We start from the raw sequence: 56583 nt of genomic DNA, 5'->3' as shown, positions 1-56583 counted from the left end.
GGATTTTGCCTTCCTGTCCTCGACGATGGTCACGCTGCTCGCCGCCCTGCCGATGACGCTGGCCCTGTTCGGTTGCTCGATCGTGCTCGGCGGGTTGCTGGCGCTGCTGCTGGTCTGGATGCGCACCGGCGGCAATCCGATCCTGTCGGGCTTCGCCAAGGCCTACATCTTCGTCTTTCGCGGCTCGCCGCTGCTGATCCAGATGTTCCTGGTGTTCTATGGCCTCGGCCAGTTCGGCATCATCCGCTACTCGTTTCTGTGGCCAATGCTGCGCGAGCCCTTCGTCTGCGCCGTGCTGTCGCTGGCGCTGTGCACCGCCGGCTATACCGCCGAAATCTTCCGCGGCGGCATCCGCGCCGTCTCGCCCAAGGAGATCGAGGCCGCGCGCTCGATCGGCATGTCGGGTTTCCTCTTGGTGCGCCGCATCCTGGCACCGATCGCCTTCCGCCACGCGCTGCCGGCCTACTCGACCGAGATCGTGCTGATGATGAAGTCGACGGCGCTGGCGAGCCTCGTCACCGTCTGGGAAGTCACGGGCGTGGCGCAGCGGCTGATCTCGCACACCTACCGGACCATGGAGGTCTTCCTCTGTGCGGCCATCATCTACCTTGTGCTGAACTTCGTCATCCTGCAGGCCATGGGGCTGCTGGAATATCACCTCTCCCGCCATCGCCGCGCCATCCCGCAGGCTCTGAAGGCGTAACCGCAGTTTGAACTGGAGCGACCATGGCCCGCGTCAACCGACTTTCGGTCCGCAATATCCGCAAGAGTTTCGGCACCCACGAGGTGCTGCGCGGCATTTCGCTCGATGCCGAGGACGGCGACGTCATTTCGCTGCTCGGCGCCTCGGGCTCCGGCAAATCCACCTTCCTGCGCTGCATCAACCTGCTCGAGATCGCCAATGACGGCGAGATCTGGGTGGATGGCGAGCAGATCCGGATGGTCCACCGCAACGGCCGCAGCAAGCCGGAAAGCCACCGCCAGGTCGACCATATCCGCTCCGAACTCGGCATGGTCTTCCAGTCGTTCAATCTCTGGTCCCACATGACCATCCTGCAGAATGTCATCGAGGGGCCGATCCATGTGCTTAAGCGGCCGCGCAGCGAGGCCATCGCGGAGGCCGAGGCGCTGCTCGAAAAGGTCGGCATAGCGGACAAGCGGCATGCCTATCCGGCCCATCTCTCAGGCGGTCAGCAGCAGCGCGCGGCGATTGCCCGCGCTTTGGCAATGAAGCCGAAGGTGATGCTGTTCGACGAGCCGACCTCGGCGCTCGACCCGGAACTGGTCGGCGAGGTGCTGCGGGTCATGCGGGCGCTGGCGGAAGAAGGCATGACCATGCTGGTCGTCACCCACGAGATGAGCTTTGCCCGCAACGTCTCCAACCGTGTCGTCTTCATGCGCGATGGGCTGATCGACAGTTCGGGCACGCCGGACGAAATGTTCGGCGGCGGCGGCTCGCCGGCCTTCCGGCAGTTCATCGGACATTTTGGAAGCTGAGCCCATGACCGTCACTCTCGAAACCCGCCTCGGCTGGCGCGCCATCGCCGACGTCGCCGACGGCCAGACCCTCTCGCTTGCCCCCGACGTCTGGGAGCGCATCGACAATGCCAGCCGGATCGTTGCCCGCATCGTCGAAACAGGCCAGCGCGCCTACGGCATCAACACCGGCGTCGGCGCTCTATCCGACACCGTGGTCGACCGAGAGTCCCAGAGCAAGCTGTCGCGCAACATCGTCCTCAGCCATGCCTGCGGTGTCGGGCCGCTGCTCGCCCCCCGCGAGGTGCGGGCCATCATCGCCGCCCAGATCGCCAATTTCAGCCAAGGCTATTCCGGCGTCCGCCGCGAGATCGTCGCGCATCTCCTGATGTTCCTGGAAAAGGACTGCGTCCCCGACGTCCCCTCGAAGGGGTCCGCCGGTTACCTCACCCACAATGCCCACACCGCCCTGGTGCTGATCGGCGAGGGCACGGCCCGCGTCGCCGGACAGACGATGACCGGCCGGCAGGCGCTCGATACCATCGGCCTTTCGCCGCTGGTGCTCGGTGCCAAGGAAGGCCTCAGCCTCGTCAACGGCACCGCTTGCGCCACCGGCCTCTCCTGCGTCGCTCTGGCCCGGGCCGAAGGGCTGCTCGACTGGGCCGATGCCATCGCCGCCTTGACGCTTGAAGCCGCCGGCGGGCAGATGGCCGCCTTCGACGAGACCGTGCTGGCCCTGAAAGTCTCGCCCGGCGTCGCCCATGTCGGCGCGTCCCTGCGCCAGCGGCTTCAGGGCAGCGGCCTGATCGCCGCAGCGCTCGGCAAACGAACCCAGGACGCGCTCAGCCTGCGGGCCATTCCCCACGCCCATGGGGCCGCTCGCGACGTCTTCGACAATTCCGCCCGCGTGGTCGACCAGGAGCTCGCCTCCGTCACCGACAACCCGGCTGTCCATGGCACTCCGGATCATCCGGTCGTCTCCTCCGAGGCCCATGCCGTGTCGCCGGCGCTGGGACAAGCGGCCGACAGCCTGGCGATCGCCCTTGCCCAGATCGGCGCGATGAGCGAGCGGCGCATGGACCGGCTGGTCAATCCGCTGGTGAGCGGCCTGCCGCCGTTCCTCGCCAGCGATGCCGGCAGCCAATCGGGCTTCATGATCGCCCAATATACCGCGGCTGCCCTTGCCAACGACAACCGCCGGCTGGCTGCGCCTGCCAGTCTGGACGGGGGGCTCACCTCGGCGCTACAGGAGGATTTCCTCGCCCATCCGACGGCTGCCGCCAACAAGCTGCTCGCTGTCCTCGACAATGCAGAGTACATCCTCGCCATCGAGCTGATGGCAGCGGCACAGGCGCACGACCTCCTGGCCCCGTCCGCATCGCAGGCCGTCGGCACCGAGGCGATTTACCGGCTTGTCCGCAGTCGCATTGGGCACTATGCCGACGACCGGCCGCTCGGTGGCGACATCGAGGCCGTGCGGTCGCTGATCCGCGACATCACGCCGCCGCAACCTTGAAATCGGGACTATGGACATGACACCGCAATTCGACGTCGCCGTCATCGGCCTCGGGGCCATGGGCAGCGCCGCACTCTCGTTTCTGGCAGCGCGCGGCGTCAAGGTCATCGGCATCGACGCCTACTACCCGGCCCACAGCCTCGGATCGTCCCATGGGGACAGCCGTCTCATCCGGCTCGGCTATTTCGAGGACCCGTCCTACGTGCTGCCGCTGTTGAAGCGCGCCTATGCCAACTGGCGGTCGCTGGAAGCGCGGCTGCGCAGCGAAATCCTGACGATCACCGGCGTGTTGCAGATCGGCGCACCCGACAGCACCATCGTGACGGGCACCCGCGCCTCCTGCGCGCTGCACGATCTGGCTTACGAGGAGCTGGACCAGGCGGAGGCGAAGTCGCGGTTCCCGGTCTTCTCGCTCGACGCCGACGAGGTCGCGCTGCTCGATCCGCAAGGCGGCTACCTCCGGCCGGAAGCGGCGGTGATGGGTTACCTCAAGCTGGCTGCAGAGGACGGGGCGACGCTGCATTTCGGCGAGAAAGTGACGGGCATCGAGCCCGACGATACAGGCGTGACGATCGCTTCTTCCACGGCGCGCTATCGGGCGAAAAAGGTCATCGTCGCCACCGGATCTTGGATCGCCGAGCTGGTGCCGCAGCTGAAGGAACATGCCGTGCCGATCCGCCAGGTGGTCGCCTGGTACCAGCCGCGCGACGGCTTCATCACGCAGCCGCGACGCATGCCGGCCTTCCTGCGCGACGAGGGCGATGACGGCTCCTATTTCGGTTTCCCGGCCATCGGCGTCGATGGCGTCAAGATCGGTCGCCATGCCCATTTCCGCGAACCGATCGATCCGAATGCGCCCAATCCGCCGGTGAACGAGGCCGACACCGCGCTTCTCGACGCCTTCATGGCCAAGCGAATGCCCGATGCCAACGGTGTACGTGTCAACGCCATCACCTGCCGCTATACCATGTTGCCGAGCGAGGATTTCCTGATCGACCTGATGCCCGGCGATCCGCGCGTCGTCGTCGCCTCGCCCTGTTCGGGCCATGGCTTCAAGTTCACCAGCGTCATCGGCGAAATCCTGGCAGACCTGGCACTGGACGGCGCGACGCCACTGCCGATCGGCGCTTTCACGTTCGACGCAATGGAGCGATTTATCGTGGCCAAAAGCAAGGCGCCGGTCTGAGCAGCCACGCCGGGCTATTTCTGCACGGCATCGATTTTCTCCGCGAGCCAGGCCTTGATCAGCGACTGGTACGGCACGTCGCGCTTGTTCGCGGCAATCTTGATGCGTTCCAGCAGCCCGTTCGGAAGCCGCAGGGAAATCGATGTCGTTGACGGCTTCAGATTGGGAAGCCTGACCGACTGCGCCTGGCTCCAGTCGAGATGAGCGGCGGAATCTGTTGCTTCCCAGAATGCCCGTTCTTCCGCCTCGGTCTGGAACGTCGGGATCGGCTTAGTGGGCTTGTTCATAAGAAGAACGCTCCTTTCGGCTCATGTCACGGGACATGAGCCTCATCCGCTTATCACAAGGATAGGTCCGTTTGCATCCGGGGGTCTCCGGCTCATCGTAGCCTTCCGCCGGCCCGGATGATAGATTATCGTCATCAATGGAAGTCGTCGCGATTGCCCATCAGGCAGGCTTCAGAGGACATCGACGCAAGAACCAGGAACATCGGCATGAACGACGAAATCGCCGGACTGCTGCAGGCAAGCCCCAGGACATTCCTCGACCTTCCCGCCGCCACCGCGCCCAAGGCCGGTGCGGTCGCCATCTTCGGCGCCGTGCACGGCACGCCCTATCCGGACGGGAGTCCGGAAGAGGGCGGCGAGACGGGTCCGGATGCGGTGCGCCGGGCGGTGACGGCGGCTTGCGTCCACATCGATCACTGGGACTTCGATTTCGCCGGGCCGCTCCTCAACGACGGAGCACTGGAGGTCCTCGACCTCGGCGACGTCATGACCGATCCCCACCATGCGGCGACGAACCGCGACAACATCGAGCGTGTCACCCGCGCCATCGTTGCCGCCGGTGCCACGCCGGTGCTGATCGGCGGCGACGACTCCGTCGCCATCCCGTTCATGCGCGGGCTGGCGCTGGCAGGCCCGCTGCATCTGCTGCAGATCGACGCCCATATCGACTGGCGCGACAGCATCGGCAGCGAGACGCTCGGCTATTCCAGCACGATGCGCCGTGCCTCGGAGCTGCCGTTCGTCGCGTCGATGACGCAGGTCGGTATCCGCGCCGTCGGCAGTGCCCGACGTAAGGACGTCGAGGCGGCAATCGCCTGGGGCTCGCGGTTGATAACTGTATCGGAAACACGCCGGCGCGGCATCGATGCGGTGATCGACGCCATCCCCCGTGACGGCACGGTGCTCATCCATGTCGACTGCGACGCGATGGATCCCGGCACGTGCCCCGGTGTCAACGCGATATCGCCGGGCGGCTTTTCCTTCGACGAAATGACGGCGCTGATCGCAAGGGCGCTCGACGGTCGGCGTCTGGCAGGCTTCTCCATTGTCGAATTCCAGCCGAAGGGCGACGTCAACGATATCTCGGCCACCGTGGTCGGACGCCTGGTCTGCCATGTTCTCGGACATCTGGCGCGGGCGTCCCGATGACGCGCCGAAAGTCCCCTGCGACGAGCCGGAGAGAACGGCATCCGCCTTTGGAGAGTTTCAGCACAGCGCCGACTTTCGTCTCACTATAGTTTGATTGGCTGCGCGGTATCCCCCTCGCTAGGGTATTTAAATTGCGCACGATCAAAATCCTGTTTGCGCGGCAATCCCCAACAGGCCGGCAGACAGGCGCCAATCCCTATCCAATAAAGGCCGCAAGGTCGGTCAATCTAGGAAACGAAGCGATGAACAGCAATCCGATGAAGAAGGGCGCCCTGGCGCTCGCCGCCGTCCTGATGATGTCAGGTGTCGGTCTGCAGGCGGCACAAGCTGCCGACAAGATCCGCGTCCGTGGCGTGGTCGAAACCCTCAGCGGCGACACGCTGACGGTCAAATCGCGCGAAGGCAAGGATGTCATGATCATGCTGAAATCCGGCTGGTCCGTAAACGGCATCGTCAAGGCCGATGTCAGCGACATCAAGCCCGGCGATTTCGTCGGCATCGCCTCCATGCCGACAGACAGCGGCGTCAACGGCGCACTTGAAGTGCTGATCTTCCCGGCTGCCATGAAGGGCACCGGCGAAGGCGACTACGGCTGGGACCTGAAGCCGAAGAGCTCGATGACCAATGCCACGGTCGCAAGCGCCGTGACATCAGTCAACGGCCCGACCCTGACCCTCACCTACAAGGGCGGCGAGAAGAAGATCTCGATCCCGCCGGGCACGCCCGTCGTCACCATTGCACCGGCCACCAAGGCCGACATCAAGGCCGGTGCCGGCGTGATCATCAACGGCACCACCGGCAGCGACAACATGGTGGAAGCCGACCGTGTCGTCGTCGGCATCAACGGTGTCGTCCCGCCGATGTGACCTGTCACGACCGACTGAAATGATATGCCCGGCTGCCTCCTGCAGCCGGGTTGCCTTATCCGGCTGGCGCAGCGCTGCGGCATCCTGCAAAGTTGATCCGGGCTGCGTCGGGCGGCATCGCGAGGGGACGGTTCATGGCCAGCATCGAAGACATCGGCGTCGCGCCATCGGGGCCGGCCAAACTCTCCATCAGGCGCCACTCGCTGGTCACCCGGCTCACCCACTGGATCAACGTCCTCTGTCTGACGCTGCTCTTGATGAGCGGCATGCAGATCTTCAATGCCCATCCGCAGCTTCACTGGGGGCAATACGGCGCCGTCGAGGACCCATCCTGGTTCGAGATCGCGAGCCGCGAGGACGGCGACAGCATCCTCGGCACCACGCGCATCGGCAGCCTGACGCTGACAACCACTGGTCTGCTCGGCGCGTCCAGGGTCGATGGAGAGATGACATCGCGGGCTTTCCCGGCCTGGGCGACCGTTCCGAGTTTCCAGGATCTCGCAACCGGCCGCCGCTGGCACTTCTTCTTCGCCTGGCTGTTCGTCATAAACGGGTTGCTCTACGTTCTCTACGGCCTCATCGGCGGCCATTTCCGCCGCGATCTCGCCCCGACCGCCCACGATGTCGCGCCGCGCAACGTCTGGCAGGAGATCAAGGACCATGCCCGGCTGCGCTTTCCCAAGGGCGAGAAGGCGCGCCGCTACAATGCGCTGCAGAAGCTGACCTATATTCTCGTTCTCTTCCTCCTGCTGCCGCTGATGATCGGCTCGGGGCTTACCATGTCGCCGGCGATGGATGCGGGCTATCCGTTCCTGCTCGATATCTTCGGCGGCCGTCAATCGGCGCGCGGTATCCACTTCATCGTTGCCTGGAGCCTGGTGCTGTTCGTCGTCGTTCACGTGTCCATGGTCATCCTCTCCGGTTTCTGGAACAACATGCGCTCGATGGTGACAGGCCGCTATGCGATTTCAGGGGAGACGAAGCCATGAGCCGGATCCTTTCCCGTCGACGCTTCCTGATCGGCTCGGCCGCAGGCCTCGGCGCCATCGGCCTCACCGGCTGCGACGATGTCGCCAGCAACCCGCATGTGCAGAAGGTGCTGGCCATGGCTGAAAAGCTGACCATGGGCAGCCAGCGCTTGCTGGTGTCGAAACAGGCGCTCGCCCGCGAGTTCACCGAGGCGGAGATCTCGTCGAGCTTCCACCCGAACGGCTCGACCCAGCCGAACAGTCCGGACTATGTGCGGATGAGCGAGACCGGCTTCGTCGACTGGCGCCTGAAGATCGACGGCATGGTCAACCAGCCGATGGAACTGTCGCTGGCTGATCTCAAGAAGCTGCCGTCGCGCACCCAGATCACCCGCCACGACTGCGTCGAGGGCTGGAGCGCCATCGGCAAATGGCAGGGCGTGCCGCTCGGCTTGCTCCTGCAGAGTGCCGGCCTGAAGCCGGGCGCGCGCTATGCGGTGTTCCATTGTGCCGACGAACTCGAGCAGACGCTCGACGGCAGCGGCGTCTACTACGAGAGCATCGATCTCGTCGACGCCTTCCATCCGCAATCGGTTCTCGCCTATTCGCTGAACGGCAAGGACCTGGAAGTCGAGCACGGCGCGCCTCTGCGCCTGCGGGTCGAGCGGCATCTCGGCTACAAGCACGCGAAATACCTCATGCGCATCGAGATCCGCGACCGGTTCGACGATCTCTGGGGCGGCAAGGGCGGGTTCTGGGAGGATCGGGGCTATGAGTGGTATGCCGGCATCTGAGCCAAACCCGCAGCGCTGGGGCGCCCGCATTCCGCTTTCCGTGATCTATGCGATCGCCGGCGTGTTTCATCTCGCCATCCCGGACGTGTTTGCCAAGATCACCCCCGCCTGGGTGCCGATGCCGCACGAGGTCATCCTCGTCACCGGGATCTGCGAACTCGCAGGCGCCGCAGCGCTGCTGACCGGCCGGTTGCGATCCGCCGCCGGCATCGCCTTCGCCGCCTATGCCGTCTGCGTCTACCCCGCCAACATCAAGCACGCCATCGACAGCCTGTCGGGCCCCGGAACGCCCGAGCTCGGCTGGTGGTACCACGCCCCGAGGCTTGCCCTGCAGCCGGTTCTGGTCTGGTGGGCGCTGTATGCGGGTGGGGTCGTGTCGTGGCCGTTTGCGTCGAAAAGGCGGGCCTAGCCCGGCCCTTCCATCGCCAGGGGTCGTACTATCTACCCCTCGACGATCTCGAATCTGTCCGCTGGCGAGGCGGCCATTTCGGCCCAGTCCAGTTCCTGCTCCAGCGCGTGGAAGACGTCGTCGTCGATCGTGCCGGAACGGCGCATATCGGCGAGCTTGACGCGTTTTGCCCGGATCGACCGGCGGCGAAGGCTGTCGAGCTCGCTCTTTTCACGCGGGTGGATGCCCTTGGAGGTGAGATCGCGTTCGCCGACATAGATCGCCCTCAGGGTCCTGACCTCGCCTGAATCCTCCAGCGTATCGAGATCGGCAAGGGCCGTGTCGAGCAGCGTCATGCGGGTGGCGGTGATGTCCTCGCGCATCGAGTCATCATTGCCGAACTTCAGCAGGCGGATCAGCGGCCCGAGCGTCAGTCCCTGGATGATCAGGGTGCCGAGCACGACGGTGAGCGCCGCAAACACGATCAGATCGCGCGACGGGAAATCCGCAGGCAGGGCGATGGCGGTCGCCAGTGTCAGCAGGCCGCGCATGCCGCACCAACCGGCGACCAGGCTCATGCCCACCGTCGGCGGCTCCTCGGCGATCAGTTTCCGGCGCGACAAGTAGGTGACGACGCGGTTGTAGAGCATCACCCAGCTGAGGCGCACCACCACCACAACCAGCAGGACCATGCCGGCAAAGGCAAAGGCCGTTCCCAGGTTCTTCGGGTAGAGCTCTGTGATGGTCACCCGCGCCTGCATGCCCATCAGCAGGAAGGCAAGGACGTTGAACATGAAGATCGTCGCTTCCCAGACGGAATAGGAATGTATGCGATTGCGCGCCGACTGGCGCTCCGGCATGTAGCGGGCGATGACCATGGCATAGGCGACGATTGCCAGCACCGCCGACAGATGCAGGCGCTCGGCGATCACCCAGGTGCCGAAGGTGGCGACGAATTCGAACAGCGAGCCGCCCAGCGTTCCAGCCAGTTTCGGCGCGATGGTGATGTAGAGATAGCCGAGCCCGATGCCAAGCACGAGGCCGCCGGGGGCCGCCAGCGCCAGTTCCGGAATGACGCTGGACGCCGGCTGTCCACCGGTTGCGAAGGCGACGGCCGCTCCGAAGATCAGCAGCGCCACGGCATCGTTGAGCAGGCTTTCGCCCTTCAGCACCGCGAACGTCCGGCGCGGCAAAGCGAACCGGCTGAGCATCGCGTTGGCCGCAGCCGCATCCGGCGGCGCGACGATGGCGCCGAGCGCAATTGCGGCGGCGAGCGGCAGGCCGGCGAAGGTGACACCGACGAAGGCGACGGCCGCCGTCGTCAGGATGACGGCGATGGCGGCCAGCGAGATCAGCGGCACCCAGTTCTCGCGCAAAGCCCGCGGCGGCAGGTCGTAGGCCGCGTCGAACAGCGCCGGCGCGATGAACAGCGCCAGTGCCAGCTGCGGATCGATGGAAATGGTCGGAGCCCAGGGCAGGGTGGCCACCAGCAGGCCCGCGACGGCCAGCATCGTCGGATAGGGAATGATCAGCCGCCGCGACGGCTGCAGGAAGACGATCGCCACCAGCAGCAGCGTCAGCAGGCTTTCGAAAAACGCCATGGGTTCAAGTTTTCTCCAATCCCGCTATCTTGGTCGAAAAAAGCCTTCGGCAAGCGGCAGGGTGGAGAAATCGTCGAAAGACGTCAAGCGACGGAAATGCCCGCCCCGAGCATGCTGCCTTTCACGATTGGACGGCCGGTCCTTCGGCCAGTTCCTCAAGGATCGGGCAGTCCGGTCGCTCGTTGCCGTGGCAGGCGTGGACCAGCGTTTCCAGCGTGCGGCGCAGCTCGGTCAGCTCGCGGATCTTGCGGTCGATCTCCGTCAGCTTGGCACTGGCGATCTGCCGGACGTCGGCGCTGGCGCGGTCGCGATCCTCATAGAGGGCCAGCAGCTGGCGGCACTCCTCGACGGAGAAACCGAGGCCGCGCGAGCGCTGCAGGAAGCGCAGCTTATGGATATCCGCGGCGCGGTAATCGCGGTAGCCGTTGTCGCCACGATCGGGCCTGATGAGGCCGATCTCCTCGTAATAGCGGATCGTCTTGGCCGGCAGTCCCGAGCGCTCCGCTGCATCGCCGATGTTCATGCCTTCCTCCTAGAGCTTCTCGCCGCGCAGCCGCAGCGCATTGCCGATGACCGAGACCGATGACAGGCTCATGGCGGCGGCGGCGATCATCGGCGACAACAACAGCCCGAACGCCGGGTAGAGTATCCCGCCCGCCAAGGGAATGCCGACGGCATTATAGCCGAAGGCGAAGATGAGGTTCTGGCGAATGTTGCGGATCGTCGCCTGCGACAGGCGGCGGGCCCGCAGGATGCCGTTGAGGTCGCCCTTGACCAGCGTGATGCCGGCGCTCTCCATCGCCACGTCGGCGCCCGTGCCCATGGCAATGCCGACATCGGCGGCGGCCAGCGCCGGCGCGTCGTTGATGCCATCGCCGGCCATCGCGACCTTGGCGCCGGCGGCGTGCAGCGCATCGATCAGCGCCTTCTTGCCCTCCGGCAGCAGGCCGGCATGGACCTCATCGATGCCGAGCCTGCGGGCAACGGCCGACGCCGTCTCCGCCGCATCGCCCGTCGCCATGATGATCCTGAGGCCGCTCTCCTGCAGCGCCTTGATGGCGGCCGGCGTCGTTTCCTTGATGCGGTCGGCGACCGCGAGCAGGCCGGCGAGCCTGCCGCCGTAAGCGAGGAACACCACGGTCTTGCCATCGCCGCGCAGCTTTTCGGCCTGCTGCTCCAGCGACTGGGGCTCGACCCCGAGCGTCTGCATCATCGCGGCATTGCCGAGGCCGACATCCGTCCCGTCGACGACGCCGCCTATCCCCTTGCCGGTGACCGCCTGGAAACCGGTGACATCGACGGCAGCAGCGCCGCGTTGCCGCGCCGCCTCGAGCACCGCTGCGGCAAGCGGGTGCTCGGAACCCTGTTCGAGACCGGCGGCGAGCTGCAGCAGCCGTTCCTCCGTCGTACCCTCGGCGGCAATCAGATCGGTAAGCACGGGCTTGCCTTCGGTGAGCGTGCCGGTCTTGTCGATCACCAGCGTGTCGACGCCGGCAAAGCGCTCCAGCGCCTCGGCGTCGCGCACCAGCACGCCTTCGCGCGCGCCGCGGCCGGTGGCGATCATGACGGACATCGGCGTCGCCAGACCGAGCGCGCAGGGGCAGGCGATGATCAAGACGGCGACCGCCGACATCAGCGCATGGGCGAGCCGTGGCTCCGGACCGACCGCAAGCCAGAGAACGAAGGTGACGAGCGCTGCGAGCACCACTGCCGGCACGAAGACCGCCGAGACGCGGTCGACCATTCCCTGGATCGGCGCCCGCGAGCGCTGCGCCAGCGCCACCATCCCGACGATGCGCGACAGGGTCGTATCGGCACCGACCTTCTCGGCCAGCATCAGCATCGTGCCGTTGCCGTTGATGGTGCCGCCGGTGAGCGCCGCGCCGACCTGTTTCTCGATCGGCAGGGGCTCGCCCGTGATCATCGATTCATCGACCGTCGAGCCGCCTTCGGCAACCGTGCCGTCGACCGGCACCCGTTCGCCGGGGCGCAGCCGCAGCCGGTCGCCGACCCGGACCAGATCGAGCGACACCGTTTCCTCGCCGCCATTGGCATCGACGCGCCGCGCCGTGTCCGGCGCAAGGGCAAGCAGGGCGCGTATGGCCGAGCCCGTCTGCTCCCGGGCCTTTAGTTCCAGCACCTGGCCGACGAAGACCAACGCCACGACAACAGCCGCAGCCTCGAAATAGACCGGCACCCCGCCGTGCTGCATGGCCGCCATCGGAAACAGGCCGGGTGCGAGCATGGCGACGACGCTGTAGAGATAGGCGGCTCCGACACCGAGGCCGATCAGCGTCCACATGTTGGGGCTGCGGTTGACGACGGAATTCCAGGCGCGGCGAAAGAACGGCTGCGCCGCCCAGAGCACGACAGGCGTTGCCAGCAGCATCTCGATCCAGCGCAGCAGCGTCCCACCGATCAGCGCCTCGAGTGGCAGGCCGAGCATCGGCCCCATGCTGATCACCAACAAGGGAAAGGCCAGTCCGGTGCTGATCCACAGCCGACGCTGGAAATCGGCAAGCTCCGGGTTTGCCCCTGCGTCGGCCGCGGGAATGCCCATCGGCTCCAGCGCCATGCCGCATTTCGGGCAATCGCCGGGCTTGTCGCTGACGACTTCCGGATGCATCGGGCAGGTATACTGCGTGCCCTTCGGCATGGCTGCGGCTGCAGGCGCCGAACCGTCGACATAGGCGGCCGGGTCGGCTTCGAACTTGCGCTGGCAGCCGGCCGAGCAGAAATAGTATTTGGCGCCGTCATGGCGATGAAAATGCGCCGCCGTGGCGCGGTCGACGGTCATGCCGCAGACCGGATCCTTTGCCGAAAGGAAATTTTCCGGGGTCGCCACGAATTTCGTGCGGCATCCTTCGCTACAGAAATGGAACAGACGGCCGCCATGCTCCGCCTGCGGTTTGCCGGCGACCGGGTCGACCAGCATGCCGCAGACCGGGTCTCGGGTGACCGCCGGGCTCTTCGCCCCATGCTCATGCTTATGAGCATGTTCTGCGCTGTTTCCGCCGTTCTCGATCGCCATGCCAACACTCCAAGTTGCTGCAGAGTCCCTTATCAACCCTCCAGTCACTGGAAGGTCAAGGGCTTTCTTCGCTCGCCGCTACCTGGAAGCCAATTGCCGTGTTAAGTTCATCCACCCGACACGCCAGAAATGATTCCAATGCGATACGAGCTAAATCCCACCCAGCTGTCCGCCCTTCTGCCGTGCGTGATCCATGCCGAAGACCGCCTGGCGCGGCTGGACGAGCGGGTGTTGCGCCATGCGATCGGCGACGGCTTTCGCGAGCGCGGCCATTTCTTCGATGCGGTAGCGGCCCTCTGGGTCGGCGGCGAGCTGGTGCATGTCGAGGACCTCGTGCTGCACGATGCCCATATGGACGCCCGCACCCCGACCCACGAGTTGACGATCGCCCATGCCATGCTGCGCGCGCGACGGCGGCTGTGGCAGGCCGAACCAGGCTGGGGTCTCGATCCCACCGGCATCGCGGCCTTGCGCGGATCAGGTGAAACCGGCGGTGAGACAGTGCAAGCGCGGACGACGCCGAGCGAGGACGAGACGGAGGATGCCTTCAGCCTGGAACTCGCAGCGATCGACGCCTTGCTCGCCCGTTCGGATCGCCTGTTGGAAGAAACGACGAGCCGCGCGCCGGAGACCAAGGTTGCCGCCGATCACGATCCGCTGGGGCTGATCCACGACGACGAATGGGACGAAACGGAACGACTGCGGGAATGGCGCGCCGTCATCCAGGATGCAGACCGGATGCCGCCGGTGCTGGGTGCAGCCGCGCTCTACGATGCCTGGGAGCGACTGGAGCCGCTGCGGCGACAGCACTGGCTGGGCGGGCTGCTCACCGCCAGCTATCTGAGGATGCGCGGCAAGGTGACCTCGCATCTCTTCTGCTTCAATGTGGGGCTTAAAACCATTCGCTTCGAGCGGCGCCGTGCGCCTGATCGCTTCACCCGGCTGACCGCGTTTCTCGAAGCGATGGCGGAAGCGGCCGATGCGGGGCTGAAGGAACTCGACCGGCTGACATTGGCGAAGACCCAGATGGAGCGGCGCCTGAAGGATCGCCGCTCGAACAGCAGCCTGCCGGCGACAATCGATCTGGTCCTGTCGCGGCCGATCGTCTCGGCCGGCATGGTCGCCCGCCACGTCGGCATCACCCCGCGGGGCGCTCTCAACCTTGTCGCCGATCTCGGTATCCGCGAGATGACCGGCCGCGGTCGCTATCGTGGCTGGGGCGTGCTGTGAGCCGCCAGGGGCTAGGGTCGTAGCAATCGGGCACGCGGTCGCTCGAACGTCTTGCGGCGCTTTTTCCATCCCGCCAGCACCGGCCTGTTCTCACGGACGACTTCCATCGGGTCGGCACCATCCAGGAGGATAAGATCGGCCGGCGCGCCGATTGCGATGCCGTGCCGGCGACCCATCAGCCGTGCAGCGCGGTCGCCGACCATCGCGAAAACGGCGCGCATGTCTTCGTCGAGCGAGACCTGGGCGACGTTGGCGTAGAGATTGGCCATGCGGATCAGCGAGGCGTCGCCATAGGGCGTGAAGGGGTTCATGACGTTGTTGGTGGCGATCGACGTGACAACGCCCTGCCGCCCAAGTGCCAGAGCCGGGGCTATGCCGCGCGGCACCAGGCGGTCGCTGTCCCGCCCCGTCAAAAAGAGATCGGTCGAGGGGAGCACGGTCACGCCAATGCCGGCATCGGCAAGCCGGCCGCCCATGGCTGCCACGTCCTGCGGCGGCATCGCCGAAAGCTTGGTCACATGGCCGACGGACACCCTACCACCATAGCCCCTGGCCCTGGTCTCGGCGATCACGTCAGGCAGGTTCGATACCTCCGGCTTCAGGTCGAAATCGAGATGGAAGTCGACCGCCGTGCCGAAGCGGTCGGCAAGATCGAAGATGCGGCGGATATGGGCCTCAGGGTCGGGATCGGTATAGGGGCAACCACCGACGAGATCGGCGCCGTCGGCAAGGGCCACTGCCAGCATGGCTTCCGTCTCCGGCTCCTGCGTCAGTCCCTCCTGGGCAAAGGCGCAGATCTCGATGTCGATTGCCCAGGCATAATCCTTTTTCAGCTGCCGGATCGCCTCGAAGGATCGAAAGCCGGCGCGCGGATCGATCTCGACGAAGGTCCGCAGCAGCGTCGTTCCTTGGCAGATCGCCCGCTCCAGCAGTGCCGCGCCTCGCCCGTAGACATCTTCGCTGGTAAAGCCGGCCTTCGCTTTGGCCGTCTCGCGCACCGCTTCCGCAAGCGTCCCCTCGCAGATCGTGCAGCGGCCGAGGATGCCCGCCTTGTCGAGATGGATGTGGCTGTCGACGAGGCCGCTGCAGACGTAACAGCCCCCGGCATTCTCACGATGCCCGTCGAAGGAGATCGACGGCGCAATCGCGGCGATCAGCCCATTGGACACACCGATATCCATGGGATCGGCATGGCCATCCAGCCGGGCATCGGTTATGACGAAATCGAATGGCATGGGCACTCTCGGGAAATCTGGCTACAAAGCCTTACGGCGCCTCGGTCTTCCAAGGCAAGGCCGCTTCGGGCGATTTCATTTGATAGTGCATAGGGATAGAAGCCTTTGACGGTGGTTGTCGTGCAAGATTTTTATAAATGAAGTATACTTCAAAACAACAGAGCGCCCGGTTGTACCACTCACTGATTCTGCAAGCGGCTATCAGCCGTCCATGTTTTCGGTGAGACGCGGTTTCGGACACGCGGAGGTATATTCTGCCTCCAGCTGCGGTCTTCAATACCCGCCTAGATGGGCGTCTGACGCCAATCCGGCCCAGGCGCCATTTTAGGTTAGACTTTATTAGCGTACTATGCTACTTATCCTGCCAAACCGTCAAAGGACTTTAGATTTTGGAAAACGCTATCCTTGAGCAGAAATCGGCTTTCCTGAGCGTCATGGCAAATGAACAGCGCCTCCGGGTTCTCGATATCCTGACCCGCGGCGAGATGCCGGTTGGAGCTTTGGCCGATATGATTGGACTCAGCCAGTCTGCCCTTTCACAGCATCTGTCGAAGCTTCGCTCGGCTCATATGGTGAGGACACGCCGTGATGCGCAGACGGTCTACTACACCGTGAATTCGGAAAATGTCCGCAGGATGCTGGCCTTGCTCGAAGACATCTTCACCCCTTCGGAAGCCAAGGCTGCCACTACGAAGGCCGGCTGACGCCAGAGGGCATCGACGGCCGACTTTTCGGTCGGCCTCTCTTCCAGCCTGATAATGATCCAATCGTCCCGACTATGACTTCAGCAGGGTGCAGATACGCCTGATGGCAAGCTGGTATCCCTCCGTTCCAAGGCCAGCGATCACCCCGTCGGCGCGCAACGACACGTAGGAATGGTGCCTGAACGCCTCGCGCTTGTGCACATTCGAGATGTGAACCTCGATCACCGGATGGTCATAGGCATTGAGCGCATCGAGAATGGCGATCGAGGTGTGCGTGAGGGCTGCCGGATTGATGATGATGCCCGCCGCTTCCTCACGCGCGGCATGGATCCAGTCGATGATCTCGTACTCGCGGTTGCTTTGCTCGAAGCGGATGCTGTGGCCCAGCTCTTCGGCAACGCGACGGCAATCCGCTTCCACCATCGCCAGCGTCTCATGGCCATAGACCTCGGGCTGGCGCTTGCCAAGCAGGTTGAGGTTCGGGCCGTTCAGGACGTAGATCAGGCTCATGGTGTTCTCGCGCATTGGATAGGGCGGCCCAGCGGGCCGCTGCACCGCAAGGCTACAACATGCGACCCGTCGCTGTCGACCATGACGCTGCGGATAGGATCAGCTGTGCGTAACCCATTCTTTGCCGTTGAGCGGGAATGCGGCTCTGCTAAGCTCGCTTCATGTCGAAAACCATAGAATATTTCTTCTCGATCAATTCGCCCTGGTCGTTCATCGGCCTTGATGCCTTCACGGCGCTTGCCGATCGCGAGGGCGCAGAGATCAAGCCCTTTCTGACCACAGTCGTGGAGGAAAATGGTGGGATCTTTTCACGCAACCGCCCGGAACCGCGCAGAGCCTACTGGCTTCGGGATCTCGAGCGCTGGAGCGGGATTCGCGGCAAGACGCTTCGGATCAGGGATCGCCCGGCGCAGTCGGATCCGGTCCCGGCGGCCATGATGGTAATCGCCGCGCTGCTCGACGGCCAGCCATGGCTGCCGCTGACGGCGGCGATACAGTCAGCCTTTTGGGAAGACGGCGAAGACATCGGCGACCCCAATGTCCGGCGGGCGATTGCCGACCGGGCGGGGTTCGACGGTGCGAAGCTGCTGCTGCGGGAAGCCGATGCGGACGTGAAGGACAAATGGGCGGCAGACCGCGCCCATGCGCGCGAATGCGGGGTCTTCGGCTTTCCCACCTACCGCTTCGACGGCGAGCTCTACTGGGGGCAGGACAGCCTGCCGCTGCTGGAACGGCACCTCAAAGGCGACAGGCCCTAAAAGCCTGCCGATCCTGTCGATCAGCCCTGCTTTTCGACGGGCACTTCGTCCAGAGTGCGATCTTCATGCAGGCGTACCAGCTCGGCCTGAACTTCGGCCTGGAAAACCATGACCTGCTGGCGAACCTCGTCTTCCGACAGGCCGATCGACGTCAGCTGCGCCGCAAGCTTCCGACATTCCATCTTCCAGTAGTCGACAGCCTCGTTACCGTGCTTGTCGTCCAATTCGCGCGCGCAGCGCTCGATATCTCCGGCTCGGCTTGACACTGGGAACACCACGATATTGCCATTGCCGACCACGGTCAGCACTTCACTCAACTTCGACGCCATTCGACTCAAAACCCTCTTGCAATCTCTCCTGTTTACGCCCGTTTGGTTAACGGTCTCTTGGCGATGGTTTGAATCGAGACAGCGGGTAGAGCGGAGGGTCAGGCGGCGGGCGGCGGGTCGACCGGCCGCGATCCATACTTCATGCGCATCAGCGCAATAAAAAACGGGCCGCACCACTGGGGCGCGACCCGTTAGAAATCAGGCTTTCAGACTTAGGCGGCGGCCGAGACGCTACCTTCGGTCGGCACTTCGGCGATCGTCTTCAGGATCTGCGAAGCGATCTGGTAGGGGTCGCCCTGGGAGTTCGGGCGGCGATCTTCGAGATAGCCCTTGTAGTCGTTCTTGATGAACGAGTGCGGCACGCGGATCGAGGCACCGCGGTCGGCAACGCCGTAGGAGAACTTGTTCCACGGAGCTGTTTCATGCTTGCCGGTCAGACGCTTGTCGTTGTCCGGGCCGTAGACGGCGATATGGTCCATCAGGTTCTTGTCGAAAGCAGCCATCAGGGCTTCGAAATAGGCCTTGCCGCCGACTTCGCGCATGTAGGCGGTCGAGAAGTTGGCATGCATGCCGGAGCCGTTCCAGTCGGTGTCGCCGAGCGGCTTGCAGTGATATTCGATGTCGATGCCGTACTTTTCCGTCAGGCGCTGCAGCAGGTAGCGGGCGATCCACATTTCGTCGGCGGCGCGCTTCGAGCCCTTGCCGAAGATCTGGAATTCCCACTGGCCCTTGGCCACTTCGGCGTTGATGCCTTCGTGGTTGATGCCGGCGGCCAGGCAGATGTCGAGATGCTCTTCGACGATCTGGCGCGCGATGCTGCCGACGTTCGAGTAGCCGACGCCCGTGTAGTAGGGGCCCTGCGGAGCCGGATAGCCAGCTTCCGGGAAGCCGAGCGGGCGGCCGTTCTCGTAGAAGAAATATTCCTGCTCGAAGCCGAACCAGGCGCCTTCATCGTCGAGGATGGTGGCGCGTGCGTTGCTGGCATGCGGCGTGACGCCATCCGGCATCATGACTTCGCACATGACCAGGACGCCGTTCATGCGTTCGCTGTCGGGGAACACGGCAACCGGCTTCAGCACGCAATCCGAGCTGCGGCCTTCGGCCTGCATGGTCGACGAGCCGTCGAAACCCCAGAGAGGCAGCTGTTCGAGGGTCGGGAATGCGTCGAATTCCTTGATCTGCGTCTTGCCGCGCAGATTGGGAACCGGCGTGTAGCCATCGAGCCAAATGTACTCGAGTTTATATTTCGTCATAACGAACCTCTCATAGGTTTTACAAAGCTAGGATCAGTAAAGCAGTTCCGTCGACGACCCGGTCGTTGTCGTCGACGTTTGGTGTCCTACATGCATTTGCTATGCCAGTTCGAAGTCGGCCACCGTAAATCAGGCGCAACTATCGGGTTCGTACGCTTCCTTAACCTGCATATGCTAAAATACAGATGTAACAGTGTTAAAAGTAAGCCGGATAGGGAGATGCCAAGCCCGAAAACAAGCCTGATTTCGACGAACAGCGACAGCGGATCGGAACATATACCACTTCAGGCGATTACGAGAGAGCGAGCGCACAAAAATAAGCCACAGAATAACCACGATTGCTCTTGCGCGAAAAGTCGAATTGCCTACATAATCAACATACTGACTTATTTTTAATCATTCCGCGCAAACGACAGGCATGCATGATACCGTAAGACTATACGAACCAGAACCGGGAACACGAGCCAATGGCAAGCATCCATAGTGAAACAGCAAAGATCTACCAGTTTCCCCTGACGGCCCGCACCGGCCGCAAGATCGGCCGCCAGCAGGCAACCGACGCGCTCGTCGTGGTGCTGGAACGCCAGCCCGCGCGCTACGCCGATGCGGCCTATGGTGGCGGCTGGTACCATGACGCAGCGATCGAAGCAGAGCACAAGCCCAAGTCCTGAAGTGCACGACAGCTGCAGCTTTCACACACCCGATTGCACGTCTTCCGGCCAAGCCATGGCCGCAAGGTGGCTGCCACGAATAGCGGCGGTCGACGCCTCCCGAGATTTTCGATCATAGCGCCATGATGCCGGAACCTATCTTGCTCTGACTGGTTGCGACGGTACAGCCTAAGGAGGACATCATGGCAAACGACAGCACACTTGGACAACCGATCCCGCTCGGCATTATCGAAGCCTCCGACGCACCCCTGGTCGACGAGGCCCTCTCCCAGCCGAAGACGGAGATGGCGGATGAAGCCGCCGATCAGCTGGCCGCGCTGCGCGAAGAAATTTACCGGATTTCCGATTCCGTTGCCGCCATGGGCCTGAGCGCCAAAAACAATGTCCGGACCGGCGCCAGCGCTGCCGAGGAGCTTGTCGCCGAGACGCTCCGGCTTCACCCCGTATTGAGCGTGCTGAGTGCCGCCACCGTCGGCTACGGCCTCGCCTTGCTGGTCCACGGCGGCCTCCGCCGCCGCTGATACCCCAAGCCAAACTACCGACGATCGACCGCGCGCCCGGGCGACGCGGATAGCCTATGCGTGAGGGAGGGGCACCTTGGACAATCTCGTCATGACGGGCGGCCGGCAGGCCGTGGAAAGGATTGCCGCTGCCGGCGTGGCCGCAAGGCTGACCGGCCAGAGGTTAGCGGCGGCCGGAAGGAGCCTCCTTTATGTCACCCGCAGCGAAAGCGGCGCGGCCGAGCTGGCCGATGCGATGCGGGCCATGGCGCCCGACATCGAGGCCATCCAGCTGGTGCCCTGGGATTGCCTTCCCTATGACCGGATCGGTCCATCGGCCGAAAGCATGGGCAAGCGGATGGCGGCCCTGCGGCGCATCCGGCAGCCCGGCGACGCGCCCCTTTTGGTGATCGCCTCGCTGGAGGCTCTGCTGCAGCGGGTACCACCGGCAGATATCGTCGCGCAATCCTTCCTCACCTTTCGAACCGGCATGGCGATCGATCCGGAGCGTCTGCGCCGGCAGGCCTTGGGGATGGGCTATATCCTCGACGAGATCGTCGACGAGCCCGGGGAGATCGCCTTTCGCGAGGAGATGGTGGACCTGTTTCCGCCGGCGTGCAGCCAGCCGCTGCGCATTCACCTCAATGAAGCGGGAAAGATCGGCGAGATCCGGACCTTCGATCCGGTCAGTCAGCGCAGCATCGAGACGGTCGAAACGCTGGTCGCCGGGCCGGCCTCGGAATGGATCGAAGAGGCGCGGGATGAGCCGACGCAGCCTGCGGCGGGTGAATTGCCGGCGCGCAGCCTCGCGCAGTTCTACGGCCGCTTGGACACCGTCTTCGATGGCATTACGGATTGGGACATCTGCCTCGCTTCGGGGCTCGACGAACGCCTCACCCTCTATCTCGACATTATCGAGGAGGCGCGCGAAGCATTCCGCGAGGGCGAAGGCAGCCCGGAAAAGCCCGGCTCGCTCTATCTCGACAGGAACGATTGGGACGCTGCCCTGCGCGCGCACCGGATGATCGAACTCGATCTTGGCGGCATCGACCGCCTGCCGGACTTCATGGCATCCGGCAATCCGAGGCGGGCCTTTTCAGCCTGGGTCCAGCAGCAGATGGCGTCCGGTTCTTCGGTCCTCGTCACCGGCAATGACGACCGCATCCAGTCCCTCCTGCGTCGCCTGGAGAAATCCCACGGCGCGAGCCTCGCCGTCGATGACTGGCAGGCGGCGATCAAGGCAAGAAAAGGCACCCTGCTTGAGGGGCGCTTTGCCATCGCCGGGGGGTTTGTCGACGACGCTGCCCATGTCGCCGTCGTTGCCGTCGCCGATGTCCTCGGCGGCCGGGCATCGTCCTTAGCCAAGGGCAGCGCGCTTCTGGCGGAGCCTGACCTTGCGGTCGGCGATCTCGTCGTCCACGAGGACCACGGCCTCGGCATCTTCCGCGCGCTGGAAACCATCGAGATCGAGGGCGTGGCGCGCGATGCCATGCGGCTCGACTATCACGGCGAGGATTCCATCCTCGTGCCGATCGAGGAATTCGGCCATGTCTGGCGCTACGGATCGGATGAGGGTGCCGTCACGCTCGAACGGCTACACACCGACGCCTGGACCATGAAGAAGGTGGCGATTGCCAAGGACATAAGAGCGACGGCGAAACACCTGATCGCGCTTGCCTCGGAACGGCAGACCCAGGCCGCTGACATCATCGTTCCGCGCGGCGGCGACTATCGCAAGTTTGCCGCCCGCTTCCCCTATGCGGAAACGCCCGACCAGAGCCAGGCGATCGCCGACGTGCTTGCCGATCTTTCTTCGGGGCGGCCGATGAATCGCCTGATCTGCGGCGATGTCGGCTTCGGCAAGACGGAGATTGCACTGCGGGCCGCCGCTGCGGTGGCGCTGGCCGGCAAGCAGGTGGTGCTTTTGGCGCCGACCACGGTACTGGCGCGCCAGCATTTCGAGACCTTCACGCGGCGCTTTGCCGGCATGGGCGTCGAGGTGGCGATGCTGTCGCGACTGGTCTCCGCATCGACTGCCCGCGACGTCAAGGAGAGGCTGAAGTCGGGCGACATCTCCATCGTCATCGGCACGCAGGCCCTTCTCGGCAAGGATGTCGGTTATGCCGATCTGGGCCTCGTGATCATCGACGAGGAACATCGCTTCGGCGCCAAGGCCAAACAGCAGACGGGCGCGCTTGCAGCCGGTCTGCACCAGCTGGCGATGACCGCGACACCCATTCCGCGGACCCTTCAGTCGGCGATGGTCGGCATTCAGGACGTCAGCATCCTGACCACGCCGCCGGTGCGCCGCCGTCCCATCCGCACCTTCCGCCGCGCCTTCGATCCGGCGCTGATCAAGGTGGCGCTGATGCGCGAAAAGCGCCGTGGCGGCCAGAGCTTCATCGTCGTGCCGCGCATCGAAGACATCGACGGGCTGAAGCAGACGCTCGAAAAGCTGGTGCCGGAGCTCACCCTCGTCGTCGCCCACGGCAAGACGCTGGCCGCCGAGATGGACGCGGCGATGGTCGCCTTCGGTCGCGGCGAGGGCGATGTCCTGCTCTCCACCAACATCATCGAGAACGGCCTCGATATTCCGAGCGCCAACACCATGCTGATTTTCCGTGCCGACCTCTTCGGCCTTGCACAATTGCATCAGCTGCGCGGCCGGGTCGGGCGTGGTCGATCCCAGGGCATCGTCTATCTGCTGACGGCGGAGGAGGAGGAACTCTCCGAGCAGAGCGCCGCGCGCCTGGATGCGATGGTGACGCATGACCGGCTTGGCGACGGGCTTGCCATCAGCGCCCGGGATCTCGACCAGCGCGGCGCCGGCGATCTCGTCGGCGAAGACCAGGCAGGCCATCTGAAGCTGATCGGCGTCAGCCTCCACCAGCATATGCTGGCGCGCGCCGTCGCCAGCCTGCGCGGCGATGCTCTCCCCCATCGCCGTCCGCCCGACATCAACATCGGCGTGGTCGGCGCCATCCCGCAGGATTACGTCAAGGACGCCTCGGTCCGCATCAATCTCTATGCACGGCTGTTCAAGCTGACGACATCCACGGCGATCGAGGACTTTGCAGACGAGCTGACGGACCGCTTCGGCGATCTGCCCGAGGTCACCGAATTGCTGCTGCAGCTGGCGAAACTGCGAATCACGGCTACGGCCAGCGACATCGCCAAGCTCGATGTCGGGCCGCTCGGCGCCGCCGTGACCTTCCGCGGCACGCCGACGGCGGCGCTGTGGAAGCGCTGGACGCGTGAGCCATCGGTGACGCAGCGCGAGGGCCGTTTGTTCGCCGCGCTGGAAACCGAACCCGGGCCGGAGCGCCTGGCAAAGGTGTCCGAATGGATTGCCTCCCTCGGTCGCGTCAAGCGTCGGCGGGGAAGCGTTGCCGCGTGAGAACAAAGACCGCAGTTTCACGTTGTGAAAGGATACTCCCCGTTTTTGGAGACGACCATGGCTGACTCAGGCAATCTCAAGACCTATCGATCCAAGCGCGACTTTGAAAAGACGCAGGAGCCGAGTGGCGAGGTCGAGATCGCCGCGTCCAATCGGCGGCGCTTCGTTATCCAGAAGCACGACGCCACGCGGCTGCATTACGACCTGCGGCTCGAACTCGACGGCGTCTTCAAGTCCTGGGCGGTCACCAAGGGTCCGTCGCTCGATCCTCAGGACAAGCGGCTGGCCGTGGAAGTGGAAGATCATCCGCTTGCTTACGGCGATTTCGAAGGCACGATCCCGAAGGGTCAATATGGCGGCGGCACGGTCCTGTTGTGGGACCGGGGCTATTGGGAGCCGGAGGGCAACAAGACGCCCGAGCAGGCCTATGCCGACGGCGATTTCAAGTTCAGCCTGGAGGGCGAAAAGCTGCACGGGAGCTGGGTGCTGGTCCGCATGAAGCACGACCGCAACGGCGGCAAGCGCACCAACTGGCTGCTGATCAAGCACCACGACGACCATGCCGTCGATTCCCACGGCGAAAAGATCCTCGAGGAGGATCACTCGGTTGCCTCGGGCCGGACGATGGATGCCATTGCTGCCGGCAAGGGCAAGCCGCCAAAGCCCTTCATGCTGGCCGAAGGAGCGCTGTCGTCCGACGCGGTCTGGGACAGCAACGAGGGTCTGGCGGCCGACGAACGCGCTGCCGACAAGCCGAAACCGAAGGCTGCAAAAGCCAGGCAGACGGCAAAGCCGAAGGCAACAACGAAGGGCGGGGCAAAAACCGGCAGCAAGGCCAAGACCGCCGCATCCCCCATGCCGGAATTCATTCCGCCGCAGCTCTGCGACAGCGTTGCCCGCCCGCCTGCGGGCGAAGGCTGGGTGCATGAAATCAAATTCGATGGCTATCGCATCCAGATGCGCGTCGAGGACGGAACCGTCACCTTGAGGACACGCAAGGGCCTCGACTGGACCGAGAAATTCCAGGCCGTCGCCGAGGCGGCGCGCTTCCTGCCGGACGGCATCATCGACGGCGAAGTCGCGGCATTGGACAGCCACGGGGCGCCTGACTTCGCCGCCCTGCAGGCAGCACTTTCCGATGGCGACACCGACAACCTCGTCTTCTTCGCCTTCGACCTCTTGTTCGACGGCAGCGAGGACCTGCGCGAGGAGCCACTGTCGACCCGCAAGAGCCGCCTTCAGAAACGCCTGGCGGATGCCAAGCCCGACGCCCGCATCCGCTTCGTCGAGCATTTCGACACCGGCGGCGATGCCGTGCTGCGGTCAGCCTGCCAGCTGTCGCTCGAAGGCATCATCTCCAAGAAACTCGATGCCCCCTATCACTCCGGCCGCAGCAGTTCCTGGAACAAGTCGAAGTGCCGCGCCGGCCACGAGGTGGTCATCGGCGGCTGGTCGACGACCAACGGCCGCTTTCGCTCGCTGCTTGTCGGCGTCAACAGGGGCGAGCACTTCGTCTATGTCGGCAGGGTCGGCACGGGCTACGGCGAAGCCAAGGTCAAGGCGCTGTTGCCACGGCTGAAGGCGGTGGAAGCGGAGAAGTCGCCCTTTACCGGCATCGGCGCGCCGCGCAAGGACGCCAACATCATATGGGCAAAACCGGATCTGGTCGCCGAGATCGAATTTGCCGGCTGGACCAATGACGGCCAGGTCCGCCAGGCGGCCTTCAAGGGCCTGCGCGAAGACAAGCCCGCCGCCGAGGTCGAGGCCGAAAAGCCGGCTCCGCCGACGAAGACGGAAGTTCCCGATCCGGAGGAGAAGGTCCACACGACGCGCCGGGCAAGTGCTGCCAAGGCCTCCGTGATGGGCGTGGCGATCTCGCATCCCGACAAGGCATTGTGGCCCGATGCCGGCGACGGCGAACCCGTGACAAAGGTCGACCTCGCGCGCTATTTCGAGGCCGTCGGCCCGTGGCTGATGGATCACATTGCCGGACGGCCGTGCTCGATCATCCGCGCACCCGACGGTATAGACGGCGAGCAGTTCTTCCAGCGCCACGCCATGCGCAGCACCTCCAACCTTCTCAATCTCGTCACTGTCTCGGGCGACCGCAAGGCCTATCTCGAGATCGACCGGATCGAGGGCCTGGCTGCCGTGGCGCAGATCGCCGCACTGGAACTGCATCCCTGGAACTGCCAGCCGAAGAAGCCCGACGTCCCTGGCCGCCTGGTATTCGACCTCGACCCAGGCCCAGACGTTCCGTTTTCCACCGTCGTCGAAACGGCCCGCGAGTTGCGCGACCGGCTGGAGGAGCTCGGACTTGTCGGCTTCTGCAAGACCACGGGCGGCAAGGGTCTGCATGTCGTGACACCGTTGTCGGAAGGCAAGAAGGCGATGAGCTGGCCGGAAGCCAAGGGCTTAGCCCATGATCTTTGCCTGCAGATGGCCCGCGAGGCGCCAGATCGATACGTCGTCAACATGGCGAAGAAGCTACGCAATGGCCGCATTTTCCTCGATTACCTGCGCAACGACCGCATGGCGACAGCGGTGGCGCCGCTATCGCCCCGCGCGCGGCCCGGCGCCACCGTGTCCATGCCGATCCTCTGGTCGCAGGTGAAGCCCGATCTCGACCCGAAGCAGTTCACCATCCGCACGGTGCCTGATCTCCTCGCCAAGAGCACGGCCTGGGAGGATTACAAGGATGGTGCGCGGTCGCTCGACCAGGCCATCAAGCGGCTCAATAAATCGCAGGTGGCAGCGGCTTGATGGCAAGAAAGACGACGCTGAAAAAACCCGCATCTTCGACCAAGGCCGCCAATCTCTTCGGCATCGCCCTCGACACGCCCCCCATGGAAGCGCGCACGGCCGAAGCCCTGCCGCAAGGCGAGGAATGGCAGTACGAGCCCAAATGGGACGGTTTCCGCTGTCTCGCCTTCAAGGACGGCAGCGAGGTCACGCTGCATGCCAAATCCGGCAAGCCGCTCGCCCGCTATTTCCCTGAAATCACCGCCATGCTGGCAGCGATCCCTGTCGAGCGCTTCGTCATCGACGGAGAGCTTGTGATCGAGACCGAGGGCCATCTCTCGTTCGAGGCACTGCAGATGCGGCTGCATCCGGCGGAAAGCCGCATCCGCAAGCTCTCGGAGGCAACACCGGCGCGGCTGGTGATGTTCGATATGCTGCTGTCGCCGGAGGGCCGATCGCTGATAGACCTTCCGTTGACAGAGCGGCGCGACGCGCTCGAGGAGTTCGCCCGCCGGAACGCGCGTCCGAGACAGCTGGTACTATCTCCCTTCACGACCGATTTCGCCCAGGCGGAACGCTGGCTATCCTCCTCCGGCGACGATGCCACCGACGGCGTTATCGCCAAACGGCGGGACGGACCCTACGAGGCGGGCAGCCGGGCGATGTTCAAGGTCAAGCGGCTGCGCACCGCCGATTGCGTGATCGGCGGCTTTCGCTACGAGAGCGACAGCGCCGAAGTCGGATCGCTGCTGCTCGGCCTCTACAATGCCGAGGGCAAGCTCGACCATGTCGGCTACACATCGACGCTATCCGACGAGGATCGGCCGGCGCTGACGAAGCGGCTGGAAGCATTGCAGGCACCGCCCGGATTTGGCGGCAAGGCGCCGGGCGGCCCCAGCCGCTGGAGCACGGCGCGCAGCGCCGCCTGGCAGCCGCTGCGGCCCGAACTGGTGGTCGAGGTCCGTTTCGACCAGGTCACCGGCCAGCGGTTCCGGCACGGCACGACGCTGATGCGCTGGCGCCCCGACAAGGACCCGCGCCAATGCACCTTCGACCAGATCGCGCCGCCGCTGGCACCCGACGACATCAAGTGATCGGCTGGATTCAGCTGTCGCTTCGCGACAGCCAGGCCTTCACATGCTCGACCGTGTCGCCATAGAAGGTCTGGTACAGCGACTGCGCGACATAGCCGATATGCGGCGTTGCCAGCACGTTCGGCAGGGTGCGGAACGGGTGGTCGGGCAGCATCGGCTCGACATCGAAGACATCGACGGCCGCGCCGGCAATGGTGTTGGCGCGCAGGGCGCCGATCAGCGCCGCCTCCTCGACGATCGGGCCGCGCGACGTGTTGATCAGATAGGCGGTCGGCTTCATCAGCGCGATCTCAGGTGAGCCGACCAAGCCGCGGCTGCGCTCGCCGAGCACCAGGTGGACGCTCAGAAAATCGGACTGCCGGAACAGCTCATCCTTCGACACCAGGCGAACCCCGAACGAGCCCGCCTTATCGGCCGTCAGGTTGTGGCTCCAGGCAATGGTCTTCATGCCGAACGCATGGGCGATGGTCGCGACGCGCGAGCCGAGATTGCCGAGGCCGAGCAGTCCGAGCGTCCGGCCGTTGAGATCGGCGCCGACCCGTTGCTGCCAACCGCCCGCCCGAAGGGATGCATTCTCGCTCGCCACATGACGGGCGACGCCGAGGATCAGCGCCCAGGTCATCTCGACCGTCGGGGTGGCATCATAGCCTGTGTGCTCTACGACGATGCCTTGGCGCGCGGCGGCATCGCGGTCGATCGAGGCATTGCGTGCGCCGGTGGAGACGATGAGCTTGAGGTTTGGCAGCTTTGCAAGCAGTTCTGCCGTCATCGGTGTCCGCTCCCGCATGACGCAGATGACCTCGAACGGCAGCAGGCGCTGGACCAGCGCTTCGCCGTGATCGAGATGATCGTTGAAGACGGTAAGCTCGGCTTGGCGCATCACATCCGACCAATCGGCCATCTCAAGCGCAACATTCTGGTAATCGTCCAAGACCGCGATCTTCATCTCTGTTCCTTCACCATGGCGTTGCCCCTAAGGTAGGCAGGCGGGCAGGATTTAACAGATACCGGATGGCAGCATCGCCCACTTTCAGTGCGCGCGATGGATCGGCTTAGCTGCTTAGGCCGATCAGCCGCCGCAGCTGCGCAGCTGCGCATTGTAGGTGGAGGCGATGCCGGCGGCTTTTCGGGCGGTGCGCTGCAGATCGCCATTGGAGCGCCAGCTGCCACGGCTGTAGCCGTCATGACCGACATAATAGGCCATGTAGAGATTGTAGGTGTCGTTGAGTGGGATGCCGTTCTGCTGGCGGCTCTGGGCATGGTACCAGCCGATGAAGTTGACCGCATCGGCAAAATTGGTTCGTCGCGCCGCCCAATGGCCGGTGGCGCTTTGGTAGCGGGCCCAGGTGCCGTCGAGCGCCTGCGCGTAACCATAGGCGCTGGAGGGACGCGTCCAGGGGATGAAGCCGAACAGTTTCGTGCGCGGCGGCCGGGCATAGGGCTGGAAGCCGGACTCGACATAGATGGTCGCCATCAATACGGGCACCGGGACGCCATACTCGCGCGAGGTCTTCTCGGCTGCACGGCGCCAGTTGTTGAAAAGCCCGTCGCGCTGCTCGAAAATCGCGCAGCTGTTGCGGATCTGGTGGGGCGCCGTCGCGCAGCTGGACAGCACGACAAGGGCGGCGATAAACAATTTACGCATCGCATACTCACTCTCTTCCAAGAGATGAATAAGCGGTAAACGTTAAAAACGGGTTTTTATCGAGTCCGGGAAAAACACAGGCCGTCTTTCAGCTAGCGTTGTTGCCCGTAGGCCCGATCGACAGCCGCTCCATGCCGGAAGGAAAGCCATGACCGAGACAATCCGCCCCATGCCCGAGGAAGCCGGCATCCTCGAGTTCCTGCAGCTCTGCGACAGCTTCTATCCGGCCGACGCCGTCGACGCCTCGATCGACCAGCAGCGCCTCTGGTACGACGCCCTTTGCGCCCGCTTCGACCGGCCGATGCCTGACGGCATGACCAGCGAAGATGGCCTGATCGGCACCGTCCCGACCCGGCGCTATACCCCGGCCGACGTGCTGACCCCGACCAAACTGCTCTATCTCCATGGCGGCGGCTATGTCGTCGGCTCGCTGTCGAGCCACCACGCCATCTGCGCCGAGATCGCCGAGACGGCGGGCGCCGAGCTGATCTCCGTCGATTACCGCCTGGCTCCGGAGCATGTGTGGCCGGTCCAGTCGGACGATGCCTATACCGTGCTGAAGCTGCTTCTCGGCGAGGGGGATAGGATCGTCGTCATCGGCGACAGCGCCGGCGGCAACCTCGCGGCCGGGCTGACGCTCAGGGCGCGCGACGAAGGGCTGAAGGGGATTGTCGGCCAGGTGTTGATCTACGCGGCGCTCGGCGGCGACCTCGTCTCGGGCTCCTACCAGGAGATGGCAGAGGCTCCAGGACTGACGACCGCCGACGTCACCTATTACCGCGCCATCCTCAAGGCGCCAGCGGACGAGCCGGTCGCCCATCCGCTGCTGACGCGCTCCTGCGCCGGCCTGCCGCCCGCCTTCATCAGCGTCGCCCATTTCGACCCGCTGCGCGACGACGGCCGCCTCTATGCCGCGCGGCTGGCCGCCGACGGTGTCGAGGTCTGGTTCCGCGAGGAGCCGCAGATGGTGCATGCCTGGCTGCGCGCCCGCCACATGAGCGATGGCGCAGGGCAAGGTTTCCGCGCGCTCTGCCGGGCGATCCGGCAGATGGCGGAGGCAGAGGGATGAGCGGCCTCACCGATCTGTCGATCCTGCTTGCCAGCCTCGAGCCAACCCTCGTCGACGGCGAATTCGTCTATACCAGCGTACCGCCGGAAGGACTGGAGAAATATCTGGCGATGAAGCCGATCGGCCTGTTCCTCGAGGAGGAGGGGCTGACGCTGATCCTGCCGAAGCAGGCAGCGGCCGATGCCGGGCTTGCGGCGAGCGCTCCGCTCCGCTGCATCACCATGACGGTGCATTCCTCGCTGGAGGCGGTGGGAATGACGGCGGCGATGGCAGCGGCGCTGACGCGCGAAGGCATCAGCGCCAATGTCGTCGCCGCCTGGTATCACGACCACATCTTCGTGCCGGTGGCGGATGCGGATCGCGCCGTCGAGGCAATCCGAGCGCTGGCCGCCCGGCCTACATGAGGTCGCGCCGGACGGCCTTCTCGAAGGTCTTTTCAAAAACCTTCGTCTCGCCCTCATAGCCGATCACCGAGCCGCCGATCAGCCACTCGGTTGCCGTGCAGGCGATGGTCGCCGTTGAGACGGTGCGTACGAACCAGCCGGGCCGCTGCATGTCGCAGGTCCACACCGAGCGGCCGGTCATCGACAGCGGATCGCTGGGCGAGATCGACCAGACCTCGTCGCGCAGCTGGCGCGTCGAAAGCCCGGTGCCGGGATGCTCGAACAGGCCTGTGTCTTCGGTAATGCAATAATCCGTCCGATCCGCCGACAGATCGCGCACGACCTGCCGCTTTGTGACGCCCGGCTTGTGCTCGATATATTTCGGCAGCGGATCGGGATTGTTCGGCTGCTTCATCTCGAAGGTCAGGTGCTCGCCAAGCAGCGGCATCGCCAGGCCGACAGAGGCGAGATCGATCGTCACGCCCTCGTCGACCGGCGGCGGCAGCAGCATCGGCCAGTAGGCGGTCGACAGCGACAGGCGAATGCGGTGGCCGGCCTGGAAACGATAGCCGCAGGCATCGAGCACCAGCCGGATCTGCGTGGGCTCGCCCGGGACCATCGCTTGCGGCTCGGCATTGCCGTCGCGGTGCGCGAGATTGAGCACGCCGAAAGTGACGCGCGTCGCCGTGCCATCCGGATGGATGTCGACGATGCGGGCGCAGAGATTGGCAAGTTCCGCGTGGGCTCGGACCGTCAGCGTCAGCTCGGGGCGCCCGAGGAAGTCGTGGTCGGCGGTCAGCACGGGTGTCTGGAACACCATCGATCCGCCATCATCGCCGCGCTGGTCGAGCGCCATCTCGGCATCGGGCTTCAGGGTGAACCATTCACCTGAGGCCGTGCCGGTGTCGAGCGGCGACTTCAGGAAGACGGGATGTTCCGGCGCATGCGGGATCGGCATGCCTTCCATCAGCGTTCCGAACTGCTCGACATAGAAGCACTGCATGTCCGGCTGCTGCCACGCCGGCTTCGACACCCAGAAGCCGGGATCGACGTCGCGGCGGGTCGCCGGCTTCGGACCGTCGAGCATGAAGGCGCGCACCTGCGGTAGCGTCTCGATACCGTTGTCCTCGCCGCGCAGCCAGCGGTTCCACCAGGAGATCGCCTCGCCATGGAAATCGGCGCGCGGCTTCGGCCAGGCGAAATGCGGATATTTATGCACCCAGGGTCCGATCAGCGCCTTGGCCTTGTCGCCGAGCCCCTCCACCGCCTTCAGCGGCGTGTTGCGGTAGCCGTCTGCCCAGCCGGCAATGACCATCGCCGGGATCTTGAAGGCGGCAAAATCGTCGCCGATCGAGCCATGCTGCCAGAAGGCGTCGCGGCGCTGGTGCTGCAGCCATTCTTCCATGAAGAACGGCTCGTTCTCCAGCCGCTCCATCCACATCTCCCGCCAGCGGTCGCCGACCAACTCCGGATCGGGCGCGCGGGACTGGTAGGCGAGCATGGTCGCCGCCCAGGACAGCTGCGCCGACAGGTGACAGCCATCCTTGTAGTGGATGTCGTCATTGTAGCGATCGACGGTCGAGGCAATCGAGATCACCGCCTTCAGCGCCGGCGGATTGAGGGCCGCGACCTGCAGGCAGTTGAAGCCGCCCCAGGAAATCCCCATCATGCCGACAGACCCGTTCGACCATGGCTGGGCGGCGATCCAGGCGATCAGCTCGCAGGCATTGGCCAGTTCCAGCTCCGTGTATTCGCCATCGATCACCCCATCGGATTCCCCCGAGCCCCTGATATCGACGCGCACGCCGGCAATGCCGGCCGCTGCAAACAGCGGATAGGTCGATTCATCGCGCGGACTGGTTCCGTCGCGCTTGCGATAGGGCAGGAACTCGAACACCGCAGGCACGGGATCGACCTCGGCATTGTCCGGCATCCAGATGCGCGCGGCAAGCCGCGTGCCGTCGGCAAGCGTGATCCAGTGGTTCTCGATGACGGTGAAGGGGCGGTCAGTCATGGTCATTCCATTTCGAGGGCGATTTTCGGACATCTGCGAGAGGGTTAGGTTTCCTGTGGCACACGCTCACCCCCGTCATCCTCGGGCTTGTCCCGAGGATCTACCAAAGCCGGCTTCATCACCGCCGGCAGATGCTCGGGACAAGCCCGAGCATGACGGGTGGAGACTGCGTGATCCCAGTGATAACAATCCAGCTCGATCTCACGCATGTTGGCTGCTTCCCAAGCTTCGACTTCAGTTGTGTGGCTGGATAGCACAACTCTCACCACCCTCATTCCTGTGCTTGTCACAGGAATCCAGCGCACCCAAGTCTTTGGGTGCAAAAGACTCCTTAACTCCCGCATCCTGTTCTCTCACGGCGCAGACGCGCCGTGGCTGGATACCTGTGACAAGCACAGGTATGAGGGAGAGATCGAGCGAGGCCCGGCAAGCTCCGGCATGTTCCGTAGAACTGCACGCGCTTCGTCACATTTCCCCAGCATCTTTCCAAACCCGCATCACACTCAATTCCCGGCACTCTCCATCCGCCGTGTCGTCAGGACCTTCTCCAACCAGCCGATCTCCATCTCCGGCACCGATTTCAGCAACAGGTCGGTGTAATCGTCGAAGGGCGGCGAAAGGACCTTCGATTTCGGGCCGAACCGCACCAGCTTGCCGCGATGCATGACGGCGACGCTGTCGGCGATGGCGCGGACGATGGCGATGTCGTGGGTGATGAAGATGTAGGAGAGCTGCTTTTCCTCCTGCAGCTTCATCAGCAGGTTGAGAATGCCTTCGGCCACCAGCGGGTCGAGGGCCGAGGTCGGCTCGTCGCAGAGGATGAGCTCCGGATTGGCGGCCAGCGCCCGGGCGATGGCGACGCGCTGCTTCTGGCCGCCGGAGAGTTCGGCCGGATAGCGGTCGACGAAACCGTTGCTCATCTCGATCTGCTCGAGCAGCTCTTTCACCCGCGCGGTCTTTGCCGCACCGCGCAGGCCGTAATAGAAGGTCAGCGGCCGGCCGATGATGTCGCGCACGGTCTGGCGCGGGTTCATTGCCGTGTCGGCCATCTGGTAGATCAGCTGGATGCGGCGCAGGTCGTCGTTAGAGCGGCCTTTCAGCGCCGGAGACAACGGTTTGCCGGCAAAGGAGATGCTGCCCTGCTGGGGCGGCAACAGCCCGGTGATGACGCGGGCGAGCGTCGACTTGCCGGACCCGGATTCACCGACGATCGCCAGCGTCTGGCCCTTCGGGACATGCAGCGTCACGTCGAACAGCACCTTGAAGCCGTTCGAATAGCCGGCCGTGACGTTGTCGACCTTCAGCAGCGTGTCCGTTTGAACCGTCGCCTCCGGCCGCAGCGCCTGGCGGACATTGACCAGCGCCTGGGTATAGGCTTCGCGCGGCGCCTCGATGATCTGCTGCGCGGTGCCGTATTCCACCGTCTTGCCGTGTCTCAAAACCATGATGTCGTCGGAGATTTGGGCGACGACGGCGAGATCGTGGGTGATGTAGAGGGCGGCCGTGTCGGTTTCCTCGATGGCGTGCTTGATGGCGGCGAGCACGTCGATCTGGGTGGTCACGTCGAGCGCCGTGGTCGGCTCGTCGAAGACGATCAGCTCGGGGTTGGAGCACAGCGCCATGGCAGTCATCGCGCGCTGCAGCTGGCCGCCGGAGACCTGATGCGGATAGCGATCGCCGAAGGTTTCGGGATTGGGAAGGCCGAGGACGCGGAAGAGATAGAGCGCTCTTGTACGCGCTTCCTCCACGGTCATCAGGCCATGCTTGACCGATGCCTCGATCACCTGGGCGCCGAGGCGGTGGGCTGGGTTGAAGGCGGCGGCAGCCGATTGGGCGACATAGCAGACCCGGGCGCCGCGCACCCTGCGGATGCCGGGCTTGCCGAGCGCCAGCAGGTCCTCGCCGTCGAGCAGTACCTCGCCGCCGGTGATCTCGGCACCGCCGCGACCATAGGCCAGCGCCGACAGGCCGATGGTCGATTTGCCGGCGCCGGATTCGCCGATCAGGCCGAGCACCTTGCCCTTGGCGAGATCGAAGGAGACATCGTCGACGATGGTGACGCGCTTCGGCGGCTCGCCGGGCGGATAGCTGGTGGCCTCGATCTTCAGGCCGCGTACCGAAAGCAGCTCAGGCATCGCCACGTCCTCCCTTGAGGCTGGACGTCCGCTTCAACAGCCAGTCGACCACCAGATTGACACAGATGGCGAGCGCCGCGATGGCCCCGCCGGGCACGAGGGCGGCGGAAATGCCGAAGATGATGCCGTCCTTGTTGTCCTTGACCATGCCGCCCCAGTCGGCGGCAGGCGGCTGGATGCCGAGGCCGAGGAAGGAGAGGGTGGACAGGAACAGGATGGCAAAGGCGAAGCGAAGGCCGAATTCGGCAAGCAGCGGCGACAGCGTGTTCGGCAGTATCTCGCGGAAGATGATCCAGACCTTGCCTTCGCCGCGCAACTTGGCCGCCTCGACGAACTCCATGACAGCCACGTCGAGCGCCACGGCGCGGCCGAGGCGATAGACGCGGGTCGAGTCGAGAACCGCCATCACCAGGATCAGGATGAAGATGCTCTGCGGCAGCACTGCCAGCACCACCAGCGCGAAGATCAGCGTGGGGATCGACATCATCAGGTCGTTGAAGCGCGACAGCACTGTGTCGATCGGCCCGCGCGAAACGGCGGCGGTGAACGACAGGACGATTCCGAGCGAGAACGAGATCAGCGTCGCGCCGAGCGCCACGAACAGGGTGGTGCGGGCGCCATAGATCAGCCGCGAGAGAATGTCGCGCCCGAGATTGTCGAGGCCGAAATAGAATTGGCCGTCGGCCGGCGCCCAGACCTCGCCGACCACTTCGGTTTCTCCGTGCGGCGCGATCCAGGGGGCGAAGATGGCGCAGAACAGCGCCAAAAGGATGCCCGCTATGCCGATCCAGGCGGTGATGGGGATCTCTCTCAGTCTCATCGCGGATGCCTCAGCCGGGGATTGGCGACGATGGCAAGGATATCGGCCACCATGTTGAGAAGGATGTAGACGGCGGCGAAAATCAAACCGCAGGCCTGGACGACGGGCATGTCGCGCACTGTCACGGCGTCGACCATGTACTGGCCCATGCCGGGATAGACGAACACCACCTCGACCACGACGACACCGACGACGAGATAGGCAAGATTGAGCGCCACGACGTTGATGATCGGCGCCAGCGCGTTCGGTGCCGCGTGCCGGACGATCGAGCGGAAGGCGCTGAGGCCCTTGAGTTCGGCCGTTTCCATGTAGGCCGACGACATCACCGAGAGGATCGCGGCCCGCGTCATGCGCATCATGTGGGCGAGCACGACCAGCACCAGCGTCGCCGTCGGCAGGGCAATCGCCTGCAGCCGGTCGTAGAGGCTCATCTCGGCATAGACCGTGGCGGGGAAGGTGGCGACGCCGAACTTGACGGCGAAGAACATGATCAGCAGGTAGCCGATGAAGAATTCCGGCAGCGAGATCGCCGCCAGCGAGACGATGTTGATGATCTTGTCCGGCAGCCGGTTGCGGAAATGCACCGACAGCATGCCGAGCCCGACCGCCAGCGGCACCGAGATCAGCGCCGCGAAGCCGGCGAGGAACAGCGAATTGCCGAGCCTCAGGCCGATCTGCTCGCCCACCGAATTCTGGCTCGCCCAGGAGGTGCCGAAATCACCGACCATGGCATGACCGAGCCAGGAGAGGTAGCGCGACAGCAGCGGCTGGTTGAGGCCCAGCTGGTCGCGGATATTGGCGATCGCCTGGGGCGTTGCCGACTGGCCGAGATAGGTGGAGGCGAAGTCGCCGGGCAAGGCCTGCAGGCCGACGAAGATCAGCAGCGAGACGGCAAACAGCAGTACGATGCTGAGCACCAGCCGCTCGAAGATCAGCGCCGCCAGCGGAAACCGCTCGCGCAGCTTGCGGCCGGAAAGACCGTCTGTATCGGTCGATGGGGACATGGGCAGATCGCCTTATCTGAAACACATGGGACAACGCTGCTGGCGTCAGGCCGGCAACATCGCGTCACTGGACGGCCCCTGGCCGCCCTGCGTATCGACAAACCATGGGCCGCTTATCGTCATCCTCGGGCTTGTCCAGAGGATCCAATCACTCGATTTCTAACGATGGCAGAGGCCCGGGACAAGCCCGAGCACGACGGAGCGCGGATGAGCGTCGACCGCCGGCCGCAAGACCAGCGGTCGTCGCCCGGTTCAGTCTCAGGCGTCGAGCCAGACGCGGGTGGCGACATAGCCGTTCGACAGGTCGTTGCCGATGTCCTGAACGTAGTTCATCAGCTTCTTCGAACCGGCGTTCACGAAGTCGTTGAACATCGGCAGGATGGTGCCGCCCTCGTCGCGGACCATCATCGCCATCTGGCGATAGAGATCCTTGCGCTTGGTCTCGTCCAGTTCGGCGCGGGCCGAAATCAGCAGCTTGTCGAAATCGGGGCGCTTGAAGCGGGTGTCGTTCCAGTCCGCGCTCGACAGGTAGGCGCCGGAATAGAACTGGTCCTGCGTCGCGCGGCTGCCCCAGTAGGAGGCGCTGAACGGCTGCTTGTTCCAGACATTGGTCCAGTAACCGTCGGCGGGCTCGCGCTTGATCTCGAGGTTGATGCCGGCCTTCTTGGCGCTCTGCTGGAACAGCACGGAGGCATCGACGGCGCCGGGGAAGGCGACCTCGGAGGTGCGCATCAGGATCGAGCCGTCATGGCCCGACTTCTTGTAGTGGAACTTCGCCTTGTCCGGATCGTACTTGCGCTGCTCGATGCCATCGGGGAACAGGGCATAGGTGCTGTTGATCGGGAAGTCGTTGCCGAGCGAACCGTAGCCGCCGAGGATGCGCTTGACCATTTCCTCGCGGTCGATGGCATATTTCAGGGCAAGACGCAGGTCGTTGTTGTCAAACGGCGCGGTGTCGCAGTGCATGATGAAGACATAATGGCCGCCGCCGGCCGTGGTCAGCAGCTGGACGTTGGGGGCGCGCTTCAACAGGTTGACCGTCTTCGGATCGACGCGGTTGATGCAGTGCACTTGGCCGGAGGTGAGGGCGGCGACGCGGGCCGTGGCGTCGTTCATGGTGATCAGCTCGACGCTGTCGACATAGCCGCGGTCGGCGCGCCAGTCGTTCGGGTTCTTCTCGAAGGTCATGCGCACGCCGGCCTGGAAGTTGGCGACCTTATAGGCGCCGGTGCCGATTGCCGCCGTCGGATTGTCCATGCCGCCGTTCGGCTGGATGACGAGGTGGTAGTCGGTGAGGAGTGCCGGCATGTCGGCATTGCCCTGGTCGAGGGTGATGACGAGATCGCCGTTCTGGTTCTCGATCTTGGTCAGCGACTTCATCATGCCGAGCGCGCCGGACTTCGACTTTTCGTCAGAGTGGCGATGCAGCGTGGCGACGACGTCGTCGATGGTCATTTCCTTGCCGTCATGGAACTTGACACCCTTGCGGATCTTGAAAGTCCAGATCTTCGCGTCGGGAGACGAGGTCCAGGATTCGGCCAGCGACGGCAGCGGCTTGCGCGTCTGCGGATGGGTTTCGACCAGCGTGTCGCCCCAGGTGCGCACGGCGACGAACATGACCTGCGAGGTGGCAGAGGCCGGATCGATGCTGTCGGTCGACGAGCCGCCCTCGAGGCCGAGCTTCAGATGACCGCCCTTTTTCGGCGTCTGCGCCATGGCGCTTGTGGCAAACATCGCGTCGGCGGCAGCCAGCGTGACGCCGGCCGCCAAGGCGCGGCCCATGAATTCGCGGCGATTCATGCCACCGGCCGTGACCCGGCCGCTCAGATATTTGGTAAACTCGCTCATTCCCTGTTCCTCTTCTCTGGTTGTTATTGCCCTCGTATCCCGGCTGCCGTTTTCGGCTTTGACTTCCCGGTCCGATCCTGTGGCGGCGACTATAGAGAGATATCAGCCAATTCAAAGCCTTGATCGATCTCCCCTGCCAGTCTCCCGCAATTTATCCGTCGTTGACGCCCGCCTTTCCCTGGTGCCTTAAGCTGCCGGCAGCCTATTGTTTTCCCGTGACCTCAGCATGCAGTAATGGCGTCATCGGCTCCGATTGCACCGGTGGAATGCGACAAAATCTGCCACAGATGCGACGATGCGGACCGGCATTTCCGCCGATCCGCCGATCCGTTCCGCAGCCGCCAATCTGGAGCGCGGCCAGTGCCTCGCGCCGTCTCCCATCATGCCCATCCTACCCCTCGCGTTTCTGTCCGACATGCCGTCCCGTTCCCTCGGGCTGAGGCAGCGTCGCATGGGCTTCAGCAATGGCCATCACCTTCGTCAGGATCTTTTCCGGCGCCGGCGTCGCCTTGCCGGCCTTGGAATCCACATGCAGCAGCATCTGTTCGGCGGTGGCAAGCGCTGCGCCCGTGTCGCTGTCGTGGATCGTGTGGAACACCTGCAGCCGCTTGTCGTCGGCGGAGAGAATCTGGCAGGTCGCATGGATCGCCTGGCCGAGCTTGGCTTCGCCGAGATGCCGGATATGGGTCTCGACGGTGTAATAGCTGTGGCCGTCGCGGACATAGGCGAGGTCGACGCCGACGAGCCGCAGCAGCGCATCGGAGGTATCGCCGAACACCTGCAGGTAGCGGTGCTCGGTCATGTGGCCGTTGTAGTCGACCCAGGCCGGGCTGACCTTGGTCTCCACCAGTTTGAGCGGCCGCGCCGTGTCGTGCAGCGCGTCGCGCCTGCCGCCCTCGGCCCAGAGGCCGTCCTCGAACGCCTTCAGGAGCTTGCCGGCCCCCCAGCCCTTGCCGCCGTCGCTGCCCTTCAGCGTCTGCAGGATGCCGACGAGGTTTTCGTCGCGGATGCGCTCCAGCTCGCGGATCGAGCGGCCGGCGGCCTGTTCGTCCGATTGCCGGCCGATCTTTTCCACCAGCGCGTCGTCGAGATCGACGACATCGGTGAGCTTGGTCCAGGGCCAGGCGAGGCAGGGACCGAACTGGGCGAGGAAATGCCGCATACCGGCCTCGCCGCCGGCGATGCGATAGGTCTCGAACAGCCCCATCTGCGCCCAGCGCAATCCAAAGGAATAGCGGATGACATCATCCAGCGTCTCGACCGTGCAGATGTCGTCCTTGATCAGCCACAGCGCCTCGCGCCACAGCGCCTCCAGCAGCCGGTCGCCGACGAAGGCCTCGATCTCGCGGGCGATATGGACGCCCTTCATGCCGATAGGCGCCAGCCTGTCGATCGCCGCCCGAATGGTGGCCGCCGAGGTCTTGCTCCCCCCGACGATCTCGACCAGCGGCAGCAGATAGACCGGATTGTAGGGATGGGCGACGAACAGCCGCTCCGGATGACGCATGTCGCGCTGCAGCTCAGTCGGCAGCAGGCCCGAAGTCGAGGAGCCGATCAGCGCCTCCGGCCGTGCTGCGGCATCGATCAAATTGAGCACGCCGCGCTTCAGCTCCAGCCGTTCCGGCACGCTTTCCTGGATCCAGTCCGCATCCGCCACCGCCTCCTCGAGGCTATCCGCGAAAATCAGCCTGCCCCGCACCGGCAGCGGCGCGCCCGTCAACATGGCATAGGCCCGTTCCGCATTGGCGACGACCTCGCCGACGACCCTCCGAGATTCCGGATGCGGATCGAACACCTTCACGTCGATGCCCGCCAGCAGAAAGCGCGCAATCCACCCCCCGCCGATCACCCCCCCGCCAATGCAGGCTGCTTTCTGGATTTTGCTCATTGTCGTTCCTGCCATGGTCTAAGTTCCCTCATCCGGCCCTTCCGTGCCTGCAGCCACCCCTCTCTTCATCGCTAAGACGAGCCCAAACGAGGAGAGGGAGGCCTCGCCCCCTTCCCCTTCTCCCCACGGGGAGAAGGTGGCCGAAGGCCGGATGAGGGGGCTCGCATCTACCTCTCAAGCTAAGGTGAAAGAGGGGGTGATGCTGCAAACCCGGCGTTCGTGGCGGGCACCCCCCTCTGTCGGCTCTGCCGACATCTCCCCCACAAGGGGGGGAGATCAGAAACGCCCCCCATCACCGCTTCGTCAGCCTCAACTTCTTTCGCACCTCATCCGGCCCGATGATCCGCCCGCCCATGCCCTCGACGACCGTCACCGCCTTTTCCACCAGCTGCGCATTGGTGGCGAGCTTGCCCTTGCCGACGTAGAGATTGTCCTCCAGCCCGACGCGCACATTGCCGCCGGCGAGCACTGCTGCAGCCGGGTAGGCCATGGCGTTGCGGCCGATCGAGAAGGCCGAGAAGGTCCAGCCGGGCGGCACGTTGTTGACCATCGCCATGAAGGTGTTGAGATCGTCGGGCGCGCCCCAGGGAATGCCCATGCAGAGCTGGATCAGCACCGGGTCTTCGATCAGCCCTTCCTCGACCAGTTGCTTGGCAAACCAGAGATGGCCGGTGTCGAAGGCCTCGATCTCGGGGCGCACGCCGAGATCGGTCATCTTCTTCGCCATCGCCCGCAACATGCCCGGCGTGTTGGTCATGACATAATCGCCGAGCGAGAAATTCATCGTGCCGCAATCGAGCGTGCAGATCTCCGGCAGGCACTCGGCGACGTGGGCCACGCGGTCGGTGGCGCCGCCCATGTCGGTGCCTGCAGGGTTCAGCGGCAACGGGTTCTCGACGTCGCCGAAAATCAGGTCGCCGCCCATGCCGGCGGTGAGATTGAGCACCACGTCGACCTCGGAGGCGCGGATACGGTCGGTGACCTCCCGGTAGAGGTCCAGGCGGCGGCTGCCGGCGCCGGTCTCGGGGTCGCGGACGTGGCAGTGGACGATGGCAGCGCCGGCTTTGGCCGCATCGATGGCGGATGTGGCGATCTGCTTCGGCGTGATCGGCACGTGCACGGACTTGGAGGTGGTGTCGCCGGCGCCGGTGACGGCACAGGTGATGAACACATCGCGATTCATGGCAAGAGGCATTGGGGTCTCCATCGGTTGCCCGGATTACGCGGCATGATCGGCCGGAATGCTTTGCATTTTCGGATCTCGCCTATACATTATCGGAAACGGACACACTCCCCATGCTGACCGCCTCGAATGGCCGCCTCGATATCGACCTGCTGATTCTGCCGGAGACCAATCTCATCCTGATTGCCTCGGTCATCGAGCCCCTGCGCGGTGCCAACCGCATCGCCGGCAGCGAGATCTACCGCTGGCGGCTGTTCACCCCGGATGGCGCCCCGGTGCAGACCACCAGCAACATTCCGATCCCCGTCGACGCCGCCTTTCGGCCCGGCCGGGAAACCACGCCACTGTTCGTGCTAGGCGCCTATAACTGGCGGCGCAGCGCCACGCCGGCCTTGAAGATGCAGCTGTCCCAGACCGCCCGCCACCGCAGCGTCATCGCCGGGATCGAATCCGGCACCTGGCTGCTGGCGGAAGCCAGCCTCCTCGACGAGTTCGCCGCCACCACCCACTGGGAAGATTTCGACGACTTCGCCGCCGCCTATCCGCAGGTACGGATGGTGCGCGACCGCTTCGTCATCGACGGCAAGCGCATCACCACGGGCGGCTCGCTGCCGACGCTCGACCTGATGCTGGAAATCATCCGCCGGCGACAGGGCTATTCCCTGGCGCTGGAGGTGACGCGGCTGTTCATTTACGAACAGGGGGGAGGGTCCAAACAGGCCAGCGGGGATACACACGACGGCGGGCATAGACAGGCTGGAAAGTATACACAGGCCGGTGGGTACGAACCGGCAGGCAGGCACGACCAGGCCGGCGGGCGCAGCGAGATCCTGCCATCAGCAGCGGCCCAGCGCTTGGGCGATCCGCGCGTGGCCCAGGCGGTGCGGCTGATGGAGGCGAGTGTCGAGCAGCCGATGCCGCTCGCCCGTCTGGCGCGACGGGCGGGCCTTAGCGCCCGTCACCTGCAGTCGCTGTTCCGCGCCAGCGTCGGCGTCGCCCCGCACGTCCACTATCTCGCACTCCGGCTGAACGCCGCCCGCCGCAAGGTGATCGAGACGTCAGCCACCTTCGCCGACATCGCAGCCGCCACCGGCTTCAACTCCGCCTCCGCCTTTTCCCGCAGCTACCGGGCCCAATTCGGAGAAAGCCCCTCCGAAACCCGCCAGCGCATCGGCAGTCGGGGCTGACCGCGAACTCCTGGCCGCCGACACCCGCCTGAACGGGACCGCAAGCAACCTCCGACAGAAGCCCTTCCTCGATCCCCCCTCATTCCTCGACCTTGATCCCCGCATTCCGCCCCACCCACCCTCATTCCTGTGCTCGTCACAGGAATCCAGCCACGGCGCGTCCGCGCCGTGAGAGGACTCTGCGTCGTGGAAGGAGTCTTTCGCCCAAAGACTTGGGCGGCTGGATTCCTGTGACAAGCACAGGAATGAGGGAAGCGCGGGCCCTTACGCACGCAACGACTGCCAAAAAACAAATCCTGATTGCAGTCGCCACCCGGTCGCGCAATCATCCCGCCATGAAAGGCTACGTCTACATTCTGGCATCGGAGCGCAACGGCACGCTTTACATCGGCGTGACGCGGGATCTGCCCGGCCGGCTCTTTGACCATCAGAATGGACTGACGCCCGGCTTCACATCGCGATACAGCGTCAAGACGCTTGTCTGGTTCGAAGAACACGATCTGCTGACAACGGCCATCACACGCGAAAAGACGATGAAGAAGTGGCAGAGGCAGTGGAAGCTCAACTTGATCGAGGCGAGCAACCCGGACTGGGAAGACATCGCCCACTATCTCCACGGCCTGTAGCCAGCCAACATCCGGCACAAAGGCGATGGCAACGGATATTGGCCCAGACCTCCCTCATTCCTGTGACGAGCACAGGAATGAGGGTGGTCGGGTGTGCCCCGCGCGCGACAGATGAACCACCGTGGGTGCTGCGGGGTGCCGGTCGGTTGGCACAGCGTCGCTTGCGGCAGCCTGGGGGAAAAACCGTTGGGATTTTCCAATGGAATCAATGAAAATCACAAATATTCATCCCCACATCGCCGGACGCGCCTATACTGTCCCCGTTCCGCCCTCGGATACACCGGTCTGCGTTGTCGGCGAGGCGGAGCCGGTTCTTGGAGGGGTTGCTGTCGACGCAGGCGATCGTTTCAGGGCTCCGCAGAAAATGGATCCCTTCGAGCCCCAAGGCTCGGCGTGCCTGTGTGGCATAATCCGGCAGCTTTTCCCTGATGGGACCTGGGTCGGACACAGAGGATCCGGAGTTGCGGATGAAAACTGCCGAACGGGGCACTTCGCGTGTCATCTAAACTAAAATCATCAGGCACTCGATGTGCCCCGGCCGACCAATTCTGCGCAAAACACGGACCAGACCGGCCGCGCGGAGGAGAAGCCGTGGCTGCTGCGGGCGCGCCGGTCCGGCGTGTGGGATAACTTCGGGCCTCGGTTGCCTCGCCTCTTGAATTCCGCCCGAACCTTTGCCAAGTCAGGGGCCCCAATGACATCGACAACGCCTGAAGAGATCGCCATGACGACTGCCGTTGAAACCCCTGTGGAAAATCACGCCTTCGAAGCCGATGTATCGCGGCTTCTGCACCTGATGGTGCACTCGATCTACTCCGACAAGGACGTGTTCCTGCGCGAGCTGATCTCGAATGCCGCCGACGCCTGCGAGAAGCTGCGCTATGAGGCCATCGCCGCGCCCGAGCTGCTCGGCGGCGACCCGTCCTCGCGCATCCGGCTTTCGCTCGACGAGGAGAACCTCGGCTTCGTGCTCGAGGACAACGGCATCGGCATGAGCCGCGACGACATGATCGAGGCGCTCGGCACCATTGCCCGCTCCGGCACCCGCGCCTTCATGGAAATGGTCGAGGCTGCCAAGGGCAAGGACGGCGCGCAGCTGATCGGCCAGTTCGGCATCGGCTTCTACTCCGCCTTCATGGTTGCCGACCGCGTCGACGTCGTCTCGCGCCGCGCCGGATCGAATGAAGCCTGGATGTGGTCGTCGGATGGCAAGGGCGCATACACGATTGCGTCCGTGCCGCTCGAGCAGGCGCCGGCCCGCGGCACCCGCATCACGCTGGCGCTGATGGAAGACGCCAAGAGCTATGCGTCGCGCTGGACCGTCGAGCGCATCGTCAAGGAACAGTCCGGCCATGTGCCTGTGCCGATCGAGATCGTCGAGAAGCCGGGCGAGGAGCCCAAGCAGATCGCCGACGGCTCGGCGCTCTGGACCAAGTCGAAGAACGACATCACGACGGAAGAATACACCGATTTCTACCGGGGCCTCTCCGGCCAGTTCGACGAGCCGGCCGTGACGGTGCATTTCCGCGCCGAGGGTCGCCATGAATATACCGGGCTTGCCTTCGTGCCGAGCGCGCAGCCCTTCGACCTCTTCGATCCCGACCGCAAGGGCCGCATCAAGCTCTACGTCAAGCGCGTCTTCATCACCGACGATGCCGACCTGCTGCCGCGCTACCTGCGCTTCGTGCGCGGCCTCGTCGATACGTCGGACCTGCCGCTCAACGTCTCGCGCGAGATGATCCAGCAGAGCCCGATTCTCGCCGCCATCCGCAAGGGGCTGACCAGCCGCATCCTCACCAGCCTCGAAAAGCTGGCCGACAGCGACAACGACGCCTTCGTCAAGGTATGGGAAGCGTTTGGCACGGTGCTGAAGGAAGGCATCTACGAGGACTATGAGCGCCGCGCCCAGCTGATGGCGCTGTCGCGCTTCAAGAGCACGGCGTCGGGCGATGGCTACCGGTCGCTTGCCGACTACGTCAAGGACATGAAGGAAGGCCAGACGGCGATCTATTATCTCGCCGGCGGCAATCTCGCACAGCTGGCTGCATCGCCACATATCGAAGGGTTCCGCGCCCGCGGCGTCGAGGTGCTGCTTTTGACCGATCCGGTCGACAGCTTCTGGGTGACCAATGCGCCCGATTTCGACGGCAAGAGCTTCAAGTCCGTGTCGCAGGGGACGGCAGACCTTGCCGACATCAAGAAAACCGACGGCGATACGCAGCCGAAGCCCGAGACGTCGCAGCTCGTCAGCGACTTCATCGCCTTTGCCAGGACAACGCTCGGCGAGGCGCTGTCCGACGTGCGCGCCTCCGACCGCCTGACCGAGAGCGCCGTCTGCCTCGTGGCGCCGGAGCACGGCCCCGACCGCCAGCTGGAGAAGATCCTGCAGGCCGGCGGCAGGCTGGATGCCGCCGCCAAGCCGGTGCTCGAGATCAATCCGGACCACGCGCTGATCACGGCGCTTGCCGGCACGGCGGGCAAGGACGGCGCCTTCCAGACGGACGCCGTACAGCTGCTGCTCGACCAGGCCCGCATCCTCGACGGAGACAAGCCGGAGGACCCGCGCGCCTTCTCAGACCGGCTGTCGCGGGTGCTGGAACGGGCGTTGAAGTCGTAAGCGCCGTCAGCGACTAGACGAATGCCGTGCAAGCCCTAGATCGCCTGAAGAACAGGAGATCGACGGGCGTGAGCGAAGTGGACGGTATGGCGGCTTTGACGAAGGGTCCTGCCTCGGAAGAGGCGGGACGGGGACGGGAGGCCGAGGCGCCGCACGAGATTCCGCCGAAGGGTCTGAAGGACGTGCTGTTCCGCGTCGTTGCCGAGGTGATGGAAGACCGGGTGACGCTGATTGCCGCTGGCGTCACCTATTACCTGCTGCTCGCGTTGTTTCCGGCGATGGGCGCGCTGGTCTCGCTTTACGGCTTCGTCGCCGATCCGACGACGATTGCCACCCATATCGGCTTTCTCTCGCAGATCTTTCCGCGCGGCTCGTTCGATCTCATCCTGTCGCAGTTGACCGCACTGACGCAGCAGAAGCCGGGTGCGCTCAGCCTCGGCTTCATCACCGGTCTCGTCATCGCCATCTGGAGCGCCAACAACGGCGTCAAGGCGCTCTGCGATGCGATGAACGTCGCCTATGGCGAGGAGGAAAAGCGCGGCATCGTCGAGTTCAACCTTTTGTCGCTCGGCTTCACCTTCGGCCTTCTGATCTTCGCCGTGGTGCTGATTTTCGCCATCGGCGTCATTCCGGCCATCCTTGCCTATTTCTGGCTCGGCGAGTGGACGGACCTTTTGACGCGGATCGGGCGCTGGCCGATCATCCTGGCGCTGGTGATGACCGGCATCGTGCTGCTCTATCATTATGGCCCGAGCCGCGAGCGGGCAAAGTTCGTCTGGCTGAGCTGGGGCGCCGTCTTCAGCACCCTGTGCTGGTTGCTGTCGTCCTTCGTGTTTTCCTACTATCTCGACAATTTCGCCAACTACAACGCCACCTATGGCACGCTCGGTGCGCTGATCGGCTTTATGGTCTGGATCTGGATCTCGGTGATCATCATCATCGTCGGGGCCGAGATCAACGCCGAGCTGGAGCACCAGACGCGCAAGGATTCGACCACCGGCCCGCCGCGCCCGATGGGAGAGCGCGGCGCCTATGTCGCCGATACCGTCGGCAAGACCGCCGACTGAGGCGGACTGCCGCAGGGCTCAGCGATTTTCGGCCCGCACTTCCTTTGATGCCGGATCGCCCGGGTCCTCCAGCGTCACCAACGCGGCCTGGCTGTCGGCGGAGGCGACCGCCGTCGGCAGCGGTGTGTGGCGCTTGCGCTCGCGCATCAGCGTCAGCAGGCCGGAGAAGATGATCAGCACGATGCCGACCGCCATTGGCGCGTCGATGTGGTCCTCGAAGATCAGGTAGCCGAACAGGATCGCCCAGATCATCTGGCTGTACTGCGGCGGCGCCACCAGGCTTGCCGGCGCCATCTTGGCGGCATTCATCATCAGCACGTTGCCGGCGGTGCCGAGCAGGCCGTAGCTGGTGAGGAACAGCCATTGCCGCGGCGTCGGCACTGCCATCTCGGTGAGCATCAGCAGGCCGCTGATGATCAGTACGCCGAACAGCGCCGCGCCATAGAGCGACAGCCGCTTCTCGGTCGGCCCCATCGCCCGGAAGATGACGATCGAGATGGCAGCGGAAAGGCCGCCGAGGGCGGCGCAGAGATGGCCCACCGACAATTCGCGAAAGCCCGGACGCAGCACGATCAGCACGCCGACGAAACCGATCGTCACAGCCGTCCAGCGCTGCCAGCGGACATCCTCCTTGAGGAAGATCACCGACAGAATGGTGACGAAGGACGGCAGCAGGAACAGGAGCGCGAAGGCTTCGGCCATCGGCAGCTTGGTGAAGGCGACGACCGAGCAGATCGCCCCGATGGCGCCGCAGACGAAGCGCAGCATCCACAGCGGGCGGTTGGACGTCTTGACGATATCCGACCAGGTGTCGTTTTTGGTCTTCAGGAAGGGCAGGGCCGCCAGCCCGAACAGCGCGCCGATGAAGGTCACCTGATAGGACGGCAGGGCGCCGTGCAGGATCTTGATCGACGCATCGCTGAAGGCAAACACGGCATAGGCTGCGAAGGCGACGAGCACGCCGCGGAGGGGAGAATAGGGTGCCGTCATGATTCCAGATCTGTGATTGACTTGCGAAGGCTCACGGCGACTGCGCGGGAGCCGGAAGAATGAAGCGCGGCGGACGGGAGTTCCGCGCGCGCCGGTTTCGGTGATTTGCTGGAGGAATCAATGCCAGATTCCGCCCGACAGGTCGCCTCCTTTATCAGCCACAGTTTGCGCTTTGTGTGACGCTGCGACCCGTCTCCGGCCATTCCCGGAATCTTGGCGACGCTATTGTCAAAATCTTTGAAAAAGGGGGGTCGGCGGCGGCGAAAAACTGGCCTAAGTATATGGGTGCAACTGGTGAAACCTTCCGGAACGTCGCCCCGACAGAAAAGGAACTGACCATGAAAACGTTGAATCTTCCGAAGCGCTATATCTGCGGCATCGACGAGCTGTCGGGGCGCTCCGGCCATGGGATCACGCATGTTCTGTCGCTCGTCGACCCGGAGCTTCCGGAGCTAGAGCACTTTGAGGCCTATGGCAGCACGCGCCGCCTGGTGCTGAAGATGCATGACATCATCGCGCCGAAGCCGGGCATGGTGCTGCCGGAAAAGTCGCACATGAAGTCCATCCTGGAATTCGGCCATCTCGTCGAAACCGAGAGCAATTCGTTCGGCTCGCTTCTGGTCCATTGCCACATGGGCGTCTCGCGCTCGACGGCTGCGATGGTGGCGATCATGGCGCAGGCGCATCCGGAAGAAAACGAGGACCACGTCTTCGAAACGCTCCGCCGCATCCGCCCGCAGGCCTGGCCGAATTCGCTGATGATCAAATATGCCGACGAGCAGCTCGACCGCGACGGCAAGCTGACGGCCGCCCTGCGCCGCCACTACGGCATCCAGCTGCGGGAAACGCCTGAAGTCGGCACCTGGATGACGACTCTCGGCCGCCAGCGCGAGGTCGACATGGCGGAATGATCCGCCGCCCGATGCGGCGATTTTCCTGTCCGGGAAGATCGCCGGCTACAGGGTTCGCCGAGGTGACTCGGCGACGATTCTTGCTTCGAATCGACTGCTGCAACCTTTTTGGCGCGCAGTTTCCGCACGGTGAAAAGCCCGGAAAACCGGAAGAAAAATCCGAGAATCGTCGTCGCGCAAAAAAGGAATTTGGAATACGCAAAGATTTTGTTAAGACGTTGCGTCGATACAAGTATGGGCCAGCCAAAAAGGAGGCACCTGCCGTTGCGGACGCATAGTGATTGGATGAAATCCTTCGTGGGGATTTTTGTTGTCGGACTGACCATGGCAGGGTGCACGACCATGCCTAAGCCGGAAACGAAGCCAGTTACCCGTACCAAGACCGCCAGCGGCGTGAAGGTCACCTACAACTACACCCGCGAAGACCGGGAATGCCTGAAGCGGGCGATGTATGCGGAATCGCTGCATTCCGACCCGGACGGCTATCTTGCCGTCGGCACCGTCGTCGCCAATCGCCTGACCTCTCCAGCCTATCCGAAAACCATCTGCGGCGTCGTCGGCCAGGAAAAGCAGTTCGCGCCGGGTGTGATGAAAGTGCGTATCGCAGAGCAGTCCGAGCCGACGCTCGATGCGGCCGCCGATGCCATTCTGCACGGCCAGCGCCATCCGGCCCTCGAAAGCGCGATGTTCTTCCATACGGAAGGCCTGAAATACCCTTACGGCAACATGCACTACGTCGCTGTCGCCGGCGGCAATGCCTTCTACGAGAAGCGCTCGCAGGACGGCACGCTGCAGACGCCGCCGCCGCTGCCGGCCTATGAAGTCGCCATGAACTACGTCGGCTCGCAGCCGGCCTCCGAGCAGATCTCGACGCCGCAGTTCAACCACCTGCTGCCCGAAACAGGCCCGGTTCCGGCCTTCACGCCGGCCCCGGCTCTGACGCCCGCGTCGATCGCGCCCACCGAGACAGCCTATGCGATGCCGCCGACAAAGGTCGTCATCCCCACCGAACGCCCCGATTTCGCGACGGTTTACGCGCCGCTCAATTAAGGACCGCGTGACAGCGGTTAACGACAGCGCCGGCAAAGGCGCTGCGTTTCACCTGTTGCACCCCATGAAGATGACGCTGGCTACCAGTTTCCGGGGTCGGCCGTGTGATCGATCTCGGCGAACTCCTCGGCCGCCTGCCGTTCCAGCGTCACATCCGTCATAACGTCCTGCTCGTCCCGCACCGCGTAACGCAGCGGCGCCGGCTCCTTGGTCAATTCCTGGTACACCAGCAGGGCAGCTTCGTCGGCGCTGTCGGCTTCAATCTTCCGGGTGATCGTCACTGTAAATTTTTGCATGGTGAGAACCTAGTGCGGCAGGAGTGGCTTGTCGACCTGCGCGTGCCAGTTTCGGAAATGCCTAAGAGGCGCGCATGGGTCAGACGTGCTGGCCGCCGCTGATGTGGATTTCGGCGCCGTTGATATAGGACGATGCGGCGGTGCAGAGGAAATGGATCGTCTCCGCCACCTCCATCGGCGACCCCAGCCGCCCCATCGGCACATCCCGCCGGACGATATCGTCGGTGCCCGGAGAGAGCATCGAGGTTGCGATCTCGCCCGGCGCGATGGCGTTGGCACGGATGCCCATCGGTGCGAATTCATGGGCCAGCTCACGGGTCAGAGATGCCAGTCCGGCCTTCGACGCGGCATAGGCGACGCCGGCGAAGGGGTGGACCCGCGATCCGGCGATCGACGTCACGTTGACGATGGACCCCTTGGCCTGCTGCAGCTCCGGGCGCAGCTCGCGCGCCAAAAGCGCGATCGAGATGAGATTGACGTTCATCACCTTCGTCCAGGTCGTCGCATCGGTGGCGCTGACGCCGAGCCTCGATTGGTCGGGCCCTTTCGGCGATATGCCGGCATTGTTAACCAGTGCATGCAGCGCGCCGTCCGGCAACCGCTCCCGAACGGTGGCGGCCAACCGCTCGATCTGGTCGAGATCGGAAAGGTCCGCCTGGATGTGACTTTCGCGCGCCGCCGGCCAGGGGCAGTCCTCGGAGGATTGCCGTGACACCGTCAGGATCTGCCAGCCCTTTTCCGTGAAGAATTTGACGGTGGCATGTCCGATCCCGCGGCTTGCGCCGGTCAACAGCATGATATTTCTAGCCATTTCATTCCATCCCCAAGCGTTGATGACGCCGTTCGTGCCTGCCGAAGTCTTCAAGCGACTGGCGCTCAGCCTGCCGCGCACGACCGGGCCTTGGTCTTTTGATGCGGGACATCGGCGGCGTTTGCAAGCAGTTCCGCCGATCTCGAGGAATACGGCAGCCCACATCCGACGCCGCAATTTTCCGGTGGCTTGCCTTCCTGCATCAGGCAGCGAAATTTCGTTGTCCGTTCATCTCATTTAGGGGCAAATTAACTTTCTGTTAACCAAATCAGCCGTAAATCTCGGCAACGAATTCTTCACGAAGATGACCAAAGTGCTAACAGACGCCCGCTCGATACGCATCAAGGGCCGCTCCTTTCTGGCGGTGATGTTATCCCCCGATCTCCCGTTTGACGACTGGTTGATCAGGCTGGACGACCTCGCCAGGCGTTCGGCGGGCTTCTTTCTCGGCCGTCCGGTGGTGCTCGATGTCACGGACCTGCCGATCGACCGGGCACAGCTGAAAGAGCTGATCGCCGAACTGTCGACGCGCAATGTCAGCATCATGGGCATCGAGGGCGGACGCCCGTCGATCCTCGGTCCCGGCATGCCGCCGGCGCTGAAGGGCGGTCGACCGGTCGCCGATTTCGAGGTTTCCTCGAAAGAGGCAAGCGTCGAGGAGCCGAGCAAGCCTGTGGTCGCCGAGCCAAGGCCGGTGACACAATCGCTGATCATCCGCGAACCGGTGCGCTCGGGACAATCGGTGATGTTTCCGGAAGGCGACGTCACCATCATCGGATCGGTCGCTTCGGGCGCCGAAATCGTCGCCGGCGGCTCCGTGCATATCTACGGCGCGCTCAGAGGCCGCGTCATGGCGGGCTCGGTCGGAAATGCTTCCGCGCGGATCTTTTGCCGGAAGCTCGAGGCCGAACTGGTCGCGATCGACGGGATCTACAAGATGGCGGAAGACCTCGCGCCAGAGCTTCACGGGCAGGCCGTGCAACTCTGGCTCGAGGACGACACGATCATGGCAGAAAAACTGAATTAAGCCGCAAGCTGGCAGGGACAGAAGGAGAGCGAGATGGGGAAAGTCGTCGTCGTAACATCAGGCAAGGGCGGAGTTGGCAAGACCACGTCGACTGCAGCACTTGGCGCAGCGCTGGCACAGCGCGGCGAGAAAGTCGTCGTCGTCGATTTCGACGTCGGCCTCAGAAATCTCGACCTCATCATGGGCGCAGAGCGCCGGGTCGTCTATGACCTGATCAACGTCATCCAGGGCGATGCCAAGCTCACCCAGGCGCTGATCCGCGACAAGCGGCTGGAAACCCTGTTCCTGCTGCCGGCCTCGCAGACCCGCGACAAGGACAACCTCACGGAAGAGGGCGTCGAGCGCGTCATCAACGACCTGAAGCGCCACTTCGACTGGATCATCTGCGACAGCCCGGCCGGTATCGAGCGCGGCGCGACGCTCGCCATGCGCCATGCCGACGTCGCCGTCGTCGTCACCAATCCGGAAGTCTCGTCGGTTCGCGATTCCGATCGCATCATCGGCTTGCTTGATTCCAAGACCGCCAAGGCGGAACGCGGCGAGCGGATGGAAAAGCACCTGCTCCTGACCCGCTACGATTCCAACCGCGCCGACCGCGGCGACATGCTCAAGGTCGACGACGTGCTGGAGATCCTCTCCATCCCGCTGCTCGGCATCATTCCGGAAAGCATGGACGTGCTGCGCGCTTCCAACATCGGTGCCCCCGTCACCATCGCCGACAGCCGCAGTGCCGCCGCCATGGCCTATTTCGAGGCGGCCCGTCGTCTTGCCGGCGAAGCCCTGCCCATCGCGCTGCCCAGCGACAAGCGCAACATCTTTGACAAGCTTTTCGGCCGGAGAGCAGCATGAACATTTTCAAATTCTTCAACCGGCAGAGAACGGCCCCGGCGGCTCGGGAACGTCTGCAACTGCTCCTCGCCCACGAACGCTCGTCCTCCGGCTCGGACCTCATCACGCTGCTCCGGGAAGAAATTCTCGCGGTCATCGCCAAGCATGTGCAGCTCGACAACGACAAGGTGCAGGTGAAGATCGAGCGGTCCGAATTCGTCTCGACGCTGGAGATCGACGTCGAACTGCCGCTCAACGCCGATCTGATGGCGGCCTAAAAAATCGGGGGCACAGCCGGCAACGGTCGTGCCCTTTGCCATCCAACGCCCTGCACGACATTTCCCGGGATTTCCCATGGCGACAACGTTCAATCCCCCCTCGGTGCGCAAACCCTTCGGCCACTACAATCACGGCCTCATGGTGCCGCCCGGTGCGTCGCTGCTGGTGACGTCAGGCCAGCTCGGCATTGCGGTGGACGACACGATCCCGGAAGGCGTGACGGCCCAGGCCGAGCTCTGCTTCCAGGCGATCGAGGCCATTCTCGCCGAGGTCGGGATGGACTTTTCCGATGTCATCCGGATTTCGGGCTTCGTGACCCGCCGCGAGGATTTTGCGCCCTACATGGCGGTGCGCGACCGTTTCACGCGCGAGCCGAAGCCGGTCTCGACGCTGATTATCGTCGGCGGCTTCACGCGGCCGGAATTTCTGGTGGAAGTCGAAGTGACCGCGGCCAAAGTATTTTGAGCGCGCCCGGCAGAAGCTAGAACCGCTCCATCGACGTCTTCACCCTGGCCATGAAGGCGGCCCGGGTTTGCTCCGTGCAATTGTTCATGTCGTAATGGGCCAGAAACGTCACCGGGCGAAGCGGATTGATCTGGGCGCGCAGGACACGCTTGACGATCTTCTTTGGGGGATTGCCGGCGACAAAGGCACGGAACGGCGTTGCGCCATAGGTGAGAACGGCGGCCAGCTTGCGGATATGGCGCAGCCGCGATTCGACCTGGCCATTGACCAGCTCGAAGGAGACGCCGGGCAGCCAGACCCGGTCGAAATAGCCTTTCAGCATGGCCGGAAAACCGAAGTTCCAGACCGGCGTGACGATGACCAGACCTTCCGCCTGGCGCAGCCGCTCGACATAGGGCTCCACCAGCCCGGTGTTTTCGGGATAATCATGATAGACCAGCCGGTCGTGACGGGAGAGAACCGGGTCGAACTTCTCGGCATAGAGATCGCAGCCGTCGACCGTGTGCCCGGCAGCCTCGAGACTCGTCACCGTCTGCCGGTAGAGTGCCGCCCCGTAGCTCGATTCCACCGGATGCGAATGCAGGACGAGAACTCTCATTGCGGCTCCATCACGCTCGAAAGACCTGGAAACAGATAGTTCTTGCCGGCCGCAAAATCGAAATCCGGATTGTCCCAGGCGATCATCTTGCCGGGGTTGAGCAGACCCTTCGGGTCGGTCTCGTGCTTGAAGGCAAGCTGCACCTTGTCGGTCTGCTTCATGCCGCCTTCTTCCAGCGTGTAGCGGTGCGGATTAAAGATCGGGCAGCCGTGGTCCTGGTGGATCTTGATGATTTCCTCCAGTCGCGCCTCGGTCGTGTAACGCACCAGCGGCAGGCCGGAGCACTGCACCTGGCCGTCGAAGCGCATGAACTCCAGATGACCCGGCACTTCGTCGCCAAAGATCTCGACCATCTTGGCGACCTTCGCCACATGATCGGGGCCGGGATATTGCACCTGCAAATAGGTAAAGCCAGGATCGACCTTGAGGGCGCGCAGCGTCGTGTGGTTCCAGGCGAGCTCGTAGGCATGTGGGATGCCCTTCATGCTCTCGACCGTATCCGAGCGGAAGATCACCTCGCCCTTCTGCGACGCCGTGAAGGCGAGGAAGGCGTCCATCGAATGGGGCGCAACCATCAGCACGACGACCGATTGCCCTTCGCGGATGAACGGCTTGTGGCGGGTAAAGTAGTCGTAGGGGATCGGCGCCGCGATGGGGGCGATTTCCTTGACCAGGATGCCGTTGCATTTGGCCAGCGCATCGGAAAAGCGCACCGCGGCCATGAAGTCGTCATAGCCGACCAGCACGTCGACCCAGTCATAGGCCGGCGCCAGCGGCATCTCGATCTCGGTGATGATGCCGTTGGTGCCATAGGCGTGGCTGACCTTCTGCAGGTCCCAGCCGGTGAGGTCGAGGACACGGGGTTCGGCCTCCATCGTCACCACCCGCAGCCGCAATATGTTGCCGATGTCGCGCAGTCCGCCCCAGGTGATCGATCCGACGCCGCCGGAGCCGCCGGCGATGAAGCCGCCGATGGTGGCCGTCTGCTTGGTCGAGGGATGGAAGCGCAGCTCCTGGCCGGAATGGGCCTTGGTCTGGCGGTCGAGTTCGGCAATGACGATGCCGGGCTCGCAAATGACGCGGCCGGTGTGGATTTCCCTGATCTTGTCCATGCCGGCGAGATTGAGCACGATGCCGCCGGATAGCGGCATGGCCTGGCCGTAATTGCCGGTGCCGGCGCCGCGTGGCGTGACCGGTACGCCATGGGCGAAGGCCACCTTCAGGGTGCGTATGACCTCGGCTTCCGTCTTCGGCGTCACCACCAGATCGGCCGTCACATGGTCGAGCTGGGCCTTCAGGATCGGCGAGTACCAGAAGAAATCGCGGCTCTTCTGGCGCACCAGTGCCGGATTGTCCTCGACCGCGATGCCGTCCAGTTCCTGTTTGATCAGCTGATAATCCGGCATGTCAGGCTCCAACGACGCTATCGAGTTCACGGTAATCCGGCAGGCTGCGGTCGATCATCTTGCCGCGCCGGAGCACGACGCGATCGGATTGCGGCCGGGAGAGGAATTCGCTCCAGCGGCGGGCGCTGAAGAGAACGAGATCGGCCGGCGCGCCGACGGCGATGCGGGCCATGTCCCGCCGGCCGACGATATCAGCCGCAGACGTGGTGACGACGCGGGCCGCAGTGTCTAGCGGATGGTCGAGATGCAGGATGCGCACCGCCTCGCGAAACACCTCGACGGGATCGAGGTCACCATAGGCATAGAAGGGATCACGGGTGTTGTCGGAGGCGACGGCTGTCTGAACGCCTGACACCGCCAGTTCCTTGAACAGCGTCACGCCCCGCCAGCGCGGGGTCCGGTCCGGATAGCGGTCCTGCAGGTACATATTGCACATCGGCAGCGAGATGACCGATACTCCGGCTTCCGCCACCAGATACACCGTGCGGCGCGCCGTGTCGTCGTCCTGGCGGGCGAGCGAGCAGCAATGGCCGGCGGTGACCTTGCCGGCGAAGCGATTGCGCAGCACGGCCTCCGCCACAGCCTTCAGCGTCTCGGCTGCGGGGTCGTCGGTCTCGTCGACATGCAGGTCGACGTCGAGGCCGTTCTCGGCTGCCGCGCGGAACAGGGTGTCGAGCTGCCAGGTGAGATCGGCGCTCATCCGCGTGACACCGCCGAGCAGCCCTCGCTTTTGCCTGACGACCGCAACGAG

52 protein-coding genes (2 of these 52 only partly in view) are annotated in these 56583 nt (G+C 64.2%); 29 read left to right on the top strand and 23 right to left on the bottom strand.

The features are described 5' to 3' along the window. The 4 genes in view from VH564_RS18055 to solA are tightly spaced (at most 23 nt apart) and all read left to right on the top strand, a layout consistent with a single transcriptional unit that may run on beyond the window. Positions 1–703: the 3' portion of an ABC transporter permease gene (locus VH564_RS18055; protein WP_423341244.1), read on the top strand. 2 nt of this gene lie to the left of the window's left edge; the window shows 703 of its 705 coding nt (coding positions 3–705); the start codon is cut by the window's left edge — 1 of its three bases falls inside, at position 1; the stop codon is at positions 701–703. A gap of 23 nt (positions 704–726) precedes the next feature. Further along, complete coding sequence (locus tag VH564_RS18050; RefSeq protein ID WP_423341243.1) at positions 727–1497, top strand: ABC transporter ATP-binding protein; 771 nt, start codon at positions 727–729, stop codon at positions 1495–1497. 4 nt (positions 1498–1501) lie between these two features. Then, positions 1502–2992 (top strand): HAL/PAL/TAL family ammonia-lyase, encoded by a 1491-nt coding sequence (locus VH564_RS18045; protein WP_423341242.1) that lies wholly within the window; start codon positions 1502–1504, stop codon positions 2990–2992. A gap of 16 nt (positions 2993–3008) precedes the next feature. Continuing rightward, positions 3009–4178 (top strand): N-methyl-L-tryptophan oxidase, encoded by a 1170-nt coding sequence (gene solA / locus VH564_RS18040; protein WP_423341241.1) that lies wholly within the window; start codon positions 3009–3011, stop codon positions 4176–4178. Positions 4179–4192: 14 nt separating this feature from the next. On the opposite strand, the gene VH564_RS18035 is transcribed toward solA, so the two are convergent. Continuing rightward, positions 4193–4465, bottom strand: a complete 273-nt coding sequence (locus tag VH564_RS18035; RefSeq protein ID WP_423341240.1) for a BrnA antitoxin family protein — start codon at positions 4463–4465, stop codon at positions 4193–4195. A 207-nt stretch (positions 4466–4672) separates the two neighbouring features. Here VH564_RS18035 and VH564_RS18030 point away from each other — a divergent pair, with 207 nt between their 5' ends. The 5 genes from VH564_RS18030 (at position 4673) to VH564_RS18010 (ending at position 8651) form a co-directional block, all read left to right on the top strand. Further along, positions 4673–5614 (top strand): arginase family protein, encoded by a 942-nt coding sequence (locus VH564_RS18030; RefSeq protein ID WP_423341239.1) that lies wholly within the window; start codon positions 4673–4675, stop codon positions 5612–5614. Positions 5615–5871: 257 nt separating this feature from the next. After that, the gene (locus tag VH564_RS18025; protein ID WP_423341373.1) at positions 5872–6480 is read left to right on the top strand and encodes a hypothetical protein; all 609 of its coding nucleotides are present in this window, start codon (positions 5872–5874) and stop codon (positions 6478–6480) included. A gap of 134 nt (positions 6481–6614) precedes the next feature. Then, entirely contained in the window at positions 6615–7469 is an 855-nt protein-coding gene (locus VH564_RS18020) for a cytochrome b/b6 domain-containing protein (protein WP_423341238.1), read from the top strand. After that, complete coding sequence (locus tag VH564_RS18015; RefSeq protein ID WP_423341237.1) at positions 7466–8242, top strand: molybdopterin-dependent oxidoreductase; 777 nt, start codon at positions 7466–7468, stop codon at positions 8240–8242. Before VH564_RS18020 ends, VH564_RS18015 begins: the two co-directional genes overlap by 4 nt. Then, positions 8220–8651: a DoxX family protein gene (locus tag VH564_RS18010; protein ID WP_423341236.1), complete on the top strand. Its 432-nt coding sequence runs from the start codon at positions 8220–8222 to the stop codon at positions 8649–8651. Before VH564_RS18015 ends, VH564_RS18010 begins: the two co-directional genes overlap by 23 nt. A gap of 32 nt (positions 8652–8683) precedes the next feature. Here VH564_RS18010 and VH564_RS18005 read toward each other — a convergent pair whose 3' ends face one another. The 3 genes from VH564_RS18005 to VH564_RS17995 all read right to left on the bottom strand — a co-directional run bounded on the left by VH564_RS18005 (position 8684) and on the right by VH564_RS17995 (position 13262). Beyond that, positions 8684–10231, bottom strand: coding sequence for a cation:proton antiporter (locus tag VH564_RS18005; RefSeq protein WP_423341235.1), 1548 nt, complete (start codon positions 10229–10231; stop codon positions 8684–8686). 121 nt (positions 10232–10352) lie between these two features. Continuing rightward, positions 10353–10754, bottom strand: a complete 402-nt coding sequence (gene cueR, locus VH564_RS18000; protein WP_423341234.1) for a Cu(I)-responsive transcriptional regulator — start codon at positions 10752–10754, stop codon at positions 10353–10355. Positions 10755–10763: 9 nt separating this feature from the next. Continuing rightward, a complete protein-coding gene (locus VH564_RS17995) occupies positions 10764–13262 on the bottom strand; it encodes a heavy metal translocating P-type ATPase (RefSeq protein WP_423341233.1) in 2499 nt (832 codons plus the stop codon). 138 nt (positions 13263–13400) lie between these two features. Between VH564_RS17995 and VH564_RS17990 the strand changes: the two genes are divergently transcribed. Beyond that, a complete protein-coding gene (locus VH564_RS17990) occupies positions 13401–14492 on the top strand; it encodes an RHE_PE00001 family protein (RefSeq protein ID WP_423341232.1) in 1092 nt (363 codons plus the stop codon). Positions 14493–14503: 11 nt separating this feature from the next. On the opposite strand, the gene VH564_RS17985 is transcribed toward VH564_RS17990, so the two are convergent. Continuing rightward, the gene (locus tag VH564_RS17985) at positions 14504–15727 is read right to left on the bottom strand and encodes an amidohydrolase family protein (RefSeq protein WP_423341231.1); all 1224 of its coding nucleotides are present in this window, start codon (positions 15725–15727) and stop codon (positions 14504–14506) included. 386 nt (positions 15728–16113) lie between these two features. Here VH564_RS17985 and VH564_RS17980 point away from each other — a divergent pair, with 386 nt between their 5' ends. Further along, positions 16114–16431: an ArsR/SmtB family transcription factor gene (locus VH564_RS17980; RefSeq protein ID WP_423341372.1), complete on the top strand. Its 318-nt coding sequence runs from the start codon at positions 16114–16116 to the stop codon at positions 16429–16431. A gap of 72 nt (positions 16432–16503) precedes the next feature. Here VH564_RS17980 and aroQ read toward each other — a convergent pair whose 3' ends face one another. After that, the gene (gene aroQ / locus VH564_RS17975) at positions 16504–16941 is read right to left on the bottom strand and encodes a type II 3-dehydroquinate dehydratase (protein WP_423341230.1); all 438 of its coding nucleotides are present in this window, start codon (positions 16939–16941) and stop codon (positions 16504–16506) included. A gap of 161 nt (positions 16942–17102) precedes the next feature. Here aroQ and VH564_RS17970 point away from each other — a divergent pair, with 161 nt between their 5' ends. Then, positions 17103–17699 (top strand): 2-hydroxychromene-2-carboxylate isomerase, encoded by a 597-nt coding sequence (locus VH564_RS17970; protein WP_423341229.1) that lies wholly within the window; start codon positions 17103–17105, stop codon positions 17697–17699. Positions 17700–17719: 20 nt separating this feature from the next. Here the strand turns inward: VH564_RS17970 and VH564_RS17965 are convergent, their stop codons facing one another. Together VH564_RS17965 and VH564_RS17960 are read right to left on the bottom strand one after the other, a co-directional pair. Beyond that, positions 17720–18028: a DUF6074 family protein gene (locus VH564_RS17965; RefSeq protein WP_423341228.1), complete on the bottom strand. Its 309-nt coding sequence runs from the start codon at positions 18026–18028 to the stop codon at positions 17720–17722. Positions 18029–18240: 212 nt separating this feature from the next. Next, entirely contained in the window at positions 18241–19281 is a 1041-nt protein-coding gene (locus VH564_RS17960; RefSeq protein ID WP_423341227.1) for a glutamine synthetase beta-grasp domain-containing protein, read from the bottom strand. A gap of 467 nt (positions 19282–19748) precedes the next feature. Between VH564_RS17960 and VH564_RS17955 the strand changes: the two genes are divergently transcribed. The 5 genes from VH564_RS17955 (at position 19749) to VH564_RS17935 (ending at position 27685) form a co-directional block, all read left to right on the top strand. Next, positions 19749–19952: a DUF2735 domain-containing protein gene (locus VH564_RS17955; RefSeq protein WP_423341226.1), complete on the top strand. Its 204-nt coding sequence runs from the start codon at positions 19749–19751 to the stop codon at positions 19950–19952. 182 nt (positions 19953–20134) lie between these two features. Next, positions 20135–20473, top strand: coding sequence for a hypothetical protein (locus tag VH564_RS17950; RefSeq protein ID WP_423341225.1), 339 nt, complete (start codon positions 20135–20137; stop codon positions 20471–20473). Positions 20474–20549: 76 nt separating this feature from the next. Continuing rightward, entirely contained in the window at positions 20550–23849 is a 3300-nt protein-coding gene (locus tag VH564_RS17945; RefSeq protein WP_423341224.1) for a DEAD/DEAH box helicase, read from the top strand. Between the two features lie 57 nt (positions 23850–23906). Then, entirely contained in the window at positions 23907–26612 is a 2706-nt protein-coding gene (ligD, locus tag VH564_RS17940) for a DNA ligase D (protein ID WP_423341223.1), read from the top strand. Beyond that, a complete protein-coding gene (locus VH564_RS17935; protein ID WP_423341222.1) occupies positions 26612–27685 on the top strand; it encodes an ATP-dependent DNA ligase in 1074 nt (357 codons plus the stop codon). Before ligD ends, VH564_RS17935 begins: the two co-directional genes overlap by 1 nt. Positions 27686–27695: 10 nt before the next feature. On the opposite strand, the gene VH564_RS17930 is transcribed toward VH564_RS17935, so the two are convergent. Together VH564_RS17930 and VH564_RS17925 are read right to left on the bottom strand one after the other, a co-directional pair. After that, positions 27696–28631 carry a D-2-hydroxyacid dehydrogenase family protein gene (locus VH564_RS17930; protein WP_423341221.1) on the bottom strand — a complete coding sequence of 312 codons (936 nt, stop codon included), beginning with the start codon at positions 28629–28631 and terminating at the stop codon, positions 27696–27698. A 123-nt stretch (positions 28632–28754) separates the two neighbouring features. Then, the gene (locus VH564_RS17925; protein ID WP_423341220.1) at positions 28755–29330 is read right to left on the bottom strand and encodes a transglycosylase SLT domain-containing protein; all 576 of its coding nucleotides are present in this window, start codon (positions 29328–29330) and stop codon (positions 28755–28757) included. A 148-nt stretch (positions 29331–29478) separates the two neighbouring features. On the opposite strand from VH564_RS17925, the gene VH564_RS17920 reads away from it, so the two are divergent. Both VH564_RS17920 and VH564_RS17915 read left to right on the top strand, forming a co-directional pair. Further along, positions 29479–30399 carry an alpha/beta hydrolase gene (locus VH564_RS17920; protein ID WP_423341219.1) on the top strand — a complete coding sequence of 307 codons (921 nt, stop codon included), beginning with the start codon at positions 29479–29481 and terminating at the stop codon, positions 30397–30399. Further along, positions 30396–30803: an ACT domain-containing protein gene (locus VH564_RS17915; protein ID WP_423341218.1), complete on the top strand. Its 408-nt coding sequence runs from the start codon at positions 30396–30398 to the stop codon at positions 30801–30803. Before VH564_RS17920 ends, VH564_RS17915 begins: the two co-directional genes overlap by 4 nt. Here VH564_RS17915 and VH564_RS17910 read toward each other — a convergent pair. The 7 genes from VH564_RS17910 to VH564_RS17880 all read right to left on the bottom strand — a co-directional run bounded on the left by VH564_RS17910 (position 30796) and on the right by VH564_RS17880 (position 41686). Beyond that, complete coding sequence (locus VH564_RS17910) at positions 30796–32802, bottom strand: CocE/NonD family hydrolase (protein ID WP_423341217.1); 2007 nt, start codon at positions 32800–32802, stop codon at positions 30796–30798. The genes VH564_RS17915 and VH564_RS17910 overlap by 8 nt on opposite strands. 497 nt (positions 32803–33299) lie before the next feature. Next, positions 33300–34931: an ABC transporter ATP-binding protein gene (locus VH564_RS17905; protein WP_423341216.1), complete on the bottom strand. Its 1632-nt coding sequence runs from the start codon at positions 34929–34931 to the stop codon at positions 33300–33302. Beyond that, complete coding sequence (locus VH564_RS17900) at positions 34924–35751, bottom strand: ABC transporter permease (protein ID WP_423341215.1); 828 nt, start codon at positions 35749–35751, stop codon at positions 34924–34926. The genes VH564_RS17905 and VH564_RS17900 overlap by 8 nt, the downstream gene beginning before the upstream one ends. Beyond that, positions 35748–36755 carry an ABC transporter permease gene (locus VH564_RS17895; RefSeq protein ID WP_423341214.1) on the bottom strand — a complete coding sequence of 336 codons (1008 nt, stop codon included), beginning with the start codon at positions 36753–36755 and terminating at the stop codon, positions 35748–35750. Before VH564_RS17895 ends, VH564_RS17900 begins: the two co-directional genes overlap by 4 nt. A 258-nt stretch (positions 36756–37013) precedes the next feature. Beyond that, positions 37014–38603, bottom strand: coding sequence for an ABC transporter substrate-binding protein (locus VH564_RS17890; protein ID WP_423341213.1), 1590 nt, complete (start codon positions 38601–38603; stop codon positions 37014–37016). Positions 38604–38994: 391 nt separating this feature from the next. Then, a complete protein-coding gene (locus VH564_RS17885; protein WP_423341212.1) occupies positions 38995–40491 on the bottom strand; it encodes a carnitine 3-dehydrogenase in 1497 nt (498 codons plus the stop codon). A gap of 292 nt (positions 40492–40783) precedes the next feature. After that, positions 40784–41686 carry a 3-keto-5-aminohexanoate cleavage protein gene (locus VH564_RS17880; RefSeq protein ID WP_423341211.1) on the bottom strand — a complete coding sequence of 301 codons (903 nt, stop codon included), beginning with the start codon at positions 41684–41686 and terminating at the stop codon, positions 40784–40786. Positions 41687–41787: 101 nt separating this feature from the next. Here VH564_RS17880 and VH564_RS17875 point away from each other — a divergent pair, with 101 nt between their 5' ends. The 4 genes from VH564_RS17875 (at position 41788) to VH564_RS17860 (ending at position 47171) form a co-directional block, all read left to right on the top strand. Next, on the top strand, positions 41788–42861 hold the full coding sequence (locus VH564_RS17875; RefSeq protein WP_423341210.1) for a GlxA family transcriptional regulator: 1074 nt from the start codon (positions 41788–41790) through the stop codon (positions 42859–42861). A gap of 335 nt (positions 42862–43196) precedes the next feature. Continuing rightward, on the top strand, positions 43197–43487 hold the full coding sequence (locus tag VH564_RS17870) for a GIY-YIG nuclease family protein (protein WP_423341209.1): 291 nt from the start codon (positions 43197–43199) through the stop codon (positions 43485–43487). Positions 43488–44181: 694 nt separating this feature from the next. Further along, entirely contained in the window at positions 44182–46104 is a 1923-nt protein-coding gene (htpG, locus tag VH564_RS17865; protein WP_423341208.1) for a molecular chaperone HtpG, read from the top strand. A gap of 86 nt (positions 46105–46190) precedes the next feature. Further along, the gene (locus VH564_RS17860; RefSeq protein ID WP_423341371.1) at positions 46191–47171 is read left to right on the top strand and encodes a YihY/virulence factor BrkB family protein; all 981 of its coding nucleotides are present in this window, start codon (positions 46191–46193) and stop codon (positions 47169–47171) included. Between the two features lie 18 nt (positions 47172–47189). On the opposite strand, the gene VH564_RS17855 is transcribed toward VH564_RS17860, so the two are convergent. After that, the gene (locus VH564_RS17855; protein WP_423341207.1) at positions 47190–48161 is read right to left on the bottom strand and encodes a DMT family transporter; all 972 of its coding nucleotides are present in this window, start codon (positions 48159–48161) and stop codon (positions 47190–47192) included. Between the two features lie 338 nt (positions 48162–48499). On the opposite strand from VH564_RS17855, the gene VH564_RS17850 reads away from it, so the two are divergent. Then, positions 48500–49072 (top strand): tyrosine phosphatase family protein, encoded by a 573-nt coding sequence (locus VH564_RS17850; protein ID WP_423341206.1) that lies wholly within the window; start codon positions 48500–48502, stop codon positions 49070–49072. 342 nt (positions 49073–49414) lie between these two features. Next, positions 49415–50122 carry a cell wall hydrolase gene (locus VH564_RS17845; RefSeq protein WP_423341205.1) on the top strand — a complete coding sequence of 236 codons (708 nt, stop codon included), beginning with the start codon at positions 49415–49417 and terminating at the stop codon, positions 50120–50122. An 80-nt stretch (positions 50123–50202) separates the two neighbouring features. On the opposite strand, the gene VH564_RS17840 is transcribed toward VH564_RS17845, so the two are convergent. Then, positions 50203–50418, bottom strand: coding sequence for a hypothetical protein (locus VH564_RS17840; protein ID WP_423341204.1), 216 nt, complete (start codon positions 50416–50418; stop codon positions 50203–50205). 79 nt (positions 50419–50497) lie between these two features. Next, positions 50498–51229, bottom strand: a complete 732-nt coding sequence (locus VH564_RS17835) for an SDR family NAD(P)-dependent oxidoreductase (RefSeq protein ID WP_423341203.1) — start codon at positions 51227–51229, stop codon at positions 50498–50500. Between the two features lie 304 nt (positions 51230–51533). Here VH564_RS17835 and minC point away from each other — a divergent pair, with 304 nt between their 5' ends. The 4 genes from minC (at position 51534) to VH564_RS17815 (ending at position 53828) form a co-directional block, all read left to right on the top strand. Beyond that, on the top strand, positions 51534–52256 hold the full coding sequence (gene minC / locus VH564_RS17830) for a septum site-determining protein MinC (RefSeq protein WP_423341202.1): 723 nt from the start codon (positions 51534–51536) through the stop codon (positions 52254–52256). Positions 52257–52289: 33 nt separating this feature from the next. After that, on the top strand, positions 52290–53105 hold the full coding sequence (gene minD, locus VH564_RS17825; protein ID WP_423341201.1) for a septum site-determining protein MinD: 816 nt from the start codon (positions 52290–52292) through the stop codon (positions 53103–53105). Then, complete coding sequence (gene minE, locus VH564_RS17820) at positions 53102–53362, top strand: cell division topological specificity factor MinE (RefSeq protein ID WP_423341200.1); 261 nt, start codon at positions 53102–53104, stop codon at positions 53360–53362. Before minD ends, minE begins: the two co-directional genes overlap by 4 nt. A gap of 76 nt (positions 53363–53438) precedes the next feature. Next, positions 53439–53828, top strand: coding sequence for a RidA family protein (locus VH564_RS17815; protein ID WP_423341199.1), 390 nt, complete (start codon positions 53439–53441; stop codon positions 53826–53828). Positions 53829–53844: 16 nt separating this feature from the next. Here VH564_RS17815 and VH564_RS17810 read toward each other — a convergent pair whose 3' ends face one another. The 3 genes in view from VH564_RS17810 to VH564_RS17800 are tightly spaced (at most 1 nt apart) and all read right to left on the bottom strand, a layout consistent with a single transcriptional unit that may run on beyond the window. After that, positions 53845–54426: an NAD(P)H-dependent oxidoreductase gene (locus VH564_RS17810; RefSeq protein WP_423341198.1), complete on the bottom strand. Its 582-nt coding sequence runs from the start codon at positions 54424–54426 to the stop codon at positions 53845–53847. Then, on the bottom strand, positions 54423–55832 hold the full coding sequence (locus VH564_RS17805; RefSeq protein WP_423341197.1) for an FAD-binding oxidoreductase: 1410 nt from the start codon (positions 55830–55832) through the stop codon (positions 54423–54425). The genes VH564_RS17810 and VH564_RS17805 overlap by 4 nt, the downstream gene beginning before the upstream one ends. A 1-nt stretch (position 55833) precedes the next feature. After that, positions 55834–56583, bottom strand: the 3' portion of a protein-coding gene (locus tag VH564_RS17800) for a cytosine deaminase (RefSeq protein WP_423341196.1). 564 nt of this gene lie beyond the right edge of the window; 750 of the gene's 1314 nt are visible here — the last part of the coding sequence; its start codon lies beyond the right edge, outside the window; it ends in the stop codon at positions 55834–55836.

It is taken from the genome of Rhizobium sp. HT1-10 (genome assembly GCF_049472505.1).
Classification (GTDB): Bacteria; Pseudomonadota; Alphaproteobacteria; order Rhizobiales; family Rhizobiaceae; genus Rhizobium.
Note: the sequence above shows the minus strand (reverse complement) of the source record. Positions and strands in the feature narration are given on the sequence as shown.

Bases quoted from the DNA above. Each gene is read 5' to 3' on its own strand.
- VH564_RS17855 (WP_423341207.1), bottom strand. From the start codon at position 48,161: ATGACGGCACCCTATTCTCCCCTCCGCGGCGTGCTCGTCGCCTTCGCA.
- VH564_RS17895 (WP_423341214.1), bottom strand. From the start codon at position 36,755: ATGTCCCCATCGACCGATACAGACGGTCTTTCCGGCCGCAAGCTGCGC.
- solA (WP_423341241.1), top strand. From the start codon at position 3,009: ATGACACCGCAATTCGACGTCGCCGTCATCGGCCTCGGGGCCATGGGC.
- VH564_RS17915 (WP_423341218.1), top strand. From the start codon at position 30,396: ATGAGCGGCCTCACCGATCTGTCGATCCTGCTTGCCAGCCTCGAGCCA.
- VH564_RS17990 (WP_423341232.1), top strand. From the start codon at position 13,401: ATGCGATACGAGCTAAATCCCACCCAGCTGTCCGCCCTTCTGCCGTGC.
- VH564_RS17875 (WP_423341210.1), top strand. From the start codon at position 41,788: ATGCTGACCGCCTCGAATGGCCGCCTCGATATCGACCTGCTGATTCTG.
- VH564_RS17805 (WP_423341197.1), bottom strand. From the start codon at position 55,832: ATGCCGGATTATCAGCTGATCAAACAGGAACTGGACGGCATCGCGGTC.
- VH564_RS18015 (WP_423341237.1), top strand. From the start codon at position 7,466: ATGAGCCGGATCCTTTCCCGTCGACGCTTCCTGATCGGCTCGGCCGCA.
- VH564_RS17935 (WP_423341222.1), top strand. From the start codon at position 26,612: ATGGCAAGAAAGACGACGCTGAAAAAACCCGCATCTTCGACCAAGGCC.
- VH564_RS17890 (WP_423341213.1), bottom strand. From the start codon at position 38,603: ATGAGCGAGTTTACCAAATATCTGAGCGGCCGGGTCACGGCCGGTGGC.
- VH564_RS17860 (WP_423341371.1), top strand. From the start codon at position 46,191: ATGGCGGCTTTGACGAAGGGTCCTGCCTCGGAAGAGGCGGGACGGGGA.
- VH564_RS18030 (WP_423341239.1), top strand. From the start codon at position 4,673: ATGAACGACGAAATCGCCGGACTGCTGCAGGCAAGCCCCAGGACATTC.
- VH564_RS17905 (WP_423341216.1), bottom strand. From the start codon at position 34,931: ATGCCTGAGCTGCTTTCGGTACGCGGCCTGAAGATCGAGGCCACCAGC.
- VH564_RS17965 (WP_423341228.1), bottom strand. From the start codon at position 18,028: ATGGCGTCGAAGTTGAGTGAAGTGCTGACCGTGGTCGGCAATGGCAAT.
- cueR (WP_423341234.1), bottom strand. From the start codon at position 10,754: ATGAACATCGGCGATGCAGCGGAGCGCTCGGGACTGCCGGCCAAGACG.
- VH564_RS18010 (WP_423341236.1), top strand. From the start codon at position 8,220: ATGAGTGGTATGCCGGCATCTGAGCCAAACCCGCAGCGCTGGGGCGCC.
- VH564_RS17885 (WP_423341212.1), bottom strand. From the start codon at position 40,491: ATGAGCAAAATCCAGAAAGCAGCCTGCATTGGCGGGGGGGTGATCGGC.
- VH564_RS18020 (WP_423341238.1), top strand. From the start codon at position 6,615: ATGGCCAGCATCGAAGACATCGGCGTCGCGCCATCGGGGCCGGCCAAA.
- VH564_RS18005 (WP_423341235.1), bottom strand. From the start codon at position 10,231: ATGGCGTTTTTCGAAAGCCTGCTGACGCTGCTGCTGGTGGCGATCGTC.
- VH564_RS17815 (WP_423341199.1), top strand. From the start codon at position 53,439: ATGGCGACAACGTTCAATCCCCCCTCGGTGCGCAAACCCTTCGGCCAC.
- VH564_RS17960 (WP_423341227.1), bottom strand. From the start codon at position 19,281: ATGACGAAATATAAACTCGAGTACATTTGGCTCGATGGCTACACGCCG.
- VH564_RS17835 (WP_423341203.1), bottom strand. From the start codon at position 51,229: ATGGCTAGAAATATCATGCTGTTGACCGGCGCAAGCCGCGGGATCGGA.
- VH564_RS17870 (WP_423341209.1), top strand. From the start codon at position 43,197: ATGAAAGGCTACGTCTACATTCTGGCATCGGAGCGCAACGGCACGCTT.
- VH564_RS17910 (WP_423341217.1), bottom strand. From the start codon at position 32,802: ATGACCATGACTGACCGCCCCTTCACCGTCATCGAGAACCACTGGATC.
- minD (WP_423341201.1), top strand. From the start codon at position 52,290: ATGGGGAAAGTCGTCGTCGTAACATCAGGCAAGGGCGGAGTTGGCAAG.
- VH564_RS17930 (WP_423341221.1), bottom strand. From the start codon at position 28,631: ATGAAGATCGCGGTCTTGGACGATTACCAGAATGTTGCGCTTGAGATG.
- VH564_RS17850 (WP_423341206.1), top strand. From the start codon at position 48,500: ATGAAAACGTTGAATCTTCCGAAGCGCTATATCTGCGGCATCGACGAG.
- VH564_RS17840 (WP_423341204.1), bottom strand. From the start codon at position 50,418: ATGCAAAAATTTACAGTGACGATCACCCGGAAGATTGAAGCCGACAGC.
- ligD (WP_423341223.1), top strand. From the start codon at position 23,907: ATGGCTGACTCAGGCAATCTCAAGACCTATCGATCCAAGCGCGACTTT.
- VH564_RS17950 (WP_423341225.1), top strand. From the start codon at position 20,135: ATGGCAAACGACAGCACACTTGGACAACCGATCCCGCTCGGCATTATC.
- VH564_RS18045 (WP_423341242.1), top strand. From the start codon at position 1,502: ATGACCGTCACTCTCGAAACCCGCCTCGGCTGGCGCGCCATCGCCGAC.
- VH564_RS17900 (WP_423341215.1), bottom strand. From the start codon at position 35,751: ATGAGACTGAGAGAGATCCCCATCACCGCCTGGATCGGCATAGCGGGC.
- VH564_RS18050 (WP_423341243.1), top strand. From the start codon at position 727: ATGGCCCGCGTCAACCGACTTTCGGTCCGCAATATCCGCAAGAGTTTC.
- VH564_RS17925 (WP_423341220.1), bottom strand. From the start codon at position 29,330: ATGCGTAAATTGTTTATCGCCGCCCTTGTCGTGCTGTCCAGCTGCGCG.
- VH564_RS17970 (WP_423341229.1), top strand. From the start codon at position 17,103: ATGTCGAAAACCATAGAATATTTCTTCTCGATCAATTCGCCCTGGTCG.
- VH564_RS17985 (WP_423341231.1), bottom strand. From the start codon at position 15,727: ATGCCATTCGATTTCGTCATAACCGATGCCCGGCTGGATGGCCATGCC.
- VH564_RS17995 (WP_423341233.1), bottom strand. From the start codon at position 13,262: ATGGCGATCGAGAACGGCGGAAACAGCGCAGAACATGCTCATAAGCAT.
- VH564_RS18025 (WP_423341373.1), top strand. From the start codon at position 5,872: ATGAAGAAGGGCGCCCTGGCGCTCGCCGCCGTCCTGATGATGTCAGGT.
- VH564_RS17880 (WP_423341211.1), bottom strand. From the start codon at position 41,686: ATGCCTCTTGCCATGAATCGCGATGTGTTCATCACCTGTGCCGTCACC.
- VH564_RS17845 (WP_423341205.1), top strand. From the start codon at position 49,415: ATGCCTAAGCCGGAAACGAAGCCAGTTACCCGTACCAAGACCGCCAGC.
- VH564_RS18035 (WP_423341240.1), bottom strand. From the start codon at position 4,465: ATGAACAAGCCCACTAAGCCGATCCCGACGTTCCAGACCGAGGCGGAA.
- htpG (WP_423341208.1), top strand. From the start codon at position 44,182: ATGACATCGACAACGCCTGAAGAGATCGCCATGACGACTGCCGTTGAA.
- VH564_RS17920 (WP_423341219.1), top strand. From the start codon at position 29,479: ATGACCGAGACAATCCGCCCCATGCCCGAGGAAGCCGGCATCCTCGAG.
- minC (WP_423341202.1), top strand. From the start codon at position 51,534: ATGACCAAAGTGCTAACAGACGCCCGCTCGATACGCATCAAGGGCCGC.
- VH564_RS17810 (WP_423341198.1), bottom strand. From the start codon at position 54,426: ATGAGAGTTCTCGTCCTGCATTCGCATCCGGTGGAATCGAGCTACGGG.
- aroQ (WP_423341230.1), bottom strand. From the start codon at position 16,941: ATGAGCCTGATCTACGTCCTGAACGGCCCGAACCTCAACCTGCTTGGC.
- minE (WP_423341200.1), top strand. From the start codon at position 53,102: ATGAACATTTTCAAATTCTTCAACCGGCAGAGAACGGCCCCGGCGGCT.
- VH564_RS17955 (WP_423341226.1), top strand. From the start codon at position 19,749: ATGGCAAGCATCCATAGTGAAACAGCAAAGATCTACCAGTTTCCCCTG.